The 54,796-nt window shown below is 71.1% G+C and carries 55 protein-coding genes and 3 pseudogenes (2 of these 58 cut by a window edge); 9 read left to right on the top strand and 49 right to left on the bottom strand.

The features are described from left to right. The 6 genes from ACGFRG_RS15275 to ACGFRG_RS15250 form a co-directional block, all read right to left on the bottom strand. Window positions 1-79: the 5' portion of a methylated-DNA--[protein]-cysteine S-methyltransferase gene (locus ACGFRG_RS15275; protein WP_361419633.1), read on the bottom strand. Its footprint begins 419 nt before the window's first position; the window shows 79 of its 498 coding nt (coding positions 1-79); it begins with the start codon at window positions 77-79; its stop codon lies beyond the left edge, outside the window. Window positions 80-93: 14 nt separating this feature from the next. Then, window positions 94-1,563 (bottom strand): AlkA N-terminal domain-containing protein, encoded by a 1,470-nt coding sequence (locus tag ACGFRG_RS15270; protein ID WP_361420083.1) that lies wholly within the window; start codon window positions 1,561-1,563, stop codon window positions 94-96. A gap of 143 nt (window positions 1,564-1,706) precedes the next feature. Then, window positions 1,707-2,234: an O-acetyl-ADP-ribose deacetylase gene (locus tag ACGFRG_RS15265; protein WP_393264094.1), complete on the bottom strand. Its 528-nt coding sequence runs from the start codon at window positions 2,232-2,234 to the stop codon at window positions 1,707-1,709. Then, window positions 2,231-3,655, bottom strand: coding sequence for a phytoene desaturase family protein (locus tag ACGFRG_RS15260; RefSeq protein WP_393264091.1), 1,425 nt, complete (start codon window positions 3,653-3,655; stop codon window positions 2,231-2,233). Before ACGFRG_RS15260 ends, ACGFRG_RS15265 begins: the two co-directional genes overlap by 4 nt. Before the next feature lie 129 nt (window positions 3,656-3,784). Next, window positions 3,785-4,621: an inositol monophosphatase family protein gene (locus ACGFRG_RS15255; protein WP_393264088.1), complete on the bottom strand. Its 837-nt coding sequence runs from the start codon at window positions 4,619-4,621 to the stop codon at window positions 3,785-3,787. 92 nt (window positions 4,622-4,713) lie between these two features. Beyond that, window positions 4,714-6,576, bottom strand: a complete 1,863-nt coding sequence (locus ACGFRG_RS15250; protein ID WP_393264086.1) for a gamma-glutamyltransferase family protein — start codon at window positions 6,574-6,576, stop codon at window positions 4,714-4,716. 84 nt (window positions 6,577-6,660) lie between these two features. On the opposite strand from ACGFRG_RS15250, the pseudogene ACGFRG_RS15245 reads away from it, so the two are divergent. Beyond that, window positions 6,661-7,212 (top strand): annotated as a pseudogene (locus tag ACGFRG_RS15245) (lipoate--protein ligase family protein); the annotation flags it as partial. Between the two features lie 116 nt (window positions 7,213-7,328). Here ACGFRG_RS15245 and ACGFRG_RS15240 read toward each other — a convergent pair. After that, window positions 7,329-7,529, bottom strand: coding sequence for a DUF397 domain-containing protein (locus ACGFRG_RS15240; RefSeq protein WP_393264083.1), 201 nt, complete (start codon window positions 7,527-7,529; stop codon window positions 7,329-7,331). Beyond that, window positions 7,516-8,403, bottom strand: coding sequence for a helix-turn-helix domain-containing protein (locus ACGFRG_RS15235; protein ID WP_393264080.1), 888 nt, complete (start codon window positions 8,401-8,403; stop codon window positions 7,516-7,518). The genes ACGFRG_RS15240 and ACGFRG_RS15235 overlap by 14 nt, the downstream gene beginning before the upstream one ends. 287 nt (window positions 8,404-8,690) lie before the next feature. On the opposite strand from ACGFRG_RS15235, the gene ACGFRG_RS15230 reads away from it, so the two are divergent. After that, a complete protein-coding gene (locus ACGFRG_RS15230) occupies window positions 8,691-9,005 on the top strand; it encodes a hypothetical protein (RefSeq protein WP_393264077.1) in 315 nt (104 codons plus the stop codon). A 602-nt stretch (window positions 9,006-9,607) separates the two neighbouring features. Here ACGFRG_RS15230 and ACGFRG_RS15225 read toward each other — a convergent pair. From ACGFRG_RS15225 to ACGFRG_RS15185, 9 genes are all read right to left on the bottom strand, one after another. Then, window positions 9,608-9,895 (bottom strand): hypothetical protein, encoded by a 288-nt coding sequence (locus tag ACGFRG_RS15225; protein ID WP_393264075.1) that lies wholly within the window; start codon window positions 9,893-9,895, stop codon window positions 9,608-9,610. Then, entirely contained in the window at window positions 9,892-10,269 is a 378-nt protein-coding gene (locus ACGFRG_RS15220) for a hypothetical protein (protein ID WP_393264072.1), read from the bottom strand. The genes ACGFRG_RS15225 and ACGFRG_RS15220 overlap by 4 nt, the downstream gene beginning before the upstream one ends. A gap of 571 nt (window positions 10,270-10,840) precedes the next feature. Continuing rightward, the gene (locus ACGFRG_RS15215) at window positions 10,841-12,253 is read right to left on the bottom strand and encodes a phage major capsid protein (RefSeq protein WP_393264070.1); all 1,413 of its coding nucleotides are present in this window, start codon (window positions 12,251-12,253) and stop codon (window positions 10,841-10,843) included. Further along, window positions 12,250-12,474, bottom strand: a complete 225-nt coding sequence (locus ACGFRG_RS15210) for a hypothetical protein (RefSeq protein WP_393264067.1) — start codon at window positions 12,472-12,474, stop codon at window positions 12,250-12,252. Before ACGFRG_RS15210 ends, ACGFRG_RS15215 begins: the two co-directional genes overlap by 4 nt. Before the next feature lie 188 nt (window positions 12,475-12,662). Continuing rightward, complete coding sequence (locus tag ACGFRG_RS15205; protein ID WP_393264065.1) at window positions 12,663-13,658, bottom strand: AAA family ATPase; 996 nt, start codon at window positions 13,656-13,658, stop codon at window positions 12,663-12,665. Beyond that, on the bottom strand, window positions 13,655-13,879 hold the full coding sequence (locus ACGFRG_RS15200; protein WP_393264062.1) for a hypothetical protein: 225 nt from the start codon (window positions 13,877-13,879) through the stop codon (window positions 13,655-13,657). The genes ACGFRG_RS15205 and ACGFRG_RS15200 overlap by 4 nt, the downstream gene beginning before the upstream one ends. Further along, window positions 13,876-14,094 (bottom strand): hypothetical protein, encoded by a 219-nt coding sequence (locus ACGFRG_RS15195; RefSeq protein WP_393264059.1) that lies wholly within the window; start codon window positions 14,092-14,094, stop codon window positions 13,876-13,878. Before ACGFRG_RS15195 ends, ACGFRG_RS15200 begins: the two co-directional genes overlap by 4 nt. Window positions 14,095-14,207: 113 nt before the next feature. Continuing rightward, window positions 14,208-15,695, bottom strand: coding sequence for a recombinase family protein (locus ACGFRG_RS15190; RefSeq protein ID WP_393264056.1), 1,488 nt, complete (start codon window positions 15,693-15,695; stop codon window positions 14,208-14,210). After that, a complete protein-coding gene (locus tag ACGFRG_RS15185) occupies window positions 15,692-15,943 on the bottom strand; it encodes a hypothetical protein (protein WP_393264054.1) in 252 nt (83 codons plus the stop codon). Before ACGFRG_RS15185 ends, ACGFRG_RS15190 begins: the two co-directional genes overlap by 4 nt. A gap of 101 nt (window positions 15,944-16,044) precedes the next feature. On the opposite strand from ACGFRG_RS15185, the pseudogene ACGFRG_RS15180 reads away from it, so the two are divergent. Continuing rightward, window positions 16,045-16,563: pseudogene (locus ACGFRG_RS15180) on the top strand (biotin/lipoate A/B protein ligase family protein); the annotation flags it as partial. Between the two features lie 18 nt (window positions 16,564-16,581). On the opposite strand, the gene ACGFRG_RS15175 reads toward ACGFRG_RS15180, so the two are convergent. The 10 genes from ACGFRG_RS15175 to ACGFRG_RS15130 all read right to left on the bottom strand — a co-directional run bounded on the left by ACGFRG_RS15175 (window position 16,582) and on the right by ACGFRG_RS15130 (window position 27,484). After that, on the bottom strand, window positions 16,582-18,102 hold the full coding sequence (locus tag ACGFRG_RS15175) for an NCS1 family nucleobase:cation symporter-1 (RefSeq protein WP_361419651.1): 1,521 nt from the start codon (window positions 18,100-18,102) through the stop codon (window positions 16,582-16,584). Window positions 18,103-18,274: 172 nt separating this feature from the next. Beyond that, window positions 18,275-19,273 carry a TIGR03842 family LLM class F420-dependent oxidoreductase gene (locus ACGFRG_RS15170; RefSeq protein WP_361419654.1) on the bottom strand — a complete coding sequence of 333 codons (999 nt, stop codon included), beginning with the start codon at window positions 19,271-19,273 and terminating at the stop codon, window positions 18,275-18,277. A 20-nt stretch (window positions 19,274-19,293) separates the two neighbouring features. Further along, a complete protein-coding gene (hydA, locus tag ACGFRG_RS15165) occupies window positions 19,294-20,697 on the bottom strand; it encodes a dihydropyrimidinase (RefSeq protein WP_393264051.1) in 1,404 nt (467 codons plus the stop codon). A gap of 96 nt (window positions 20,698-20,793) precedes the next feature. Next, window positions 20,794-22,077: an aspartate aminotransferase family protein gene (locus ACGFRG_RS15160; RefSeq protein WP_393264049.1), complete on the bottom strand. Its 1,284-nt coding sequence runs from the start codon at window positions 22,075-22,077 to the stop codon at window positions 20,794-20,796. Beyond that, complete coding sequence (locus ACGFRG_RS15155) at window positions 22,074-22,916, bottom strand: nitrilase-related carbon-nitrogen hydrolase (RefSeq protein WP_361419663.1); 843 nt, start codon at window positions 22,914-22,916, stop codon at window positions 22,074-22,076. The genes ACGFRG_RS15160 and ACGFRG_RS15155 overlap by 4 nt, the downstream gene beginning before the upstream one ends. A gap of 118 nt (window positions 22,917-23,034) precedes the next feature. Then, window positions 23,035-23,592, bottom strand: a complete 558-nt coding sequence (locus ACGFRG_RS15150; protein ID WP_393264047.1) for an HAD family hydrolase — start codon at window positions 23,590-23,592, stop codon at window positions 23,035-23,037. Between the two features lie 45 nt (window positions 23,593-23,637). Further along, window positions 23,638-24,957, bottom strand: coding sequence for a hypothetical protein (locus ACGFRG_RS15145; RefSeq protein ID WP_393264045.1), 1,320 nt, complete (start codon window positions 24,955-24,957; stop codon window positions 23,638-23,640). A gap of 187 nt (window positions 24,958-25,144) precedes the next feature. Then, complete coding sequence (locus tag ACGFRG_RS15140) at window positions 25,145-26,380, bottom strand: alginate lyase family protein (protein WP_361419672.1); 1,236 nt, start codon at window positions 26,378-26,380, stop codon at window positions 25,145-25,147. A 355-nt stretch (window positions 26,381-26,735) separates the two neighbouring features. Then, complete coding sequence (locus ACGFRG_RS15135) at window positions 26,736-26,987, bottom strand: helix-turn-helix transcriptional regulator (protein WP_361419675.1); 252 nt, start codon at window positions 26,985-26,987, stop codon at window positions 26,736-26,738. Between the two features lie 29 nt (window positions 26,988-27,016). Next, window positions 27,017-27,484, bottom strand: a complete 468-nt coding sequence (locus tag ACGFRG_RS15130) for a helix-turn-helix domain-containing protein (protein WP_361419678.1) — start codon at window positions 27,482-27,484, stop codon at window positions 27,017-27,019. A 108-nt stretch (window positions 27,485-27,592) separates the two neighbouring features. On the opposite strand from ACGFRG_RS15130, the gene ACGFRG_RS15125 reads away from it, so the two are divergent. The 3 genes from ACGFRG_RS15125 (at window position 27,593) to ACGFRG_RS15115 (ending at window position 30,586) form a co-directional block, all read left to right on the top strand. Beyond that, entirely contained in the window at window positions 27,593-28,762 is a 1,170-nt protein-coding gene (locus tag ACGFRG_RS15125) for a thiolase family protein (protein ID WP_361419681.1), read from the top strand. A 94-nt stretch (window positions 28,763-28,856) separates the two neighbouring features. Next, complete coding sequence (map, locus tag ACGFRG_RS15120; protein WP_393264042.1) at window positions 28,857-29,624, top strand: type I methionyl aminopeptidase; 768 nt, start codon at window positions 28,857-28,859, stop codon at window positions 29,622-29,624. A gap of 302 nt (window positions 29,625-29,926) precedes the next feature. Next, window positions 29,927-30,586 (top strand): DUF4360 domain-containing protein, encoded by a 660-nt coding sequence (locus ACGFRG_RS15115; RefSeq protein ID WP_361419687.1) that lies wholly within the window; start codon window positions 29,927-29,929, stop codon window positions 30,584-30,586. Between the two features lie 73 nt (window positions 30,587-30,659). Here the strand turns inward: ACGFRG_RS15115 and ACGFRG_RS15110 are convergent, their stop codons facing one another. Together ACGFRG_RS15110 and ggt are read right to left on the bottom strand one after the other, a co-directional pair. Further along, a complete protein-coding gene (locus tag ACGFRG_RS15110) occupies window positions 30,660-31,352 on the bottom strand; it encodes a glycoside hydrolase family 75 protein (protein ID WP_393264040.1) in 693 nt (230 codons plus the stop codon). 169 nt (window positions 31,353-31,521) lie between these two features. Further along, window positions 31,522-33,318, bottom strand: coding sequence for a gamma-glutamyltransferase (gene ggt / locus ACGFRG_RS15105; RefSeq protein ID WP_393264038.1), 1,797 nt, complete (start codon window positions 33,316-33,318; stop codon window positions 31,522-31,524). A 115-nt stretch (window positions 33,319-33,433) separates the two neighbouring features. On the opposite strand from ggt, the gene ACGFRG_RS15100 reads away from it, so the two are divergent. Next, window positions 33,434-34,177: a hypothetical protein gene (locus ACGFRG_RS15100; protein WP_393264036.1), complete on the top strand. Its 744-nt coding sequence runs from the start codon at window positions 33,434-33,436 to the stop codon at window positions 34,175-34,177. A 1-nt stretch (window position 34,178) separates the two neighbouring features. Here the strand turns inward: ACGFRG_RS15100 and ACGFRG_RS15095 are convergent, their stop codons facing one another. The 6 genes from ACGFRG_RS15095 to ACGFRG_RS15070 all read right to left on the bottom strand — a co-directional run bounded on the left by ACGFRG_RS15095 (window position 34,179) and on the right by ACGFRG_RS15070 (window position 41,000). Beyond that, window positions 34,179-35,438 (bottom strand): cytochrome P450, encoded by a 1,260-nt coding sequence (locus ACGFRG_RS15095; RefSeq protein ID WP_393264034.1) that lies wholly within the window; start codon window positions 35,436-35,438, stop codon window positions 34,179-34,181. Between the two features lie 65 nt (window positions 35,439-35,503). Continuing rightward, window positions 35,504-35,974 carry a GerMN domain-containing protein gene (locus ACGFRG_RS15090; RefSeq protein WP_393264032.1) on the bottom strand — a complete coding sequence of 157 codons (471 nt, stop codon included), beginning with the start codon at window positions 35,972-35,974 and terminating at the stop codon, window positions 35,504-35,506. Next, window positions 35,971-37,449 (bottom strand): ATP-binding protein, encoded by a 1,479-nt coding sequence (locus ACGFRG_RS15085; RefSeq protein WP_393264030.1) that lies wholly within the window; start codon window positions 37,447-37,449, stop codon window positions 35,971-35,973. The genes ACGFRG_RS15090 and ACGFRG_RS15085 overlap by 4 nt, the downstream gene beginning before the upstream one ends. Continuing rightward, entirely contained in the window at window positions 37,446-38,129 is a 684-nt protein-coding gene (locus ACGFRG_RS15080) for a response regulator transcription factor (protein WP_361419708.1), read from the bottom strand. The genes ACGFRG_RS15085 and ACGFRG_RS15080 overlap by 4 nt, the downstream gene beginning before the upstream one ends. A 76-nt stretch (window positions 38,130-38,205) precedes the next feature. After that, window positions 38,206-39,843, bottom strand: a complete 1,638-nt coding sequence (murJ, locus tag ACGFRG_RS15075; protein WP_361419711.1) for a murein biosynthesis integral membrane protein MurJ — start codon at window positions 39,841-39,843, stop codon at window positions 38,206-38,208. Continuing rightward, entirely contained in the window at window positions 39,840-41,000 is a 1,161-nt protein-coding gene (locus ACGFRG_RS15070) for a peptidoglycan bridge formation glycyltransferase FemA/FemB family protein (protein WP_361419714.1), read from the bottom strand. The genes murJ and ACGFRG_RS15070 overlap by 4 nt, the downstream gene beginning before the upstream one ends. A 224-nt stretch (window positions 41,001-41,224) precedes the next feature. Here ACGFRG_RS15070 and ACGFRG_RS15065 point away from each other — a divergent pair, with 224 nt between their 5' ends. Together ACGFRG_RS15065 and ACGFRG_RS15060 are read left to right on the top strand one after the other, a co-directional pair. Further along, on the top strand, window positions 41,225-42,457 hold the full coding sequence (locus ACGFRG_RS15065) for an Ig-like domain-containing protein (RefSeq protein WP_361419717.1): 1,233 nt from the start codon (window positions 41,225-41,227) through the stop codon (window positions 42,455-42,457). Between the two features lie 17 nt (window positions 42,458-42,474). Beyond that, window positions 42,475-42,712: pseudogene (locus tag ACGFRG_RS15060) on the top strand (acyl esterase); the annotation flags it as partial. A 57-nt stretch (window positions 42,713-42,769) separates the two neighbouring features. On the opposite strand, the gene ACGFRG_RS15055 reads toward ACGFRG_RS15060, so the two are convergent. The 14 genes from ACGFRG_RS15055 to ACGFRG_RS14990 form a co-directional block, all read right to left on the bottom strand. Then, entirely contained in the window at window positions 42,770-43,654 is an 885-nt protein-coding gene (locus ACGFRG_RS15055) for an amino acid ABC transporter permease (protein ID WP_361419720.1), read from the bottom strand. Beyond that, window positions 43,651-44,295 carry an amino acid ABC transporter permease gene (locus ACGFRG_RS15050; RefSeq protein ID WP_393264026.1) on the bottom strand — a complete coding sequence of 215 codons (645 nt, stop codon included), beginning with the start codon at window positions 44,293-44,295 and terminating at the stop codon, window positions 43,651-43,653. The genes ACGFRG_RS15055 and ACGFRG_RS15050 overlap by 4 nt, the downstream gene beginning before the upstream one ends. 8 nt (window positions 44,296-44,303) lie before the next feature. After that, window positions 44,304-45,209 (bottom strand): glutamate ABC transporter substrate-binding protein, encoded by a 906-nt coding sequence (locus ACGFRG_RS15045; protein WP_393264025.1) that lies wholly within the window; start codon window positions 45,207-45,209, stop codon window positions 44,304-44,306. Between the two features lie 19 nt (window positions 45,210-45,228). Next, window positions 45,229-45,972: an amino acid ABC transporter ATP-binding protein gene (locus tag ACGFRG_RS15040; protein WP_361419729.1), complete on the bottom strand. Its 744-nt coding sequence runs from the start codon at window positions 45,970-45,972 to the stop codon at window positions 45,229-45,231. 130 nt (window positions 45,973-46,102) lie between these two features. Continuing rightward, on the bottom strand, window positions 46,103-46,537 hold the full coding sequence (locus ACGFRG_RS15035) for a DUF6278 family protein (protein ID WP_361419732.1): 435 nt from the start codon (window positions 46,535-46,537) through the stop codon (window positions 46,103-46,105). An 89-nt stretch (window positions 46,538-46,626) separates the two neighbouring features. Further along, window positions 46,627-47,406 (bottom strand): exodeoxyribonuclease III, encoded by a 780-nt coding sequence (locus ACGFRG_RS15030; RefSeq protein ID WP_393264022.1) that lies wholly within the window; start codon window positions 47,404-47,406, stop codon window positions 46,627-46,629. 30 nt (window positions 47,407-47,436) lie between these two features. Continuing rightward, complete coding sequence (locus tag ACGFRG_RS15025; protein ID WP_361420086.1) at window positions 47,437-48,069, bottom strand: MBL fold metallo-hydrolase; 633 nt, start codon at window positions 48,067-48,069, stop codon at window positions 47,437-47,439. A gap of 18 nt (window positions 48,070-48,087) precedes the next feature. Continuing rightward, entirely contained in the window at window positions 48,088-49,458 is a 1,371-nt protein-coding gene (locus tag ACGFRG_RS15020; RefSeq protein WP_393264417.1) for an alpha/beta fold hydrolase, read from the bottom strand. Between the two features lie 66 nt (window positions 49,459-49,524). Beyond that, window positions 49,525-50,115, bottom strand: coding sequence for a hypothetical protein (locus tag ACGFRG_RS15015; RefSeq protein ID WP_361419741.1), 591 nt, complete (start codon window positions 50,113-50,115; stop codon window positions 49,525-49,527). Next, entirely contained in the window at window positions 50,115-51,269 is a 1,155-nt protein-coding gene (locus ACGFRG_RS15010) for an ROK family glucokinase (protein ID WP_393264020.1), read from the bottom strand. Before ACGFRG_RS15010 ends, ACGFRG_RS15015 begins: the two co-directional genes overlap by 1 nt. Before the next feature lie 172 nt (window positions 51,270-51,441). Continuing rightward, window positions 51,442-52,314 (bottom strand): ATP-binding cassette domain-containing protein, encoded by an 873-nt coding sequence (locus tag ACGFRG_RS15005; protein WP_393264018.1) that lies wholly within the window; start codon window positions 52,312-52,314, stop codon window positions 51,442-51,444. Beyond that, complete coding sequence (locus ACGFRG_RS15000; RefSeq protein WP_361419750.1) at window positions 52,281-53,330, bottom strand: ABC transporter permease; 1,050 nt, start codon at window positions 53,328-53,330, stop codon at window positions 52,281-52,283. Before ACGFRG_RS15000 ends, ACGFRG_RS15005 begins: the two co-directional genes overlap by 34 nt. After that, window positions 53,327-54,340, bottom strand: coding sequence for a sugar ABC transporter substrate-binding protein (locus ACGFRG_RS14995; protein WP_361419753.1), 1,014 nt, complete (start codon window positions 54,338-54,340; stop codon window positions 53,327-53,329). Before ACGFRG_RS14995 ends, ACGFRG_RS15000 begins: the two co-directional genes overlap by 4 nt. A gap of 98 nt (window positions 54,341-54,438) precedes the next feature. Next, window positions 54,439-54,796 carry the end of a sugar ABC transporter substrate-binding protein gene (locus ACGFRG_RS14990; protein ID WP_393264015.1) on the bottom strand. Its footprint extends 647 nt past the window's final position, so the window shows 358 of its 1,005 coding nt (coding positions 648-1,005); its start codon lies off the right edge, out of view; the stop codon is at window positions 54,439-54,441.

The raw sequence follows: 54,796 nt of genomic DNA, 5'->3' as shown, positions 1-54,796 counted from the left end.
GGCGGCTGAGCACGCAGTCCTCGGCGACGAGGGTGAGCGGGCCGTACGGGCTGTCCGTCACGGTGTGCGTGGTGGTCATGGCAAGGAACTCCCTTATGCCGGAAGGACGTTGATGGGGTGGTCGTCCGTCGCCCAGAGGTACTGGACGGCGTACGCCCGCCAGGGGCGCCAGGCGGCGGCGCGCGCGGTGAGGGCGGCGGGGGACGACGGCAGGCCAAGGCCCTCGGCCGCGCGGCGCACGCCCAGGTCGGAGGGGAGGAAGGCGTCCGGGTCGCCGAGCGCCCGCATCGCGATCACCTCCACCGTCCAGGGTCCGAAGCCGGGCAGCGCCAGCAGCTGCGCCCGGGCCCGGTCCCAGTCGGTGTCGAGGCCGAGCCGCAGCGTCCCGTCGGCCAGCGCGGCGACCAGTGTGGTGAGCGTGGTGCGGCGGCTGCGCGGCAGGGCCAGCTTCTCCGGGTCGAGGGCGGCCAGCGCCCGGGAGGTGGGGAAGAGGTGGGTGAGGCCGCCGCCCGGGTCCTCGACCGGCTCGCCGTGCGCGGTGACCAGGCGGGCCGCGTGGGTGCGCGCGGCGGCGGTGGAGACCTGCTGACCGAGCACCGCCCGCACCGCGAACTCCGCCGCGTCGACGGTACGCGGCACCCGGCGTCCCGGCGACTTGTCGACCAGCGGGGCGAGCAGCGGGTCGGCCCGCAGCCGGTCGTCGACGGCGACCGGGTCGGCGTCGAGGTCCAGCATCCAGCGGCAGCGGCTGATGGCGATGGTGAGGTCGCGCAGATCGGTCAGCGAGAGCAGCGCGCCGATGTGGTCGGGCCGCGGGGCGAGTTCGACGATGCCGTGTCCGTACGGGAGCGAGAGCGTGCGGCGGTACGCACCGCCGCGCCACTCCTCCACGCCCGGCACGGCAGTCGCGGCCAGATGCCCGAAGAGGTTGTCGGGAGTGAGCGGGGCGCGGTAGGGCAGGCGCAGCGCGATCGAGCCGGGGGCCTGGCGGGCGATTCCCCGGGCGGCGCGGGCGCGCAGCTCGGTCGGGGCGAGCGCGAAGACCTCGCGCACGGTGTCGTTGAAGGTGCGCACGGAGGCGAAGCCCGCCGCGAAGGCGACGTCGGCCATCGGGAGCGCCGTGGTCTCGATGAGGATGCGGGCGGTCTGGGCGCGCTGGGCGCGGGCCAGCGCGAGCGGCCCGGCGCCGAGCTCGGCGAGCAGCTGGCGCTCGATCTGGCGGGCGCTGTAGCCGAGCCGGGCGGCGAGCCCGGGCACGCCCTCGCGGTCGACGACGCCGTCCCGGATGAGGCGCATGGCACGGGCGACGGAGTCGGCCCGGGCGTTCCACTCGGGCGAGCCGGGCGTGGTGTCCGGGCGGCACCGCTTGCAGGCTCGGAATCCGGCCTGCTGACAGGCGGCGGCACTCGGGTAGAAGGTCATGTTCTCGACCTTCGGCGGCACCACCGGGCAACTGGGTCGGCAGTAGATGCGGGTGGTCAGAACGGCAGTGAAGAACCAGCCGTCGAAGCGGGCGTCCTTGGACTGGACGGCCCGTACGCAGCGCTCGGTGTCGGTGTGCATGGCCGCGGTCGCGGCCGGGGCGGCGGGGTTCATGGCTCAAGCATCGGGCAGGGCGAACGTCCGGTGCTGGCAGAAATACGACATCAACCTTGCGTGGCCAGCACGTCTGCACATGCCCACGTGTCCAGCGTCCCCCCGAGCGCCTACGTGGTGGCCAGCGCCTCTTCGAACGCCTTGTACGCCGTCTCGTCGAACAGGACGAACCGGACCTCTTCGACCGGAGCCGCGGCCGCCTGCCGTACGGTACGCACCGCGATCCGGGCGCCGTCGTCCAGCGGCCAGCCGTAGATCCCGGTGGAGATCGCCGGGAACGACACGGTCCGCGCGCCGAGCTCGCCCGCCACCCGCAGGGACTCCCGGTAGCAGGAGGCGAGCAGGGCGGAACGGTCCTCGTCGCGCCGCCAGACCGGGCCCACGGTGTGGATCACCCACTGGGCGTCGAGGCGGCCCGCCGTGGTGGCGACGGCCTCGCCGGTGGGCAGGCCCTTGCCGTAGTGGGAGGCGCGCAGTCTGCGGCAGTCGGCCAGGATCTCCGGGCCGCCCTTGCGGTGGATGGCGCCGTCCACCCCACCGCCGCCGAGCAGTGAGGAGTTGGCCGCGTTCACGATCGCGTCGACGCTCTGCTCGGTGATGTCGCCCCGGACCAGGACGACCGGGGTGGGGCTCGTCACTTCTGGTCCGCCTTTCGCAGGGCGCGCCACACCGCTTTCGCCGCGTTGTGCCCGGACATGCCGTGGACACCGGGGCCGGGCGGGGTGGCGGAGGAGCAGAGGAACACCGAGGGGTGCCGGGTCGTGTACGGGAACAGGGACAGTGTGGGCCGCAGCAGCAGCTGAAGGCCGCTCGCCGCGCCGCACGCGATGTCGCCGCCCACATAGTTGGCGTTGTGCGCCGCGAGCTGGGGCGGGCCGGCGGTGGCGCGTGCCAGGATCCGGTCGCGGAAGCCCGGCGCGAAGCGCTCGATCTGCCGCTCCATGGCGTCGGTGAGGTCGCCGTCCCAGCCGTTCGGAACATGTCCGTACGCCCAGAAGACGTGCTTGCCCTCGGGCGCGCGGGACGGGTCGACGAGGCTCGGCTGGGCGGTGATCAGGAACGGCGTCCCGGGCGCGGTTCCGCCGGACGCCTGACCGAGCGCGGCGCCGATCTCACGGCTGGACGGGCCGATCTGCACGGTGCCGGCCCGTCGCGGCTCGGCCGCGGTCCACGGGACCGGGCCGTCAAGGGCGTAGTCGATCTTGAAGACGCTCGCCCCGTACCGGTACCCCGCGTACGCGCGGCCCAGGCCCGCGATCCGGGCGAGGGCGGTCGGGGAGGTGTCGAAGACGTACGCGCGCGCGGGCGGCAGGTCGTCCAGCCGCTTCACCTCGAAGCCGGTGTGGACGGACCCGCCCAGGTCGCGCAGGTACGCGGCGAGCGCGTCCGAGATCGACTGCGATCCGCCGCGCGGCAGCGGCCAGCCGTTCTCGTGCGCGGCGAGCGCGAAGACCAGGCCGACGGCGGAGGTCGCCACCCCGCTCAGCGGGGCGATGACATGGCCCACGAGCCCGGCCATCAGAGCCCGCGCCCGGTCGTCGCGGAAGCGGCGCATCAGCCAGGTGTACGGCGGGAGGCCGTCGACGCCGAAGCGGGCGAGGCCGACGGGGTCGCGGGGCAGCGCGGTGAGCGGCAGCGACATGAAGTCACGCACCAGCACATCCCACTTGCCCCGGTACGGCGCCATGAGTCTGCGATACGTACCCGCGTCGCGCGGGCCGAACGAGGCCGCGGTCTCGGCGACCGAGCGGGCGAGCACGGCGGCGGTGCCGTCGTCGAACGGGTGCGCCATGGGCAGCTCGGGGTGCAGCCACTCCAGGCCGTACCGGTCCAGCGGCATCCGGCGGAAAGCCGGGGAGCCGATGCCCAGCGGGTGCACGGCGGAGCAGGGGTCGTGGCGGAAGCCCGGGAGGGTCAGCTCCTCGGTCCTGGCGCCGCCGCCGATGGTGTCCTTGGCCTCGAAGACCTCAACGGACAGGCCCCGCCTGGCCAGTTCGACCGCGGCGGTCAGTCCGTTGGGCCCCGCCCCCACGACGACGGCATCCAGCATCGACGGCACCTTGGACTCCTCACACCCTTGTGGCCAAGACACCCAGCATATTCCGGGCCACGGACAATCCGGTCGGGGGTGGGGCGATGGTGCCGTGCCCGGCCGCAGGCGTGCGGGGCCGCCGGTCGGGCGGGTGGCTCACTCCCCCGCGAGCAGCCTCCGCACCCGCTCGGCGGTCGCCGCGTCCCGGGCGGCCGTGAACGGCAGCGCGTTGCCGCCGGTTATCCGGAACGGCTCGCCCGCGACGGTCACATCCGCCCCGCCGGCCTCGGCCACCAGGAGCAGTCCCGCCGCGTGGTCCCAGGCCAACTCCCAGGAGAACGCGACCGCGTCGAGCTCACCGCGCGCGACGGCCAGGTACTCAAGCCCGGCCGAGCCGCACGGGCGCGGGTCGACGCCCGCCGTGCGCAGCCCGAGCAGGGCCCGCTTCTGGTCGTCCGTCGTGTAGTCCGGGTGGGACGTGGCCACTTCGAGCACCTTGCCCGGCTCGGGCGCCCCGGACCGGATCGGCACACCGTCACACGTCGCGCCCCGGCCCCGTATCGCGACCGCCATCCGGTCCAGCGCCGCCGCGTACGTCCACGAGGCCAGCACCTCGCCGTGGTGCGCCAGCGCCACCAGGGTGCAGAACCCCTCCTCGCCGCGCACGAACTGCCGTGTCCCGTCGACCGGGTCGACGATCCACACCGGCGCGTCACCGCCGAGCGCGTCGTACGACGACGGGTCGGCCGCGACCGCCTCCTCGCCGACGACGACCGACCCGGGCAGCAGCGCGGGCAGCGCCTGCGTCAGAAACTCCTCGGCCCGGCGGTCGGCCACCGTCACCAGGTCGTGCGGGCCGCTCTTCTCCAGGACTTCATGCGCGGCGAGCTGGCGGAAGCGCGGCATGATCTCGACGGCCGCCGCCTTGCGGACCGCCTCTTCGACGTCGGACGACCGGTCTTCCAGAAACTCTGCGAGAAATCCTTCGATCATGCGTCCAGCAAAACATGCCCCACTGACAATCGGCGAACGTGATCTGAACCACGGCCGACATCGAGGTGACCTCGTGCGACCGGGGTGACGCGTCAGCGCCCCACCGCGTACCCCTGCATCCCGCGCGGGTTCGCGGCGGCGGACAGCACACCCGTGTCCGGGTCGCGGGCCACCGCGCAGAGCCGCCCCTGCGACCAGGCGTCGCCCACCGTGACGAGGTGTCCGCGCCGCCGCAGCCCGTCGATCACGGCCGCGCCGATCCGCGACTCCACGGTGACGCTGCCGGGCAGCGTGACCCTGGGGTGGAAGGAGCCCGGGAAGGAGTCGTTGTGCCAGTTCGGGGCGTCGATCGCGCCCTGGAGGTCGAGCCCGCCGCGTACGCGCGCGCCCAGCGCGACCGCGAGGAAGAAGTGCAGCTGCCACTGGTCCTGCTGGTCCCCGCCGGGCGTCCCGAACGCCAGCACCGGCACACCGTCGCGCAGCGCCAGCGAGGGCGACAGGGTCGTACGGGGCCGGCGGCCCGGTGTCAGCGAGTTCGGCAGGCCCTCCTCAAGCCAGGTCATCTGGAGCCGGGTGCCGAGCGGGAAGCCCAGCTCGGGCACGACCGGATTCGACTGGAGCCAGCCGCCGCTCGGGGTCGCGGCGACCATGTTGCCCCAGCGGTCGACGACGTCCAGATGACAGGTGTCGCCCCGGGTCGCCCCGTCCGGCGCCACGACGGGCTCCCCACCGGCCACGGTCGGCTCTCCCGCACCGGGCGCGTACGCCACATCGCCGCCACGCGCGCGTAGGGCGTGCGCGGGGATACGGGGTATGCGGCCACCAGGACTGCCGGGGCGCAGCTCGTACGAGGCCGCCGGGCCGACGAGCGCGCGCCGGGCCGCGTTGTAGCCGTCCGAGAGCAGATCGGCGAGCGGCACCTCGGCCGCGTCCCCGTACCAGGCCTCCCGGTCCGCCATGGCCAGCTTGCACCCCTCGACGAGGAGGTGGACGTACTCGGCGGAGCCGTAAGGCGGCAACTGCGCCGGAAGAAGCGCCAGTTGCTGAAGAAAGGCCGGTCCCTGACTCCAGCCGCCCGCCTTGCAGACGGTCCAGCCGTGCCAGTCGTACGTCAGCGGCGCCTCGTACGACGCGGACCAGCTCGCGAGATCGACGGCGGTCAGCGTGCCGGTGTGACGCTCGCCGCTGGTGTCCGTGGTGGGGCGGGCGGACTGGGCGAGCAGGGCCTCGGCGACGAACCCCTCGCGCCAGATCCGCCGGGCCGCCTCGATCTGGCGGACCCGGGCGTCGCCGGAGGCGGACGCGCGCGTGGCGGCCGACTCCGCGAGGAGCCTGCGCCAGGTGTTCGCCAAGGCGGGGTTGCGCAGCGGCTCGCCCGGCCGAGGGACCCGGCCGCCCGGCAGATACACCTCGGCGGACGAGGGCCACTCGGTCTCGAACAGCGCGCGCACGCTCTCCACCGTCTCGCCGACCCGCTCGACCGGCGGGTGACCGTCGGCCGCGTACCCGATCGCGTACTTCAGGACGTCGGCGAGCGGCTTGGTGCCATGGTCGCGCAGCAGCACCATCCAGGCGTCGAACGCGCCGGGCACGGCGGCGGCGAGCGGCCCGGTGCCGGGCACCAGGTCGAGGCCGAGCGCACGGTAGTGCGCGACGGTGGCCCCGGCGGGCGCGGGCCCCTGCCCGCACAGCACCTGCACCCCGCCGCCGGCCGGGGCGAGCAGGATCGGTACTTCTCCCGCGGGACCGTTCAGATGCGGCTCGACGACATGCAGCACGAAGCCTGCGGCGACCGCCGCGTCGAAGGCGTTCCCGCCGTCCTCCAGGACGGCCATCGCGCACTGCGAGGCGAGCCAGTGGGTGGAGGAGACCATCCCGAAGGTGCCCTGGAGGGTGGGCCGGGTGGTGAACGGAGTCTGTGGCACACGGAAGGCACGGGCTATGTGATCGGCCATCTGGGCAGGCTAACGACGCCCGCCCTGGAATGTCAGACCCCCCGTCTACGGTTGATTCTGCTCGGTACGGATGGAGGAGCAGCGGTGCACGGTGAGTACAAGGTCCCCGGCGGCAAGCTCGTGGTGGTGGATCTGGATGTCGAGGACGGGGTCCTGAGCGGCGTGCGGGTCGCGGGTGACTTCTTCCTGGAACCGGACGAGGCGATCCTGTCCATCAACAGCGCGCTGGAGGGCGCCCCGGCCGACACCGACGCCGCCGGGCTCGCGGCCCGTATCGAGGCGGCGCTGCCACCGGGCACGACCATGTACGGCCTGACGGCCGAAGGGGTCGGCGTCGCGGTGCGCCGGGCGCTGGCACACGCCACGGACTGGACCGACTACGACTGGCAGCTGATCCACGACGGCCCCCAGTCCCCCGCCCTGCACATGGCGCTCGACGAGGTCATCACCGCCGAGGTCGCGGCCGGCCGCCGCCCGCCGACGCTGCGCGTCTGGGAATGGGGCGCGCCCGCCGTCGTCATCGGCAGCTTCCAGTCCCTGCGCAACGAGGTCGACCCGGAGGGCGCCGAGCGCCATGGCATCACGGTGGTGCGCCGGGTGTCGGGCGGCGGCGCGATGTTCATCGAGCCTGTCAACCCTGCCTAGTGATGACCTAGTTCCCGCAGGTCAGAGCCTCGCGACTGTTCCAGGGTACGCGTCAGCCCCGGCCGGGTGTCCGTGCCGGGGCTGTCGTGGTGCTGCTGGGGTAGTGGCTAGCTCTCGGTGGCGCGCACGTCCGCAATGAACGCGGACCACGCGGCGGCCGGGAAGGTGAGCGCGGGACCGTGGGGGTTCTTCGAATCGCGGACGGGCACTATGCCGGGGCAGTCGTCGACGACTTCCACGCAGCTTTGGCTTCCGTTGCTGTAGCTGCTCTTACGCCACCTTGCGTGTCGTAGATCAACCTTGTGCATAACTTCCTGCCGTTTCGGAGATCAGTTCCTTCGATGCTTGTTCGTCAAGCGCCTTGTCCCAAATTTCTTGGAAGGCTGCGGTATAGCGTTCTGCCTCGTGTGGCTTGTCTAGGTATAGGGCTCCTGTGTAGCCATCCGCGTATACGGTGGGCGGCTCGGTTGGGTGTCCGTCCCCGTTGAGCGGAAACCTGAGAATGGTGAACTGACCGGTCATGACGCCCGGGTGTAGTCCAGCGCTGAACGGGATTACCTTGATCGTGACATTGGGCAGTTCGCTGACCTCGGCCAAGTGGTCGAGCTGCCCCGCCATCACGTTGTTTCCGCCGATCGGGCGTCGCAACACCGCTTCACCGAGTGCAACGTTCAGAGTCGGGGGTTCGGTCGCTCTGGTGATGAGCACTTGCCGGGCGATACGAAGGTTCACGCGACTGTCGATCTCGCCTGCCCCCTCGTCCGGGTGGTCGGCGCTGATGATGGTGCGGGCGTAATCCTCGGTCTGGAGTAGTCCCGGGATCAACTCACTTTCGTACCAGTCGAGTTGTGACGCCGCCTCTTCCAGCCCGATGTAGAGATCGAATCCCTCGGGGATGGCGTCGCCGTACGCATGCCACCAGCCACGCGCCTTGGTCTCCTTGGCCAGCCCCATGAGGGCCTCTGTCATGTCGGACCGTGCGCCATAGACCTTGCACATGGCCTCAACGTCCAGGCTGCGCAGGGATGTTTGCCCAGTCTCGATGCGCCACAGCTTGGCCTCTGACCACTCCAGCTTGCGCGCTGCGGCCCGTACGGTGAGCCGTGCCTGGTTGCGTAGTTCGCGCAGGTATCGCCCGAGTTGCCTACGAGGCACGGTAGATCCCGTTGGTCCTTCTGCCATGCGCCGCCCCCTTTCCTTGCACCTCAATGTGAAGGACTTCAGACACTCAAAATGAAAGCACTGGAGGGCCCGTTTCACAATGGGGGTCAACTTTGTGGGGCATTCGCTATGAAGTCTTGCAGAGTGCAGGTCCCGGGCCCATTCTGAAGCCTCGCCACTCCCTCTCAACTGCCGGATGTAACAGGGGAGATGAGGGTGGTGAACCTCTGTGCGATCTGCGGACGCAGTGGACCCCGGCGACCGTGTCAGCGGCCCCGGGGCGTGGCCCACCAGCTACTGAGGAGCTGATGAACGTGAACCACCCTATCGTTCGGATCTTCGAGCCGCTGTTGCGGTTCTTCCGGCCCGAACGGGGCGGCCGTCCCCGAGTGGTGGCCGTCCGGCCGCCGGTGGCTGAGCGCCCGGACGCGCCGACGCTGCCCCTGCCGCGTGTGCCGGTGCTGCGGGGCGAGGACAGCGCGCTTGTGCGTCCGTACCTGGTGGCGTACGAGCGACGCGAGAAGGAACTCGAACAGCGGGCTCGGCGGCGGGCGTTGTTCCTGGCGGTGCACGGGATCGACGTGGGGCCGCTGGTCATCCACGGGGTGGTGGTGGCCCGGTGAACGTCCCTGAGCGGATCGCGTGGGAGAGGCGTGTGTGGGAGGAGACGCCGCCGGTGGGGCTGGGGTTGTGCTGGGAGCCGACGCCCGGGAGTGCGGTCCGGAACTGCACGCTGGGCAACGGTCACGATGGGCCGCACTGTCACGAGTACTCGGGGGTTCGCTGGGACCGGGCGGGCAGGGCGCTGTGAGCGAGGCCGTGGCGCCAGTGCCGCCGCAGACGCTGATGACGCTGCGGGTCTCGCGGGACGGTGGCCGGACGTGGGGTTGTCTGCGGGAGATCCGCAGCACCGAGCCCCTTTCACCGGAGCTGCCCACCGCGTGGCCGCCGTGCCGGTGCCCACTGTGCCCCCCGAGATAGGCGCCGAGACGACTTCCGCCCACGAGGGCGGAGCCTGACCCCCGCGCCATGCCCTTCCAGGCGGCGGGCGCGGTATGGCCCGACCCTGTGGCGCCCCCCATTCCGGCGCTGTCGGGCCAGCAACGGGCCCCGGGTGACTGCCGATCGGTCACCTGAGGGCCCGTTGTCAACGAGGGTCTAGTCTGGAGTCCGCTTCACAGCAGCCCCGTTCGCCTGTCTCTTGTGGCAGGCGGGCGGGGCCTTGTCATGCCGCCGGGTCGGGGGCGTCGTCCTCGGTGGCGTGGTCGTGGTCGTCGAGCAGCTGCTGTGCCCGGTCGATGGTGATGCGCGGATGGGATTCGGTGCCCGAGGCGATCCGGCGCAGCCGGGCCACCTCGTCCGGGCGCAGCGCGCCCAGCATGGCGAGCTTGTGCCAGCCCAGGGCCGGAAGCACGGTGTAGCGCGACAGGTAGCGTTCCGGCACCCCGAGCGCGCGCCACTGTTCCTCGGTGCGTTCCAGGAACGCCCCTTGCGGGTCTTTGCGGGGCCTCACGAGACCCTGCCCAGGGTGTACGTCCCGCGCACCCCGCTACGGCGCTGTGGGCGGCCGTCCGTCTCGTCCCCGGTGGGCAGGCGCAGTGCGGCGGCCAGCCGGGCAAAGGCGATCCGCAGTTGCCGGGACTCGACCAATGCGGGGTTCACGCGTCCGCCGACGGTGTGGCCCTGGGCGCGCACCCGCTCGGCGAGCGCGTCCAGGTCGTCGGCGGTGCGTGCCATCTCCTCCAGCAACGCCAGTTCATGCGCGTCGAGTTCGTACCGTTCGGTGACCTCGTGCCACAGGCGTGCGCCCCGGGGGCCGAGTGCGTCGGGCGCGGGGTTGGGGCCGCTGTCGGTGACGTGGTCGTGTTCGGTGTCCGTTTTGATCACTTCCTCGTTTGTTTCAGGTCTCGCGCGTGTCTGGGGGATGGGGGGCAGGGTCCCGGGATGATCTTCGTGTGGACTTTCACCCACCCCCCGGGGTGTGCGCGGCGAACATGAAGGGTGATGGGCCTGAACCGCTGTGACCTGCGCGGTCCTTGATCATCATCCGGGCCGGCGGGGCCATGATCGTTACGCTCTGTGGTGGTGTGCGGGTGGTCGGCTCGGGGTGGGGTACTGCTCCGCCCGGGGCCTGTGTCGGCTGGGTGGGCGGAGCAGCGGGCGGCGCAGGCAGGGTCACGGGACCGCAAGGACGGCGGTCCTCGTCTGCCTTGGCTCCGGCGGGCGCGTCCCAGGGCGGGGCGCGGGCCGGTGGCGTTGACGCCGTGTCGTGGGGGCCTGTGGTGCTGCGGGCGCGGTCCGGTGCGGTCGGCCGTGTCCGGCGGACGGCCGGGCCGCTCGCCGTGCGGCAGCGCAGCGACAGGGGACGGGATGCCTGGCCCCGGTGAAGGGGTGCCGGAAAACTGACCCCCCTCGAAACTTGGACGGGGGGTCGGAACTTGGACCCGGGGGTCAGAAGTCAGAAGGTGGGGGTGACGAGGCCGGTGCCGGAGATGATCCCGGTTGCCTGCGGGTAGCGGTGGGGGATGAACGCGGCGTAGTTGTACAGGCGCACGAACATGGACAGGTTCTGTGCGTAGGTCTGCGGGAGCGCTTCGGCGCGCAGGTGGGATTCCCACAGGTACAGGTCGCTGCGGCGGGTGAGGATGATGCGGTCCTCGTTGGTGCCCGCGCCCAGGTTGGTGGGGATGTTGGGGTCGGTGAACACGGGCAGTCCGAGCAGGGTGCCGACCGGGCCTTGTGCTGCGGGCAGGTCGGCGTTGACGCCCATGGCGTTGATGGGTCCGGCGGGTCCGGGGACGATCATGGGCCGGTTCTGGGTGTCGGACTGGGCGGAGCACCAGGCCCAGCGGCGGGGGTGCATGACGATGGCGTCCGGCGGGGCGTAGCGGGCGGTGTGGATGGCTTGCAGCGTCGAGGCGAGCTTGCCGTAGAGTCCGCCGCTCCCGGCCAGCGCGGGGGTGGCCTGGGTCCAGGTGACCGCTTGGGCGCCGGACATGACCAGCAGCCCCGTCACGTGCCCGGCCGCGCCGGTGCCGGACAGGACCTCTTGGTCGAGTTTCGCGGCGTAGTCGGCGGCGAGGTCGGCCAGGATCACCCCGTCCACGTTGATCGGGGACTGTTCGATCAGCTGGAGGGAGACCGTCTGCCCACCGGCGATGGTGATCACCGGGGAGGAGACGGACGTGGTCGTCATGTCGGTCTGCTGGATCGCCGTGTTCTGCGTGGCCTGCTGGGCGGTCGCGGTACCCCCGGACACCTTCGGCAGGTTGATCACATCCGTCCCGGGCGGGAGCACGTCCGACGCGCACAGGTCGGCTGTCACCCTCCCGGGCCGGGCGAGCGCGACCCATTCCTCTTCCAGCCACAGGGGCGGGACGAACTCCCCGCCCGCGCTGTTGACCGTGCTCAGAGCCCGGGACTCCCCGGACGCTGTGCGGCGCCGGTCAAGGCTGAGCTTGTTGTTGTGGTCGAGGCGGTCGAGCGCGTCACGGTCCTGGTGCTGGCGTGCCTGCCACAGGTCGCGGAAGAACGAGGCTCCCGCGCGGGTGTAGACCTCCGGCTCCCCAGTCACCGACCAGCCTGACGCCGCCCGGGGCGTGCCGGGCATGCCGCTGGAGCGCGTCAGCGGCGCGGACAGGTACTTGCGGGCGGTCTGGCCTGCTTCCGCGTCCCTCAACGCCTGCTCGGTCAACTCGTCGATCCTCTCGGTGTAGTCCTTGAGCCGTGCCTCGCTGCGGTCGAACGCGGCGTGTTCGGCGGGTGTCAGGCCGCGCTTTGCACGCTGCGCCGTGTTGAGGATGCGGTCGAGTTCGGCTTTCTCGTCGGCGCGGCGCTCCTTGAGCTGGGTGATCATCTGCTGTCGGTTCATGCGGGCCGTCCTGGGTCGGGGGTGGTGTCGGTGGTGAAGTCGGCTTCCAGGGCGGCGCGTTCGCGCTCGGCCCGGGTGTTGGCGGCGTGGAGGTCGGCGGCAAGTGCCCTCAGGAGCGGCGTGACGGACGTTTCGAGGGCCAGGGCGACGATGTACCGGTCCCTGCCGGTCATGTCCGCCAAGACGCTTTCCAGGGCAGGGAATCGGGTGGTGGTGGGCATGGGTGGTGTCTTCCTCTGCGGGTTGGGGGTGGTGCTTCGGCCGCTGCGCGGCCGAAAGGGCAGATTTCGAAAACCGCTGGTCACGGGGTTTCTGTCTCACGTCTCACCCACCCCTAAAGGGGGTGAGACGTGAGACAGACCAGTGAGACAGGCGTGAGACACGGTGAGACGGTGAGACAGACGGGTGTTCAGACGCCATCGGCAGGGAGGTAGCGGGGTGCCCGCTCGCTGCCGATGTTGCGGATCGCACCGCGTTTGAGCAGGGCGTTTACGGCCCGGTAGAGGGTGGCGCGGGACAGGTCGCAGGATTCCTTGAGCTGCGTCACGCTCGCCCCGGTTGCCTCAAAGGCGTCTCGCAGCAGGGCGAGGATTTCGGCCTCGGAACCGGTGCTTGTCTCACAAGATCGTGAGACACGGATCACCGCCGACTCGGCCACCGGATCGAGCCTCAGCAACAAGGCTGGGAAGTCCTCGGCGTCCTTCTGCTTGCGGCAGTCCAGCCGGATGTGCGGGCCGTCCTTCGTGGCCCGGATCACCGTGGTCGCTGCCCCGTCGAGGGCGGATGCGCCACGCAGGTCGTTTCCGGCTTTGTCCCCGTGGTGGACCATGAGCACGCACGCGCCGGACGCCTGCCGCAACTGGTCGGCTGCGGCGACGAGCCGTCCCATCTCCCCGTTGCTGTTCTCCTCCGCGCCGACCGTGACCCTGGCTTGGGTGTCGATGACGATCAGGAGCGGCCGCAACTCGGCTACCAGGGCGACGAGTTCGAGGCGTGGCCCGGTGTTCAGGAGCTGCACCGCCTCGGGCAGGAACCACACCCCGGTCATGGGCTGCCGGGTGTTCGTCTCCCACGCGCGCACCCGGCGGCGCAGACCACCCCCGCCTTCCGCGACGAGGTACAGCACGGGGCCCCGGGTGGTTTCGTGGCCCTGCCACGGGAGCCCGGATGCGACGCTTCCCGCCCAGTCGAGGGCGACGAAGCTCTTGCCCGAGCCCGGGCGCCCCCACAGCCACGCGAGGGAATCCGCGTACAGCACCCCGTCGATCAGCGGCAGCGGGTCGGGTACGGAGTCGAGGGCGGGACTGTCGAGGAGTAGGGAGCGTAGCCGTCCGGCTGGATCGCTCGGGGGCGCGTCCTCGTTGGTGCGGTCGTGGTCGTCGTCGGGGTGCTCGTGGCGGCTCACGCGGGCCGCACCCGCGTGTCGAGGGTGCGCGGATGGAAGCGGCAGCGCAGCTCCCACGCACGCCGCCCGGCCGCCCGGCAACGGCGGATCTCCGCCCCGAGCTCACCCGGCGACAACCCGAACGCGGCGGGTCCCGGCGGCCGGGCGGCGCAGTGCAGCGGGTCACGATGCCCACATGCCAGGGGTGGCAGCCGCTCGGCGGCCGAGCGTCGCAGCTTCACGGCGGTACCTCCCCTGTCGGCGGCTCGTCGTCGTCCGTCGTTGGCGTGGCAGCGTCCGGCGGGGTGTCGGCGGCCGGTCGGCGTGCTGCGGCGAGGATGAGCCGCAGTCGGGCCCGCTGCCGCTCCGACAGCGGTGGCGCGGCAGCCACCACCCGTGCCACGGCGGCCAGGACACGGGCCCGCTCCGCCTCGTCCCGCTCCTTGCGTGTCGGCATGGTGTGCGCTCCGTTCCCCTGGCCGCCCGGGGCCGGGCATGCCAACGGCCGGGGCGGTCGCTCCCTGGGGAGGTCCCGCGCCCGGCCGTCGTGGTCGGTGTTTGGTTATGCCGCTACGCAGCGGCGGTCTGCTCGTGCTTCCAGGTGATCTCAAACCGGTTCGGGTCGAAGGTCCGGCTCCCCTTGCCCTTACGCGCGGGGTGGAGCTTGATGGTCATCAGTGCGTCGATCACCGCACGCTGATGTTCGAGTTCGAGAGTCGGCCAGACTTCGGCGATGTCCGGGCGGATCACCTCCCGCAGGACCGGGGAGACCCGCAGCGCGGCGGCCCGATTCTCGGCGGTGCGGATCTCGGGCAGCAGCCGGGCCTCGATCCGGGACAACGCGGCGGGCGACAGCCCCCCGCTGGCGGCCTGGTCGTAGAAGCCATCGAGACGCGCGCGCTTCTCTGCCGCTTCCGCCAACGCGGCCGTGAGTTCGTCGGTGCGGTCCTCGCACAGCAAGTCAGCCGCGTCCGGCCGGGCAAGCCGTGCGGTGACGAGCCCGACGATGTAGGTGTCCATACGCCCCATCCGGATACCCACGCACCCCCGCTTCGCGCTGATGTCGTTCCCGTAGCAGGTGTAATTCCGCTGCCCGCTGCTCTTCATGGTCCGGATACGGCCGCCGCATGAACCACACCGGGCCATCCCCGACAAGAGGTGCACATATCTGCCTTCGCGCTTCTGCTTGCGCTCGGGCTGGGCGAAGCGCGCCACGACCGCGTAGAAGGTTTCCTGATCCAGCAGCGGCGGCCAGTCCGCGTCTCCGATGACCTTGCCCTGATAGATCCGCTTCCCGATGTAGCCCGGATTGGTGATCATGCTTTTGACGGCGGTCCAGTCCCACCGGTTCCCCGCGCGGGTGGGGATACCGCGCTGATTCAGGGACAACATCACCGAATGGACCGACTCGCCTGCCGCGAGCCGTCGGGCGACCTCACGCACCACGGGAGCCTGCTCCTCGTGGGGCACCTGCCGCAGGTACTCACTCGTGTTCGGGTCGTACTCACGCCGGTACCCGAACAGGGTCCGTCCGTTGGGACGGCCCTTCATCGCGCACGAACGCTTCGCCCGCAGAACCCGGTCCCTGGTCTCAGCAGAGGCACGCTCGTCCACGAGCGCATCGATCCCCGTGGTGAACTGATCATCGGTGCGGGACAGGTCGTGAGTGCGGCCCTTGTAGTTCCACAGCACCCCGAACTCCCGGCACAGCTCCCGCAGCTCGACATACGCCCCGAGATCCCGCTGGGCACGGGACGACTCCCACGTCACCAGCACATCGGCGTTACCGTCCCGGATGAACTCCTTCAACTCCGGGTAGTCCTTGCGTTCCTTGACGGCGTAACGGGACGCGCTGCGGTCGTTGTCCTTGAACACCCGAGGAAGGACCGTCCAGCCCTCCCGCTCGCACACGGCGCGGCACTCCGCCTCCTGCTCACTGACGGAGCGTTGCCGGTTGAGCCGGTCCTGAGACACCCGGACGTAGATCACCGCGCGCAGTGGCCGGGCATTCCGGCGGGTGGTGTCGGTAGCGCTTTCGAGTACGGCGGCGCGGGTCATGACGCACCCCCCGCCTTGCGCGCCCGGAGAACCAAGGACGCGATGGTTGCCACGGTCGGAGAGTCCCACCCGGCAAGCCACTCGATGATCCGCCGGTCGTATGCGCCGAGCTCTACACCCGCGAACGCTTCCGCCAGTACGGCCGGGAAATCCCCGATCGGCAGATTCCACGGGGCGGACTCAATCGGGCCCACGGGAATGGGAATGTTGCTTTCGCCGTCGCTCGGACGGCCGATACCGTATGACACGGTCCTCGCTCCCTCTCGTACAGGGTTCGGGATCAAGGCCCCGTTCGGTGTTCCAGCACCGTGCGGGGCCGCTCACTTACGGAAGTAGTGTCCAAGCGGGATTAGAGCCGGGCAACACCATCACGTACTCGCTGTCGGTCCCCGACGCCCTGGTCTCCGGCCTCTCCTTCGCCGACTCGTACGCCTACCTCGACGACTGGGTCCTGGGCGCGCTCGGCGACATGGGCGTCAAGGCGTGGTACCAGCCGCTCAACGACATAGCGACCGACGCCGGAAAGATCGCGGGCGCCGCCCAGAAGCGCGTGGTGGCGGACGACGGCGCGGTGCTGCACCACGTGACGATGGCGTACGACATCGACGCCGACAAGATGCTGGAAGTGCTGCGCATCGGCCGCGAGAAGCTCTCGGACAAGGGCACCAAGAGCGCCAAGAAGCGCGTCGACCCGCTGCGCCGCCAGACGGGCCTGCCGCGCGAGGCGGTGATCGACCGCATGGTCGCCTCCTTCCGCGACCGCTACGGCCTGGCCGAGGGCAAGGTCACGGACGAGGAGATGGCCCGCGCCCGCGAGCTGGTGGAGACGAAGTTCTCCACGCAGGAGTGGACGGCACGGGTGCCGTAAGGGGCGGTGGCGCCGTACTCACCGGGGGTGGCGGTCACGCCCGTGCGTATAGCTGTCCACTGGTCCTGACGCGAGGACCAAGCCCACGTACACCACCAGCGCCGACCCGAGCCCGACCGCCCACCCGTAGTCCGCGAGCGGTTTCAGGGCCGGGATCAGGCCGTCGACCGGGAACGGGCCCAGTTTGGCGCCCTTCGGGTCGACCGTGGAGTACGAGCCGCCCACCGCAAGTACGCCGCCGACCGTGAACGCGGCCACCGCGCGCCAGTTCCAGCCCGCCGTGTACCAGTAGCGGCCGCCCGGACGGTAGAGGTCGGCGACGTCCAGGACCGTGCGGCGGATGATCCAGTAGTCGGCGATCAGGATGCCCGCGACCGTGCCGAGCAGGCCGCCGACCACCCCGAGCCAGGTGAAGATGTAGAGCTGGGGCGTGGACGTCAGCTTCCACGGGAAGATCAGGACGCCCACCACCCCGGTGATCAGCGCGCCCCTGCGGAAGGTGATGAAGCGGGGCGCCAGGTTGGCGAGGTCGTACGCCGGGGACACCACGTTCGCCGCGATGTTCACCGAGATCGTCGCGACCAGGACCGTGACCAGCGCGAACAGCAGGCCGAAGACGTTGTCGGTCTTGGCCACCAGGTCCACCGGGCTCCAGATCGGCACCCCGTACACCGCCTCGGAACCCGAGGTGACCAGGACCGACAGCAGGGCGAACGCCGTCATCGTGGTCGGCAGGCCCAGCGTCTGGCCCCAGACCTGGGCACGCTGGCCCTTGCCGAAGCGGGTGAAGTCCGGGATGTTCAGCGACAGCGTCGCCCAGAAACCGATCATGCCCATCAGCGACGGGAAGAAGACCGGCCAGAAGTCGCGGCCCCAGCCGTGCTTGGAGGGCTGGTCAAGGAGCGGGCCGAAGCCGCCCGCCTTGTGGGCGATCCAGATCAGCAGCACCAGCGCGCCGACCAGGACGAACGGCGCCGCCCAGTTCTCGAAGCGGCGCAGGGTCTCCATCCCCCGGTAGATGATGGCGAGTTCGAGCGCCCAGAAGAGGACGAAGCAGAGCCACAGCGTCCAGGGCTCGCCGCCCACCTCAAAGGCGTCCGCCCAGCCGCCGAAGATCTTGCCGAGCAGGACGAAGACGCCCTGGCCGCCGATCCAGGTCTGGATGCCGAACCAGCAGCAGGCCACCGCCGCGCGGATCAGCGCGGGCAGATTGGCGCCGCGCAGCCCGAACGAGGCGCGGGCCAGGACCGGGAAGGGGATGCCGTACTTCGGTCCGGCGTGCCCGGTGAGCAGCATCGGGACGAGCACGATCACATTGGCGACCGCGATGGTGAACACGGCCTGCTTCCAGTCCATCCCGAGGGCGACCAGGCCCGAGGCGAGTGTCCAGGAGGGGATGTTGTGGGCCATGCCGACCCACAGGGCGGCGAAGTTGTACGTCGTCCAGCGCCGTTCCTCCGGCGGCACCGGCCGCAGGTCCTCGTTGGCGAAGCGGCCGTCCGGCGCGGCGGCGTCCGTCGGTATGGCGGTGTCGGTCATGGGCGTGCCTTCGTTCGGGCGGGGGGCGAGGGGGGAGAAGAAGGCGAACGGGCCGTACGGGGAGGCGTGTTGAGCGGGCACGCGAGTGATCGGCAGGCTCCTGGCGGCGGGCTCCCGCCAGGGGCGCCGCGCCCCGTTCGGCTTCTCCCGGGGCGCGGCACAGCGGCGGACGTCAGGCCAGCGCCGGGATCACCCGCTCCCCGTACGCGTCGATGACCGCCTCCCGGGCGTCGTGCATCGCGTACACCGCGAACTGGTCGACGCCCAGGTCCCGCAGGGCCTTCAGCTTCTCGATGTGCGCCTCGACCGGGCCGAGCAGACAGAAGCGGTCGACGATCTCGTCGGGAACGAAGGCGGTGTCGGGGTTGTCGGCGCGGCCGTGATGGCTGTAGTCGTACCCCTGGCGCGCCTTGATGTACTCGGTGAGCGCCTCCGGAACCAGGCCCGAGTGCTCGCCGTAGCGGCTCACCAGGTCGGCGACGTGGTTGCCGACCATCCCGCCGAACCAGCGGCACTGCTGGCGGGCATGGTCGAGGTCGTCCCCCACGTACGCGGGGGCGGCCACGCAGATCGTCACCGACGCCGGGTCGCGTCCGGCGTCCGAGGCGGCCTTGCGCACCGCCTTGATCATCCATTCGGTCAGGAACGGATCGGCGAGCTGGAGGATGAAGCCGTCGGCCTTCTCCCCCGCCAGGGCCAGCGCCTTGGGCCCGTACGCCGCCATCCAGACGGGGAGTTTGCCGTTCCTGACCCACGGCAGCTTCAGCGCCTGGCCGTCGACCTCGGCCTCGCGGCCCTCCGCGAGGTCGCGGATGACGTCGATGGCCTCGCCGAGGCGCGCCAGGGTGTTGGGTTTGCGCCCGGCGACCCGCATCGCCGAGTCGCCGCGGCCGATGCCGCACACGGTCCGGTTGCCGTACATGTCGTTGAGGGTGGCGAACGTGGAGGCGGTGACCTCCCAGGTTCTGGTACCCGGGTTGGTGACCATCGGGCCGACGTGCAGCCGCTCGGTGTGCTCCAGGATGCGGCTGTAGATGACGAACGGCTCCTGCCACAGCACCGCCGAGTCGAAGGTCCAGCCGTAGTGGAAGCCGTTGCGTTCCGCGCGTCGCATCAGGCCGACGACCGTCGAGGCCGGCGGGTCGGTCTGCAGGACGAGTCCGAAATCCATGTGGTGCTGCTCCTGGTCGCTTAGCCGAGGTACTGGGTGGTCGCGCGCGGGGTGTAACTGCCGTGGCCGGAGCGGCCGGTGAACTCCCGCTCGGTGATGACGGGTTCGCCGCGCGAGAGGACCGTCTCGACACGACCGGTGATCCGCCTGCCCTCGTACGCCGAGTAGTCCACGTTCATGTGATGGGTCTCGGCGGAGAGGGTCTGCTCGGCGTGCGGGTCGTAGATGACGACGTCGGCGTCGGCGCCCGGCGCGATGGTGCCCTTCTTCGGGTAGAGCCCGAACATCCGCGCGGGGGCGGCGCAGGCGATCTCGATCCAGCGGCGCCGGGTGATGTGGCCGTCGAGCACGGCCTGATGGAGCAGGTCCATCCGGTTCTCCACGCCCGGCAGTCCGTTCGGGATCTTGGAGAAGTCGCCCCGGCCGAGCTCTTTCTGGCCGGTGAAGCAGAACGGGCAGTGGTCGGTGGAGACCACCTGGAGGTCGTTGCCGCGCAGCCCACGCCAGAGCGCGGCCTGGTGTTCCGCGGGCCGCAGCGGGGTCGAGCAGACGTACTTGGCGCCCTCGAAGCCGGGCTCCGCCAGGTTGTCGGTGGACAGGAACAGATACTGCGGACAGGTCTCGCCGAAGACCGGAAGTCCCTTGTCCCGGGCGGCGGTCAGCTCCTCGACCGCCTCCTGGGCCGAGACGTGCACGACGTAGAGCGGCGCTCCGGCGACCCGCGCCAGCTGGATCGCGCGATGGGTGGCCTCGGCTTCCAGCAGGGCCCGGCGGACCTCGCCGTGGTAGCGCGGATCGGTGTGCCCGGCCGCCAGCGCCTGCTCGACGAGCACGTCGATCGCGATGCCGTTCTCGGCGTGCATCATGATCAGCCCGCCGTTGGACGCCGAGCGCTGCATGGCCCGCAGGATCTGGCCGTCGTCGCTGTAGAAGACGCCGGGGTAGGCCATGAACAGCTTGAAGGAGGTGATGCCCTCCTCCACCAGCAGGTCCATCTCCTTGAGCGAGTGCTCGTTCACATCGGAGAGGATCATGTGGAACCCGTAGTCGATGGCGCACTGGCCGTCGGCCTTCGCGTACCAGGCGTCCAGGCCCTCGCGCAGCGCGTGGCCCGGCGACTGCACGGCGAAGTCCACGATCGTGGTGGTGCCGCCCCAGGCCGCGGCCCTGGTGCCGGTCTCGAAGGTGTCGGAGGCGAAGGTCCCGCCGAAGGGGAGCTCCATATGGGTGTGGGCGTCGACGCCGCCCGGGATGACGTACTTGCCGGTCGCGTCGATCGTACGGTCGGCGGTCCAGCTCTGCGCCGGGCCGGAGCCGTGCGCGGCGAGGGCGGCGATGCGGCCGTCCTCGATCAGTACGTCGGCGTGGGTCTCGTCGGCGGCGGTGATCACCAGGCCGCCGCGGATCAGTGTGCGGGTACTCATGGGTTGTCCCTTCGTACACGTACGTACGCGCTCCGCGGGGAGCGTTGTTTCTCGGCTGCGGGTCGGTGGGGGCTGGTCGCGCAGTTCCCCGCGCCCCTAACTGCTCGTCCGCAACGCTCGTTCCAAGATCGCCGCGCCCTCCTCCGCCTCCGCCACCGTCAGTGTCATCGGTGGGGCGATGCGCAGCACGCTGGTGTTGTGGCCGCCGCCCTTTCCGATGAGCAGGCCGCCCTCGCGGGCCGCCTCCAGTACGGCGGCCGCCGCCTCCGGGTGGGCGTCGTCCGTGCCGGGCTTGACCAGTTCGATGCCCGCCATCAGGCCCCGTCCGCGCACCTCGCGTACGAGCGGGAGCTGGGCGCCGACCGCCCGCAGGCGTTCGATGAGCAGCCCGCCGACCCGGCGCGCGTTGCCCTGGAGGTCGTGTTCGAGGAGGTAGGAGAGGTTGGCGAGACCGGCGGCCATGGTGACCGGGGAGCCGCCGAAGGTCGAAATGGAGTTGGAGTCGAGGCAGTTCATGATGCGGGCGCTCGCCACCACGCCGCCGATGGACATGCCGTTGCCGATGCCCTTGGCGAAGGTGAGGATGTCCGGAGAGCCGTTCTGCGCATGGGCCTGCCAGCCCCAGAAGTGGTCGCCGGTGCGGCCCCAGCCGGTCTGCACCTCGTCACTGATCCACAGGATGCCGTGCCGGTCGAGGACTTCACGGAAGGCGGCGTAGAGCCCGTCGGGCGGCGAGGTGAAGCCGCCGACGCCCTGGACGGGTTCGGCGATCAGGGCCGCGACGTCGCGGGTGTGGCCGAGCAGGTCCTCCAGATCGGCGACGCACGCGTTGATGAACTGACGGTCACTCAACTCCGCGTACGGGCCCCGCGATCGGACGCCCCCGTGCACGTACAGCGTCTGCAGCGGCGAGAGACTGGTGGGCGACCAGGAGTGGTTGCCGGTGATGCCGACCGCGCTGAACGAGCGGCCGTGGTAGCTGTTGCGCATCGCCAGGATCTGGTTGGAGCCGCGGTAGGCGGTGGCGAGCAGGAGTGCGGTGTCGTTGGCCTCGGTGCCGGACGTCGTGAAGAAGACGCGCGCGTCCGGGATGCCGGAGAGGTGGGCGATCCGCTCGGCGAGCTCCACCATCGGCCGGTTGAGGTAGAGCGTGGAGGAGTGGATGATCCGCCCCGCCTGTTCGGCGACCGCCTTGGTGACCTCGGGGAGCGCGTGGGCGGTCATCGTGGTGAGGATGCCGCCGAAGAAGTCCAGATAGCGGTTGCCCGCCGAGTCCCAGACGTGGCGGCCCTCGCCGTGGGTGATCTCGATGGGGTGGCGGTAGTAGAGCGCCAGCCACTCGGGCAGGACCGCGCGGTGGCGGTCGAAGAGCGCGGTCACGGCTTCACCAGCCCTTCGTACGCGTCGGGGCGGCGGTCGCGGTAGAACGCCCACTGCTGGCGGACCTCGTCGATCAGACCGAAGTCGAGGTCCCTGACCAGGAGTTCCTCCTCCTTGTCGCTGGCCGTCTCGCCGACGAACTGGCCGCGCGGGTCGACGAAGTAGCTGGTGCCGTAGAAGTCGTTGTCGCCGTACTCCTCGCGGCCGACCCGGTTGATGGCGGCGACGAAGTACTCGTTGGCGACCGCCGAGGCGGGCTGTTCCAGCTGCCAGAGGTAGGCCGAAAGTCCGCGCGAGGTCGCCGACGGGTTGTAGACCAGCTGGGCGCCGTTGAGCCCCAACTGCCGCCAGCCCTCCGGGAAGTGACGGTCGTAGCAGATGTAGACGCCGACGCGGCCGACGGCGGTGTCGAAGACCGGCCATCCGAGGTTGCCCGGTTTGAAGTAGTACTTCTCCCAGAACCCCTTCACCTGGGGGATGTGGTGCTTGCGGTACTTGCCGAGATAGCTGCCGTCCGCGTCGATCACGGCGGCGGTGTTGTAGTAGAAACCGGCGTCCTCGATCTCGAAGACGGGGACGACGATCACCATCCCGGTCTCGCGCGCCAGCTCCTGCATGCGCCGCACGGTCGGCCCGTCCGGCACGGCCTCCGCCCACCGGTAGTGCTCGGGCTCCTGCACCTGACAGAAGTACGGGGCGTTGAAGACCTCTTGGAAACCGATGATCTTCGCGCCCTGCCGGGCCGCCTCGCGGGCGTGCTCCTCATGTTTGGCGATCATGGATTCGGTATCGCCGGTCCAACTGGCCTGGACCAGTGCGGCGCGGACAACAGTGGCCATGAGCTGCTCCTTAGACGGGCCGTCAGCCAGGCATCGACACGCGTAGATTGCGTGTGGAGAGACGGTAAAGCCCGTCACGCACCGTGGCAAGACCATCGCCGTTACGCCACGAAGTCGATCACATTTCCCTCGGTACGGGGGCGGGCAGCCGGGCCCAGTTGCCGCGCCGGGCGTGCCTCAGCAGCACCGGGTCGTCGCCGACGACCACCGGATTGCCCACCTCGGCCAGGAGCGGGAGGTCGGCCGCCTCGTCGGCGTACGCGTAGCAGCGGGCGGCGAGGATGGCGCGCTCGCGCAGCAGGGCGCGGGCCGCGTACCCCTTGCCCTGTCCGCGCATCGGCGCTCCTGGCCGGGAACAGAGCACCGTGTCCACCCCTAGGTGACCGGCGAGCGGCGCCACGGCCCCGGCGGGCGACGGGGTCACCAGGACGAGCAGGTGCCCCCGGGCGGCGTGGTCGTGCAGGGCGGCCAGGACCGGCGCGTGCCAGAGCCGGCCCAGTGGCGGCCCCTTCCCGTCCGGGTCGAGCGTGGGCACGGCCAGGAGCGTGCCCTCGACGTCGAAGAACGCGGCGGCCTCGGGCGTACGCGACCGGAGCGCGGGCGAGCGGGGCGCGCCCGGCCGAAGCGCGGGCGACGCGGGCGTGCTCGGCTGAAGTGTGCGGGGCCTTATGTCCATTGCTACGGACCCTGCCCAGCCGCACGCCCGCCTCAACCCGGAATTTCAACGTTCTGTTGCAATTCTGGCCACCCGGAACGCATGGACCACGTCCCGTCGTCGCCCGTCCGAGACCTCCCCGGCGGCCGCGAGCAGCAGGGGCGCGAGCCGGTCGGGGGCGTGCGCCGCGAGGTGCGCCGCGTCCTCCGGCGTACGCACCCGGACGAAGACGCTCAGCAGCGTGTCCGCCTCCACGCCCCGCCCGGCGTCACGCAGGGCGAGCACCGCGTCCGCGATCTGCTCGGCGGGCCGGGCCACGCCCTGGCGCAGCAGCCGGTGGCAGTCGGCCGACTGCCCGGCCGCCGCCAGCACCCCGGCGGCCTCGGCCAGCCGGTCGGGCGGCAGCGAGGCGGCCTCCCACAGCAGGGTGGCCCAGTCGGCGGCGAGTCCGGCGCGGTGCAGTTCGGCGGCGAACACCGGCAGCAGCCGGGCGGGTCCGGTGGCGGCCTCGCACAGCACGGCGTGCGCCTCGCCGGTACGGCCCTGGCGTCGCAGCCGCACCAGCTGGGCGACGGCCGCGCCCACGGACCGGCGCGCGCCGTCGTCCGGCCGCGTCTCCTGCCGCTCCGGCTCGCCCTTTCGGCGCGCGTGGTCACGGCGGGTCTGCGGACCGCCGCCGAACCGGGCCCCGCTGGGCGCGGCGCCCGCGACGGGTAAGGGCCCCGAGTCGCCGGTGGCCGTGTCACTCGCGTCGAGCCCCGCGAACCGGGCACCGCGCCCGATGCGCCGCTTGGCGGGACGGGACACCGGCACCCGCGGTGACGGAACACGCGCGATGCCGGCGGCCGGTGCCTCGGGACCGGCGGCCGCCTCGCCGCCCCTGGGCCGCACCACCGCCCGTTCACTGAACCAGCCCTTGGGCACCTCGGGGCCCAACGCGGCGATACGGGACCGCAGTTCACCGCAGCGCGCGGTCGCCCGGGCGAGGTCGTCGTGGATCCAGGGCAGCTCGTCGGAGGCCGCGCCCGGGAGGCGGTCGGCCGCGTACGCCTGTTCGCGCAGCATCAGGGAGAGCCGGTCGCGCAGGGCCTCGCGGCCTCCGGGCCGACTGTCGAACGCGGCGGCGGCCGCGGCGTGCAGCGCCCGCGCCCGCACCTTCTCCTGCTCCACCGCCTGCGCCCCGTGCGCCGGCGCGAGATCCTGGAGCAGCGACTCGACCACGTCCCACGGCGGGATCTCACTGCCCGCGAGACAGGCCGCCAGGCCGTCGGGATCGCGCTGCCGAAAGACCCCGTACCAGCCGCCGGAGCGGTCGAGCAGACCCGTGAGTCTGCTCAGGTACCGCACGAACACCCCTATGTTCACAGGGAGTTGATTCACCGTCATAGCGCATTGCCCCCAACCGCCGACTGAACCCCCACGGTCCGTGAGCATTCGATACCCGCCGCATTGCGCACGTATTACACAGAGGTCTTCCCCGTGATACCGGTACATGGCCGTCCGCCGAACGGCGTGGTGAAGAAAGATGTCGCGCGCCCCCCGAAGAAGCACGTCGCGCGCCCCCAAGCGCCGGTCAGACCTTGGCGCCCGGGTTCTCCGCGTGCGTCAGCGTCTCCCAGGCCACGAACAGGTCGTCCGTGCCCGCCGGGCGCTGGCGCTCGGCCAGTTTCTCGGTCTCGGGCAGCTTCAGCCGCAGCCGGTTGCGCAGATGGTTGAGCGCGACCTCCACATCGGGCCCCATGGTGCGCTCGACCCTGCCGCCGCACAGCCAAGGCGGCGCGGCCTCGCCCAGCTGATAGCGGGCGTGGAACTCCAGGGCGGCCCGCAGCCGTTGAGCCATGGGACCGTAGAGATCCACGCCCTGCTGCCAGGCGGTCTCGGCGATGTGCGCGGAGGCGGCCAGCGAATAGCCGATGTGCATCAGGTTGCGGCAGGTCTCCTGGCCGAGCCCGTCGGCGTAGGTGCGCTGCCCGAACCAGTACGCGGCCAGCTTGTCCGGGGTGTTCATGGTGCCGCCCGGGGGCGCCTTCGGGAGCTTGCCGTCCGAGCTGAGGTAGAAGTACGCGGGGACCCGGGCCCGGTAGCGGGCCAGCGACTCGGCGAAGAGGTCGCGGTCCTCCAGGAAGACCGCGATCCCGATGGTCGCGTCGGTCATCGCCAGCTCCCAATTCCCGTTGTAGTCCGGGACTTCGGCGGTGACGGCGGGCAGATACGCCTTGCGCAGCATCCACTTGAACCGCTGCACGTCCGCGCCCGGCCACTTCGGATAGCCCGCGTGCACGATGTCGGCGGCCCGCGCCCAGGACGAGCCCGCCCAGGCGGTCTGCAGGCCCGCGTTGCCCTCGGTGTGCCCCTTCATCACCTTCGACCAGCCGTCCATGATCTCGACGGCCTTACGGACATGCGCCTCGTCGCCGTTGACGCTCCACAGCAGCGCCTGGGTGTACGCGGCGATGGCGTCCTCGCGCTCGGCGAGACAGGCCGGCGGCCCGGCGTTGGGCGGACACGGGACGACGTCGACGGGGTGGGCGGTGTAGTCGAGCGAGCCGTACTTGCTGGTCCGCATCTTCTCGTACGCAGACCGCCAGGGCTCCTGCCCGGCCCGCACCCTCGTACGCACGGTGTCGAGCTGACTCCGCCCGACGACGACTCCGGGATGGTGGAACGCGGTCACCGCGTCCTCGTCACCAGCGGCGGCGGAGAGCCGATTGGCGGGCGCACAGGCGGCGAGCGCGAGGGCGCCGGTGATGACGAGCGCGGCGAGGCGGCGGGGGCGCGGCGGCCTGGGGACCGCGGACGGCGTGAACACGCTTCCACGGTGGCGCCGACGGCCGATGCCCGCAGGATCTATTGGGCCGACCGGGCCTAGGGCCTGTCCGGTGGATCTGGCCGCCTTCGGTCCGGGCCGCCGTTTCGGTGCCGGTGAGTGGGGGTGTGGTGCGTCCAGCTGCAAGGCGGAGGAGGGCGGCGACGCGGAGCGTCGGCAACCGACGACAACGCGGCAGATGGGCGTGCCACACCCCCGCGTCCCAGGCAAGATCCACCGGACAGGCCCTAGCCCTGCGGGCAGGGGCTACGGACTTGTGGGGCGCCGTTCAGGGGCGCGGGGAACTGCGCGACCAGCCAAGCACGGTCCGCAGACAAACAACCGCACCCGGCGGAGCTCAGGCCGGGAGGAGCGTGCAGTGCCCGGCGACCTCGTCCAGCGAGAGGCCGAGCACACCCGCGAGCGCGGCCACGGTGAAGAACGCCGGGGTCGGGGCCCGGCCCGTCTCGATCTTGCGCAGGGTCTCGGCGGAGAGCCCGGCGGCCGCGGCGACCTCGGTCATGCTGCGCCCGCCCCGAGCGACCCGCAACAGTCGGCCGAGCCGCTCGCCACGTTCGCGCTCTTCGGGGGTGAGTGGGGTGCGGACCATGGGGCGAGTGTAGTCCCGGCTCCCGGGAATCACCCGGCCTCCGGTCCCCCCTCCGTCCACCCCGGCACCTGGAACCGCGAGGTGAGGTCACGGCGGTGGACCTCCTCGCCGCAGGAGCGGCACACGATCTCCGGGTCGAGGTCCGCGCCGCAGGAGTGCCGCCACACGAGCGGCGGCACATCCGCCAGATGCCGGTCACCCCACCGCATCAGCATCAGCAGCACCGGCCGCAGCTCCTGCCCCGCCTGGGTGGCGCGGTACTCGTACCGGGCCGGCCGGTCGTGGTACAGCACCTTCTCCAGGACGCCCGCGTCCACGAGCCGGCGCAGCCGGGCGGTGAGGATGTCGCGCGGGGCGCCCACGTTGCGGGCGATCGCGTCGAAGCGGTGGACGCCGAGGAAGACCTCGCGGAGCACGAGCAGCGCGTACTTCTCCCCCACCACGCCGAGCGCGTCGGCGATCGAGCAGGGCCGGGCGTTCTTCTGCGACGTCGTCATGCCTCCACCGTAAGCCAGAAACAGAAGTGCATTGGATTTTCCAACCCATAGGGTTACAGTGAATCCAGTTTTCCAACCTACTCGCGAGTAGAAGTCGAGGAGCACGCCATGCGTGACGCCGTGATCGTGGAAGCCGTCCGTACCCCGATAGGGAAGGGGAAGCCGAACGGGGCACTGGCCCAGACGCACCCCGTCGAACTGCTCGCCCACACCCTGCGCGCCCTCGTCGAGCGCAGCGGCGTCGACCCGGCGCTGGTCGACGACGTGATCGGCGGGACCGTCGACCAGGTCGGCGAGCAGGCGATGAACACCACCCGCTACGCCTGGCTCTCCGCCGGGTTCCCGGACAGCGTCCCCGCCACCACCGTGGACCGCCAGTGCGGCTCCTCGCAGCAGGCCGTGCACTTCGCCGCGCAGGGCGTCATGTCGGGCGCGTACGACCTGGTCGTGGCGTGCGGGGTGGAGTCGATGAGCCGGGTGCCGATGTGGTCGAACGTGCCGCCCGGCGCCGACCCGTTCGGGCCGGGCGTCGCCGCCCGCTTCCCCGAGGGGCTGGTCCCGCAGGGCATCAGCGCGGAGCTGATCGCCGCGAAGTGGTCGATCGGGCGCGAGCAGATGGACCGGTTCGCCACCGAGTCGCACCAGAAGGCCGCCCGGGCCTGGGACGCGGGGCTCTTCCACGCCGAGACCATGCCGATCGCCGGACTCACCCGCGACGAGTCGGTCCGCCCCGCGACGACCCCGGCGGTGCTCGCCGGACTGAAGCCGTCCTTCGTGGACCCGGCCTTCGCCGAGCGGTTTCCGCAGATCGACTGGTCGGTGACGGCCGGCAACAGCAGCCCCACCAACGACGGCGCCTCCGCCGTGCTCATCACCTCCAGCGAGACGGCCGCCCGGCTGGGGCTGCGGCCGCTCGCACGGCTGCACAGCTTCGCCGTCACCGGCTCCGATCCCATCCTGATGCTCACGGGTGTCATCCCGGCCACCGAGAAGGTGCTGCGCAAGGCGGGGCTGACGCTCGGGGACATCGACCTGTTCGAGGTCAACGAGGCGTTCGCCAGCGTGGTGCTCGCCTGGCAGCAGGAGACGGGCGCCGATCCCGCGCGGGTCAATGTGCACGGCGGCGCGATCTCGCTCGGCCACCCCCTCGGCGCCAGCGGCACCCGCCTGATGACGACACTGGTGCACGCGATGCGGCTGCGCGGTGCGCGGTACGCCCTCCAGACCATGTGCGAGGCCGGAGGACTCGCCAACGCCACGATCCTGGAAGCTCTCTGACGCTCCATCAATCGCCGCGACCATTCCGTACGAACCGGACGGCCACCCTCGTACGCGGCCGTGCGCACGCGATCAGACCGGTATAGTAATTGGAATGGTAGAGATCAAGACCGATATCCAGATGGACGCGATGCGCGAGGCCGGGCGCGTCGTCGCCCGGGCGCTCGCGGCAGCGCGGGACGCGGCCGGCGTCGGCGTCAGCCTGCTCGAACTCGACACGGCGGCGCATGAAGTGCTGCGCGCGGCGGGCGCGTCCTCGCCGTTCCTCGGCTATCACCCCGAGTTCGCGCCCACCCCCTTCCCGGCCGTCGCGTGCGTGTCCGTCAACGACGCGATCGTGCACGGCATCCCGAACTCCTACCGGCTGCGCGACGGCGACCTGGTCAGCGTCGACTTCGGCGCGATCCTGGACGGCTGGGTCGGCGACTCGGCGATCAGCTTCACGGTCGGCCGGGCGCGGCCCGAGGACGTACGGCTGATCTCCACGGCGTACGAGGCGCTGGAGGCGGGGATCGCGGCGGCGGTGGTGGGCAATCGCATCGGTGACATCGCGCATGCGATCGGCACGGTGTGCCGGGGTGCGGGATACGGCATTCCCGACGGGTTCGGCGGGCACGGTGTCGGGCGCCATATGCACGAGGATCCGGGGGTGCCCAACGAGGGGCGCCGGGGGCGGGGGATGGTGCTGCGGCACGGGATGGTGCTGGCGATCGAGCCGATGCTGATAGCCGACGGGACGGATGACTACTATCCGGCGGCGGACGGGTGGACGCTGCGCACCGTCACCGGTGTGCGGGCCGCGCATGCGGAGCACACTGTTGCCGTCACGGATGCCGGGCCGCGCATCCTTACGCGGGTGTAGCGGTTCGGGGTGCCTCCGGGCGCCTGTTCGGCCGCGGGCCCGTCTGTGGCTGGTCGCTCCCCCAAGTTCTCGACTCCGCTCGAACAGGGGGGACCCCCATCGCGGCGGAGCCGCACATGCCACAGCCCCGCGCCCCTTACGGGGCGCGTGTGAATGACAACTCGTTCGGGCCATCCACGCGACCCCTCAAAGCCCCCACCGTGGCTGGTCCGTACCTGTCGCGGAACGTGACCTTCTGCTGCCATGGACCTGCCAACCCCCCACAGGAGAACCGGGCTGGCGACATGACCGAAGGGAGCGTCATGTTCAACGCACTGGCCATCGGCGGCGCGGCCGCCGTCATGCTGGCCGCCCCGCTCAGCACAGCCCAGCACCCGTCCGGCTGGGGCACCCCGCCGCCCGACAAGATCGTGATCGACCTCGTGACCGTCAACGGCTCGGGGTGTCCGGCGGGCACCGCGGCCGTCGCGGTGTCGCCGGACAACACCGCGTTCACCGTCACCTACAGCAACTACCTCGCCCAGGTCGGCAAGGGCGCCCAGCCCACCGACCTGCGCAAGAACTGCCAGCTCGCGCTGAACGTCCACGTACCGCAGGGCTTCACCTACGCGATCGCGTCGGCCGACTACCGGGGCTTCGCCCACCTGGAGAACGGCGCGACCGCGCAGGAGAGAGCGAACTACTACTTCCAGGGCATGTCGCAGACGGCCTATATCGCGCACCCGTTCAAGGGTCCGCTCGATGACGACTGGCAGACCAACGACACCACGGACGTGGCGGCGCTGGTCTTCAAGCCCTGTGGCGAGGAGCGCTATCTGAACATCAACACCGAGCTGCGGGCCGGCGTCGGCACCTCCGACCCCGTCCACACCACCAGCTTCATCAGCATGGACTCCACAGACGCCAGCATCACCACCACGTACCACTTCTCGTGGAAGGAGTGCCCGCCGGCGGCCCGGTGAGCCGACCCCCGCACGCACGAGCGCGGACCGCCGGTCGCAACGGCGGCGGTCCGCGCACGCTCCCGCACCCGGCCTAGTTGTTCGCCAGGAACTCCTTCGCCAGCCGGTCCCCGAGCGCCACCGCCGCGCTGTGGCTCTCGATCGGCTTGACCCGGGAGTTCTTGAACAGGATGTACGTGACACCGGAGGAAGCGCCGCCGGTGGCCGGGTCGGGGTTTATCCCGAGCGCCTTGGCGGTGGCGTACGACGCCTCGCCGATGATCTTCGACGGACCGGTGTCCCCGACCACCGCGTACGTGACCCTGTCCCGGTAGATGACGGCGACCACACCACCGCCCTTGATGCCCGCCGCGCTGTAGTTCCAGATGGCACTGGCGCTGGGCACGACGACGTACGGCAGCTTCTCCGCGCTCAGCGCCCTGCCGTCGGACTGGTGGAACGCGGTGTCGCCCTGGAACCACGGGTCGGTGGAGTGGTTGCAGGCGGTGGTGGTCTGGCCGTCGCAGTCGACGTCGAGGTCGGCCTTCCAGAACACCGCGCCGTTCTTGCCGCACACCGGCACCGTCGCCGCGGTCTCGTTGTCGGTCTTGTACTTGCCGTTCGAGATCTGCGAACAGGTCGTCACCTTGGAGAGCAGCTCGGCGGCGCTGACCGAGCCCTCCTCGGTACGGGTGGGGGCGTCGGCGGCGCGCGCGGCCGGGAGGGCCGCGGTGGCGAGCAGGGCGGCGCCGGAGGCGGCGGCGAGGGCGAGCGTTCGAGTACGCACGTGGGGAGACCCTTCTGTTAGGAAAGTTTCCTTACCCGACGCGGACAATCTCACCCGTTTGCATGAGCGCGTCAACCCCGGCTGCACCAAATAGAACGCGGCCCCCGTCCGTCAAAGGACGAGGGCCGCGCCCGCTTCACCCGCCCGGCGGACGGATTCTGACGATTAATCACCCGGCTGGGCGCACCACCATCGCCGAACCGCCGCCGCGCCGGACCTTCTCGGCGGCGGCCACCCAGCGGCCGTCCGCCAGCCGTTCCACCCCGGTCGCCGCGCCGATCTCCGGGTTGAGCGTGAACGTGTGTCCCAGCGCCTGGAGTTGGGCCTTGAGCGGGCTGTCGAAGAGCGCGGGCTCCAGTTCGGTCTTCGCCGCGTTGCGCTGACTGGCGCGCGGGGCCGCGATCGCGTCCACCAGCGGCAGATGCCGGTCGAGCCGGTTGACCAGCGACTGGAGCACGGTGGTGATGATGGTCGCACCGCCCGGCGAGCCGAGCGCGAGCACCGGGCGGCCGTGCCCGTCGAGCACGATCGTCGGCGACATCGAGGAGCGCGGCCGCTTGCCGGGACCGGGCAGGTTGGGGTCGTGGACGGCCGGGTTGGCCGGGGCGAACGAGAAGTCGGTGAGCTCGTTGTTGAGCAGGAAGCCCCGGCCCGGGACCGTGATGCCGCTGCCACCGGTCTGCTCGATGGTGAGCGTGTACGAGACGATGTTGCCCCACTTGTCGGCCACCGTCAGATGCGTGGTGTTCTCGCCCTCGTACGTGGTGGGCGACGCCTGGCCCGAGGTGGCGCACGGCGCCGGGTGCCGGGGGTCGCCCGGTGCCAGCGGGCTGGTGAGCGCCTTGCTGTCGCTGATCAGACAGGCGCGCGAGTCCGCGAACTTCTGCGAGAGCAGCCCCTTGGTCGGGACGTCCTCGAAGGCCGGGTCGCCCACCCAGCGCCCCCGGTCCGCGAACGCGACCCGGCTCGCCTCGATGTAGTGGTGCAGATACTGGACCTCGGACGCCTTGGAGAGGTCGGTCCGCCCAAGGATGTTGAGCGCTTCGCCGACCGTGGTGCCGCCGGACGAGGAGGGCGCCATGCTGTACACCTTCAGCCCCCGGTAGTCCACCTTGGTCGGGGCCTGCCGCTTCACCTCGTACGACCGCAGGTCCTTGGCGGTGAGGTCGCCCGGGCGCGCCACCCGCGTGGAGCCGGGGGCGAGCGGGGGCTTGCGGACCGTTCGTACGATGTCCCGGCCGAGGTCGCCGTCGTACACCGCGTCGACGCCCTCGCGGCCCAACTCCTCGTAGGTGCGGGCGAGATCGGGGTTCTTCAGCTTCGAGCCGACCACCGGGAGCCTGCCGCCCGGCAGGAAGAGCTTGGCGGTGGCGGGGAAGTCGGCGAACCGCGCCTGGTTGTCGGCGGTCTGCTGACGGAAGGTGCTGTCGACGGTGAACCCGTCGCGCGCGATGCGCTCGGCGGGCTTGAGCAGCTGGCTCAGCGGCTTGGAGCCCCAGGCGTCGACGGCCGCGTCCCAGGTGGCCGCGGTGCCGGGGGTGCCGACGCTGAGCCCGCTGGTCACCGCGTCCGGGAACGCCAGCGGCTTGCCGTTCTCCAGGAACAGCGAGGAGGTCGCGGAGTGCGGGGCACTCTCGCGGCCGTCGATGGTGTGCACGGTGCGGGACTTGGCGTCGTAGTAGACGAAGTATCCGCCGCCGCCGATGCCCGACGAGTACGGCTCGGTGACGCCGAGGGCGGCGGCCGTGGCGACGGCGGCGTCCACCGCGTTGCCGCCGTGCTTGAGGACGTCGATCCCGGCGGCGGTGGCGTCCGCGTCGACGCTGGCGACCGCGCCCCCGTACCCCACCGCCTCCGGGCTCTTCACCGGCGGTGACGCGGCGGTCGGCGGCGCGGCCGCGACCGAGGCCGCCACGGCCGCGGCGACGGCCAGTATCGAGAGACTGCGGACGGCGGTGCGACGCATGCGTACCTCCTGGGTGCGAACGTCCGCGCAGCGTAACGCCGCCCCGGGCGTCGCGTCAGGACCGCCGCCAACGCGACACGAACATGACATCGAACGCCCGCTACCATGCCCGCTCATGAACGACGACGTGCGCAATATCGTGCTGGGTGTGGTCGCGGCGGGCGTCAGCGCCTCGCTGGGCTGGCTCACCCGTACCTATCTCTGGAAACGCCGACTCCGCCGCAAGCAGACCTTCTTCGGCCTGCCCGACCACTCCGAGTGCCTGCTGGTGGTCAACCGGGACGCGGGGGCCGAGGGCGCCGTGCACCGGTTCGACGTGTTCGCGCTGCTCGAACTCTCCTCGCTCATCAAGGACTGCGGCTCGCACGCCCAGATCGTCCAGCACGACATGACCCAGCAGGGCTTCGGCGAGCGCACCGAGTTCTGCCTGGGCGGGCCGTACTCGAACCGGCGGATGGCCGCGCATCTGGCCTCCCTGCTGCCCGGCGTCTCGATGAACGTGGACACCGAACCCGGCCCGGACCGGGGCTCGTTCACGATCGGCAGCGAGCGCTACCGGGTGGAGGGCGGGGTCGCCGAGTACGTCATCCTGGCCCGGGTCACCGCCGGGCAGGGCGGCCGGCCCGTCTTCCTCTTCTGCGGCCAGCGCGCCATCACCAACCAGGCCGCCACCCGCTATCTCGCCCGCAACCACGAGAAACTGGCCCGCAAGCACGGCAACGGCTCCTTCTGTCTGCTCCTGAAGGTCGTCAACTCGCTCGCGTACGGCCCGGACGTGGTGGAGGTCGTCGCGGACGTCACCCGCGCCGCCCTCGCCCCGGCCCCGTCGGCCCGCACCTCGCACCGCGCGGCCGGCTGAGTCAGCTCCCGTGCAGGGGAAGCGACTTCACCCCGTTGATGAAGTTGGAGACCAGCCTGCGCGGCGGTCCGGCCAGGGCGAGGGCGGGGAACACGCGCAGCGCCTCCTCGTGCAGGACGCGCAGTTGGAGCCGGGCGAAGTGGGCGCCCAGGCAGACGTGCGGGCCGTCGCCGAAGGAGACATGGGGGTTGGGGGTGCGGGCGAGGTCCAGGCGGTGGGGTGCGGTGAAGACCCGCTCGTCGTGGTTGGCGGAGGCGTGGAAGACCACGACCTTGTCCCCGGCCCTGATCCGCTGCCCGGCCAGGGCCGTGTCCACGGCGGCGGTGCGGCGGAAGGTGAGGACCGGCGGGTGCCACCGCAGGAGTTCGTCGACGGCGGTGTCGAGCGCCACCTCGCCCGCCCGCAGCGCGCGCCGCTGGTCCGGGTGCTCGGCGAGCGCCAGGAACCCGCCGGGCGCCGCGCCGCGTACCGTGTCGTTGCCCGCCACGGTCAGCAGGAAGAAGAACATCTCCAGCTCGGCGTCGGTGAGTTCGCCGTGCGCGAGCGCGGTCATGAGGTCGTCGCCCGGCTCGCGCCGCTTGTGCGCGGCGAGCTCCTGCGCGTACGCGAACATCTCGCGCAGCATCGCGGGCGAGCGCGGGTTCACCGGCCGCCCGTCGGGCCCGAGGACCGGCGGCTCGTCGGGGTCCTGGTAGCCGATGACCCGCTCGGTCCACTCCAGGAGCAGCCCCCGGTCGGCTCCCGGCACCCCGAGCAGATCGGCGAGGTTGAGCAGCGCGTAGTCGTCGGTGACCTCGCCGACCAGGTCGAACACCCCGTCCTCGGCGCCGTCCCGGGCGGCGGTGAGCAGGGTCCGCGCCCGAGCCCGTACCGCCGTCTCGAAGCGGTCGACGCGCCGGGGCGTGAAGGCGCGGCTGACCAGGCGCCGCAGCCTGCCGTGGTCATGGGTGCCCGCCCCGCCCGCGCCGGGCCGCGGGTCCTGGTTGAGCATCATGCGGCGGATGAACGGCAGGTCGTCGGGGGCAGGGTCGCGGATCTGGGTGGCGCCGAGCGCGGAGGAGTACGCGGTCGCGTCCTTCAGCACCCGTACGACGTCGGCGTGGCGGGTGACCGCCCAGAATCCGGGCCCGGCGGGCCAGCCGAGCACCTCGTACTCCTCCTGCCAGGCCACCGGACGCCGCTCGCGCAGGTCGCGGTAGTCGTCGTGCGGCGGTCCGGCCGCGTACCGGCGCGGGTCGAAGACATCCGGCAGATCACTCATCGCACCAAGGTGGCGCGGACGGGCGCCGCCGACAAGACCATCCGCCCACGGGCGCGGCCCCGGCGTCAGAAGGGGCAGGTCGCGGGGCCCAGCTGCCCGTCGCTGCCGTTCACGGTCACCGTGACGCGCCGGTCCCCCGGCATCGCGTGCGCCACCGTGCAGACCAGCTGCTGCCGGGCGATCTCCGGGAAGTCCAGCACGGCGCGCTCCAGCCGGATCCGCACGCTGTCGCCGTCCCTGCTGAGGGCCATCACGCCGTAGTAGTGGGGCAGTTCGGTGGTGAGCCCCGCGTCCGTCTCGGCCTCGGTGGGGCCGCTCAGGAGCAGCATGACGGCGTTGCCGGGCGCGGCCCCGGCGCGGACCACCGGCAGCAGTCCGTTCGGGCCCTTGAAGTACAAGGTGGTGCCGTCGGGGCCGCTCGGCACCACATGCGCGAAGGCCGGGTCGCCCACCTCGACGACTTCGGTGGAGCGGATGCCGCACCCGGCCAGCAGGAGCAGCGCGGGCAGCAGCAGCGCGGCACGTGCGCCTCTCATGGCAGCTCTCCCTCCCCCGGCGGCCGCGACGGCAGTGCGACGGTGAACACGGCGCCCCCGTCGGGCCCGTTCGCCGCCCGGACCGTACCACCGTGCAGCCGTACGTTCTCCAGGGTGATCGCGAGGCCGAGCCCGCTGCCCGCCGAGCGGGTACGGGCGGCGTCCGCCTTGTAGAACCGGTCGAAGATGTGCGGCAGCACGGCCGGGGCGATGCCGGGGCCGCCGTCCGTCACCTCGGTCACCAGCCGGTCGCCGTCGGCGCGCAGCGACACGCGGACCGGCGCGGCGCCGTGCCGCAGCGCGTTGCCGACCAGGTTGGCGATGACGACGTCGAAGCGCCTGGGGTCGAGCATCGCCCTGATCCCGGGCGGCAGTTCGGCGCCGACCAGGTCCTCCCAGCGCCTGTTCTGGAGGGTCTTGCGGATCGTCTCGGCGACGTCGACCTCGTCGAGGTTGAGCTCGGCGGCCTTGGCGTCGAAGCGGGAGATCTCCATCAGGTCCTCGACGAGGGTGGCGAGCTTGCCGGTCTCGGCGGAGACGAGCCGGACCGCGGCCGCGGTGTCGGGGTCGAGCCGGTCGGCGTCCTCGTCCAGGACCTCGGTGACGGCGAGCATCCCGGCGAGCGGGGTGCGCAGCTCGTGCGAGACGTCGGAGGCGAACCTGCGGGCTCTGGCCTCGGCCTTCTGGAGCTCCTCGACGGACCGTTCAAGGGCCTCGGCCGACTCGTTGAACGTCCAGGCCAGATCGGCCAGTTCGTCCGAGCCCTTCACCTCGATACGGGTGTCCAGCCGGCCCTTGCCCATGCTGCTGGCGGCCCGGCGCAGATCGCGGACCGGCCGCAGCACACTGCGGGCGGCGAGCAGCGCGGGCACCAACGCGACGGCGAGCGCGGGCAGCGCGCCGTCCCGCGCGGCGGTGACCATCGCGCGGACGTTCGCCTCCTCCGTGGTCAGCGGCATCACCGCGTACACGGTGATGCCGGTGGGCTGCGACGGCTCCTGCCCCGCGATGCCGAGCATCACCGGCATGCCGACGGTGAGCCAGGGCCGGCCGTCCTTCACCACCCGCTGGAAGGTGCCGTGCGGATTGGCGCGGGTGCGCCGGCGCAGGTCGTCGGTGATGACGCCGGACGTGGTCTGGCCGACGTTGGAGGCGCGCAGCGAGCCGTACTCGGCGAACACGTACCAGGGGTGCGGCTTGCCCTGGCGGCCCACGGCGAGGCTGAGTTCACGCAGCGACGTGCGGGTCATCGGCAGCTTGACCGTCTGGGCGCCGATCTGGTCGCGGAGCTGGGCGACCGCGGTGTCCTGGGACTGCTTGAGGACGGCCGAGCGCGCCTCCTGGTAGATCAGGGTCGCGGTGGTGGCCGCGGCGATCGCGGCGACCAGCAGGAACGCGGCGATCAGCCGGGCCCGCAGCCCCAGCCGCCCGGCCCGCCTGAGCCTGCGTATCCGTATCCGGAAGCGGCCGGTCACCGCAGGGGGCCGAAGCGGTAGCCGAAGCCGCGCACGGTCTGGATGTAGAGCGGGCTGCCGGGCACGTCCTCGATCTTGTGCCGCAGCCGCCGTACACAGGCGTCGACGAGCCGCGCGTCGCCGTGGTAGCTGTGCTCCCACACCGATTCGAGCAGCTGCTGGCGGCTGAAGACCTGCTCGGGCGAGGCGGCCAGATGCAGCAGCAGCTTCAGCTCGGAGGGCGCCAGCGGCACCCGCTCGCCCGACTTGGCGGCGGTCAGACCGGCCCGGTCCAGGGCGAGTTCGCCGTGGAACTCCAGGCCGGGGCGCGCGCCCGGGTCGGCGAGCCGGCGCAGTACGGCCCGGATGCGCGCCTCGATGACCTCGGTGCGGGCGGGCTTGACTATGTAGTCGTCGGCGCCCGCCTCCAGGCCGACCACCACGTCGAAGTCGTCGCCGCGCGCGGTGAGCATGATGATCGGCAGCTGGCTGGTCTCGCGTATCTGCCGACAGACCTGTACGCCGTTGATGCCGGGCAGCATCAGATCGAGCAGGACCAGTTCGGGCTGGAACGTCTTGAGCGCGGCCAGCCCGGCCTCGCCGCTTTCGGCGGCGCTCACCTCGTGGCCGCGCCTGCGCAGCCCCAGCTCGACCCCTTCCCGTACGGAGGGGTCGTCCTCGATGAGCAGCACGCGTGGCATGAAGATCAGTATCCCAGCAGTCGCAGATGTCTCAGTTGACACACATAACGCAGTGAACTCGGCACTACCGGGCGCCTCAACGGCCCCGGCCGCCCCGCAGCTTGCCGACCATGTCGTTGATCGCGTCCAGCCGCAGCGGGCGGGCCAGCACCGCCACCGTCACCAGGAGCACCGCGGCCCCGGCCCCGGCCGCCGCGAAGTCACCGAGCGGAGCGCTCGCGCGGGCGGCGCCGTAACCGAGCAGGGCGGCGGGCGCGCAGCCGAGCAGCAGCCGGCCGTGCGCGCCCAGGGCGGGCGAGCGCAGCAGAGCGCCGCCGCCCAGCCTGCGGTCGAGGGTGTACGCGGTGACCGCGAGCCCGATGAACAGGGCCAGCGAGTACGCCCCGGCCATCCCCGTCACCGCCCAGCGCGCGGGCAGCACCACATAGGCGAGCGCCGAGAACCCGGCGTTGCACCCGGCGATGACCAGGTTCAGCAGGAACGGGGTGCGGGTGTCGCCGAGCGCGTAGAACCCGCGCGAGAGCACGTACTGCCCGGAGAAGGCGATCAGCCCCGGCGCGAACGCCCGCAGCATCCCCGCCATCACCGCCACGTCGTCGGGGCCGGTGCGCGCGTACCCGAAGACGGCGCCCATCACCCAGGGCGCTAGCGCGAGCAGCGCGCACGCCGCCGGGACGATCATCGCGGCGCTGGTGCGCAGCCCGTAGGAGAGATCGCGCCGCACCGCCGCCGGGTCGTCGTCGGCGGCCGCCCGGCTCATCCTCGGCATCAGGGCGGTGAGCAGCGAGACGGTGACGATGCCGTGCGGCACCACCCACAGCTGATACGCGTTGGTGTACGCGGCATAGCCCGCGCCGCCCGCCACGCCCTCGGTGTGCGCGTGCTGCCCGGCCAGCGTGGACAGGCGGGTCACCACCCAGTACGCGATCTGGTTGGTGAGCACGAGCAGCACCAGCCAGCCCGCCGAGCGCAGCGGGCGGGTGATGCCGCTGCCGCGCCAGTCGAAGCGGGGCCGCCAGCGGAACCGGGCCGCGCGCAGCGCCGGGACCAGGGCGAGCGCCTGGACGGCGATCCCGGCGGTGGTGCCCCAGCCCAGCAGCCGGGTGTCCGCGGCGCTGAGGGTGTTGCCCGCGGTGCCGGCGGTGGCGAGGTACAGCCCGAACACCGCTATGACGACGACGTTGTTGAGGACCGGCGTCCACATCATGGCGCCGAACCGGCCGCGCGCGTTGAGGACCTGGCCGAGCAGCGTGAACAGGCCGTAGAAGAGGATCTGCGGCAGGCAGTAGCGGGCGAAGGCGAGGGTGAGGTCGGCCTGGGCGCCGGTGTAGTCGGTGTAGAGGCCGACGATGGCGGGCGCGGCCAGCACCGCCGCCGCCGTGATGACGACCAGCGCGGCGGTGCAGGCGGTGAGCAGCCGGTCGGTGTAGGCGGCGCCGCCGTCGCGGTGCTCCTTGGCGGCGCGGACCAGCTCGGGCACGAAGACCGCGTTGAGCGTGCCGCCGATGAGCAGGGTGTAGAGGATGTTGGGGACGTTGTTGGCGACCGCGAAACCGTCGCCGACGAGCCCGACGCCGAGGGCCGCCGCGACCACCGCCGACCGCACGAACCCGGTGGCCCGCGAGACGATCGATCCGGCGGCCATCACCGCCCCGCTGCGCCCGACCGACGCCTTCGCCGCGTGCCGGGGGCCGGTCCTGGTCTGGGCCGTCACCGGCGGGCCAGATAGGCCTGGAACGCGCGGTACAGCGCGTGGTTGGCGGTGCCGTTCATCGGTGTCTCCCACTCCCCCAGCGTCTCGACGACCTGTCCGCCGGTGCCCAGTTTCCACCGCAGCAGACCGAAGGGACGGTCGCCCGGATCAAGGGTCGAGGGTATCCCGCGCATGTCGTAGACCTCGGCGCCGAGCGCGTGGGCGTCGAGCAGCATCTGCCACTGGAGCGCGTTGCTGGGGCGCACCTCTCGGCGGTGGTCCGCGGAGGCACCGGTCTGGTACCAGACCCGCCGCCCGGTGCTGATCATGGTGTGGGCGGCCAGGATCTCGCCCTGGTGGACGGCGAGATACAGCCGCATACGGCCCGGCTGCTCGTTGTTGAGCACGGCGTACTGGCGCTGGTAGTACGCGAGGTCGCGGCCGAGCCGGAAGCCGTCGCGCTCCTCGGTGATCCGCAGCAGCCGGTAGAACTCGGGCAGCTCGGCGGCGCCGCCCACCAGGACCTGGACGCCCGCCTTCTTGGCGGTGCGCACATTGCGCCGCCACTCCTGGTTGAGGCCGCTCCACAGCTGGTCGGGCCGGCGGCCGGCCAGCGGCACCTGGAAGACGAAACGGGGCTGGGCGTCGGCGTCCCCGTCGTCGTCCCCGCCGCACCGCTTCCAGCCGCGCGCCCGCAGCCGCTCGGCGACCGCGGTGCCGAGCGGGTCGACCTCGGTGGCGAGCACATCACCGATCCTGCGGCCGGGCCCGGTCGACGACTTCAGCAGCGCCGCGTTCCAGCGCCGGTAGGCGGGCGAGGGCCCGATCCGTACGGCGAAGGCGCCCGCCCGGCGCAGATGGCGCAGCAACGGTCCCAGCCAGCGGTCGATTTCGGGGTCGGCCCAGTCGGCGACCGGCCCTTCCGGCAGATAGGCGAAGTATTTCCGGGTGCCCGGGAATTGCCGGTAGAGAACGAGCGCCGCTCCCTTCAATTCGCCGTTGTCAAGGTGCCAACCGACCCTTTCCGAGGACCATTGGTCCTTCACCTCGGCCCACGAGGGATGCTGCAGGAAACTCACGCCGCCACGCATCGCCAGAAAGGACCGGTACTCGGCGACGCTGAGGCCGCGCACCTGCAGGTCCTGGTCACGGTCACCGGTCACAAGCAGTGCGGACACGCGTGTGGCCTCCCAAGTGCGCCCCGTCGTCGGTCCTGCGGGGATGCACAGGATGCTCACAGCGGTCCATGACCGGCCCGCGCGGCGAATGTGACCGGACGATGACCGTTCCTCTGCGGTCCTCGTCACATACGAAATCCCGAGATTTCCGGCGTTCTTCGCAACCTAGAGTCGAGCTGTCGACTCTCTCCTACGGAGAAGCATTGCTACGGGAGGTTTTCCAGTTGAGCCGCATACGCCGTCACACCCCGCTCGGCCGCTCGGTCCGTCTCGCCGCGATCGCCGGCACCGCGGTGCTGGCCGCCGCCCTGACCGCCTGCTCGGGCGGCTCGGGCGGCTCCGGCGACGGCAAGGGGGGCGCCGACATGGCCGGTGCCAAGAAGGCCGAGATCTCGGTGAATCTGACGGGGCAGCAGGCGAAGGCGGGGCAGCCGGTGACGGTGACCCTGGCCGCCGGGAAGCTCCAGCAGGTCACGGTCACCGACGCCAAGGGCGGCAAGCTGACCGGGAAGGTGTCCGCCGACGCGAAGACGTGGACGTCGGACCGCAAGGCCGCGCCCGGCACCTCGTACACGGTCGAGGCGAAGGACGACAAGGGCTCCACCGCCAAGGCCGCCTTCGCGACCGCCGCGCCCGACAAGGTCAACAAGCTGACCCTGGTGCCCGGCAAGGACTCGACGGTGGGCGTCGGCCAGCCGCTGTCGATCGTCTTCGACCACCCGGTGAAGAACAAGGCCGAGGTGGAGAAGCAGCTCAAGGTGACCACCTCGAACAACACCGAGGGCTCCTGGGGCTGGATGGAGGACTACTCGGGCAAGACGCGGGTCGACTGGCGGCCCAAGGAGTACTGGAAGAGCGGTACGAAGGTCACGCTCAACGCCGACCTCAACGGCATCGACTCCGGCGGCGGCTGGTTCGTCCGCGACTACGCGACCACCATGACCATCGGCCGGAACCAGGTCGTCAAGGTCGACATAGACAACCACCGCCTCAAGCTCTACCGCGACGACAAGCTGGTGAAGGACACCCCGGTGTCCGCCGGCACGCCCGGCGGCGAGAAGGGCTCCTGGCGCGGCAAGGCCGTCCTGATGGCGAAGGAGGGCACGATCAACATGAACTCCGAGACGGTCGGGCTCGGCAAGGCGTACGACAAGATGGTCGACTACTCGATGCGGCTCACCTGGTCCGGGATGTACGCGCACGCCGCGCCCTGGAACGCCGCCTACTTCGGCAACACCAACCACAGCTCGGGCTGCATCGGCATGAGCGACGCCAACGCCAAGGAGCTGTACGGCACGGTGCAGATCGGCGACCCGTTCGAGATCACCGGCGACGAGGCCAAGGGCACCCAGGCGCTCAACAACGGCTACGGCGAGTGGAATCTGAGCTGGGCGGACTGGCAGAAGAAGAGCGCCCTGACCGGCACCGCGGGCACCTCCGACACCACCAGCGGCTGACAGCACGTCGAATAGGCACCACCACCAAGGAGAGCGGCACCCTCGTCGCGTCTCGCTGCGACGTGGGCCCGCTCGGCCTCGGCAAGCCGGTCGGCAACGCCCCTTGCGCCACCACGGCCGGACGTCCGTCCGGCCGTGGTGGCGGACACCGTCGACCCGCTGTACATCGAGCACAACCCGACCGGCGCGCAGCTGACCTTCTCCTCGCCCGCGTCAGACCCGTCGTATCTGACGGTCCCTCTCCGCGAGGAGTGATCACCGGCTGCTGCCGGGTGGGCCTTGCCCCCTTGCCACTGCTCCCCCAGGGCCTTGTCAAGGCCCTGGGCGGGGTCCCCCCGGCAGTAGCGTTCCTGGTTCGGCCGGGGCGACTTCCACGGCCTCCGTCTTGGGATTGCGCTTCTGTCTCCTGGCCATCCAGGTGGCGAACCAGGAGAGCAGCATGCACATCCCGATGTAGATCGGCGAGATCACCATCACCACGGGGATGAACGGCAAATCGTAGTCGAGATTCGATGCGATGAGCTTCCCGGCGTGCAGGAACTCCTCATAGGTGATCAGATAGCCCAGCGAGGTGTCCTTCAGCGCGACCACCAGCTGGCTGATGATCGTCGGCAGCATCGCCCGGATCCCCTGGGGGACCAGCACGTACGTCATGACCTGCGTCTTGCGCATCCCGAGTGAGAATGCCGCCTCCTTCTGGCCGCGTTCCACGGAGTTGACGCCTGAGCGGAACACCTCGGCGAGCACCGAGCCGTTGTAGAGGGTCAGTCCGGCGACCAGCGCCGGCAACGGCTGCACCTTCAGCGCCACGAAGATGAAGAAGATCATGACCAGTACGGGCATGGCGCGGAAGAACTCCACCAGCAGCGTGGCGAGCCAGCGCACCGGCCGGTGGTCGGAGAGCCGCCCGGTCGCGAGCACCGCGCCCAGCGCCAGCGAGAGCACCGCCGCGACGGCGAAGGCCCGCAGCGTGTTGCCGAGCCCGCGCAGCAGCAGCCGCTGGATGCCCTTGTACTCGAACGGGGCCCACTTGCCGGCGGTGAACTGGTTGGTGTCGAACAGGAGATAGACGATCCAGCCGACCAGGGCGAGGATCAGGACCGTCGAGGCGAGCCCGTAGAGCAGGTGCCGCTGACGGGTCCTGGGGCCCGGGATGTCGTAGAGGGCGGTGGCCTGCGTGGACAGCTGTGCGGTCATCGGGCGACTCCCCAGTACTTCTCCATGAGGTTGAAGATCGCGCTGATGGTGAGGGTGATGATCAGGTATCCGACGGCGATCCAGAGGAACGTCCAGATGATGTTGTAGCCGAGCTCGCTGAGCGTCTTGTAGGTGCCGAGCAGCTCGGTGACGCTGAACGCGCCCGCGATCGCCGAGTTCTTGGCGAGCGCGATGAGCGTGGAGCCGATCGGCGGGATCACCGACCGGAACGCCTGCGGCAGCACCACCGTCTGGAGCGTCTGGCCGAACGTCATCCCGAGGCTCCGGGCCGCCTCGCCCTGCCCGGTGGGCACGGTGTTGATGCCGGAGCGCAGCGCCTCGCAGATGAACGCCGAGGTGTAGCAGCCGAGCGCGATCACCGCGAACACCTTGAAGGGCAGCACGAGTCCGAAGCGCGGCAGCCCGAGCAGCACCGCGAAGAACAGCAGCGTCAGCGGGGTGTTGCGCAGCACGTTCACCCAGACCGTGCCGAGCGCCCGGAACGAGCCGACCGGCGAGACCCGGAAGGAGGCCATCAGAAAGCCGAGCACCAGCGCGACGGCCGAGGCGTAGACCGTCAGTTCGACGGTGCCGAGGAAGCCCTTGCCGTACAGCGAGAAGTTCTTGGTCAGTACGTCCATGCGGGGCCTCAGCTCGCCGGGTAGCGGTCGATGGGCGGGGCGGGCGCGGCCTTGCGCCCCGACAGGCCGAGGGTCGCGTCGTACGCCTTCTGCCAGTCGCCGTTCTTCTCGTGGGTCGCGATGGCGTCGTCGAGCGCGAACCGCAACGCGTTGTCGCCGCGCGGCACACCGACGCCGTACGGCTCCTTGGAGAAGGGCTTGCCGACCACCTTCAGCTCGTCGGGCACCTTGGCGGCATAGCCGCTGAGGATGGTGTCGTCGGTGGTGACGGCGGCGACCTGGAAGGTGAGCAGGTTGTCCACACAGACGGAGTACGTGTCGTACGCGACGAGTTCGGCCTTCGGGTAGTCCTTCTGGATGCGCTGGTACGGGGTGGAGCCCGCGGCCGAGCAGACGCGCTTGCCGTTCAGGTCCTGCGGCCCGTTGATGTTCTTCTCGTCGGCGCGCACGAGGAGACCCTGTCCGGCCAGGTAGTACGGCCCGGCGAAGCCCACCAGCTTCTTGCGCTTGTCGTTGATGGTGTAGGTGCCGACGTAGTAGTCGACCTGGCCGTTCTGCAGGGCGGTCTCACGGTTGGCCGAGGCGATGGTCTTGAAGTCGATGGTCTTCGGGTCGAAGCCGAGCGAGGCGGACATCGTCTTGGCGATCTCGATGTCGAAGCCCGAATAGACCCCGGTGGCCGGGTCCTTCTCGCCCATGTACGGCTGGTCCTCCTTGGCCCCGACGACCAGATGGCCACGGCTCTTCGCCCGCCGCCAGACCTGGGAGTCCGGCAGTGTGAACCCCGTCATGACCTGGTAGTGGGGCAGTTGCCCGGCTTTTGGGCCCTTCACCGGCGGGCTGCCCGACTTGCCGCACCCGGCGGCGGCCAGGACCAGCGCCAGCGCGGCGAGCGCGCGTCGCGTACGCGTCATCGTTGCGTCCACTCCCCGTTCAGTGCTTGAGGATCTTGGAGAGGAAGTCCTTGGCCCGTTCGCTGTGCGGGTTGGTGAAGAAGTCGTCGGGGGTGCGGTCCTCGATGATCCGGCCGTCGGCCATGAACACGACGCGGTTGGCGGCGGAGCGGGCGAAGCCCATCTCATGGGTGACGACGACCATGGTCATGCCGTCCCGGGCGAGCTGCTGCATGACTTCGAGGACTTCGTTGATCATCTCGGGGTCGAGCGCCGAGGTGGGCTCGTCGAAGAGCATGACCTTGGGGCTCATGGCGAGCGCGCGGGCGATGGCGACGCGCTGCTGCTGGCCGCCGGAGAGCTGGGCGGGGAGCTTGTCGGCCTGGGAGGCGAGCCCCACCCGCTCCAGGAGTTCGCGCGAGCGTGCGTCGGCGTCCTCCTTCTTGCGGCCGCGGACCTTGATCTGGGCGAGCGAGACGTTGGCGAGGACGGTCCGGTGGGCGAAGAGGTTGAAGGACTGGAAGACCATGCCGACCTCGGCGCGCAGCCCCGCGAGCCCCTTGCCCTCCTCCGGCAGCGGCTGCCCGTCGATGGAGATCGAGCCCGACTCGATCGTCTCCAGTCGGTTCATCGTCCGGCAGAGCGTGGATTTGCCCGAGCCGGACGGGCCGATGACCACCACCACCTCCCCGCGTCCGACGGTGAGGTTGATGTCCTGGAGGACGTGCAACTTCCCGTAGTACTTGTTGACGTCACGCAGCTCGATCAACGGATCGACGGCCATACGCTGTCCTGCCCACTCATCGCTGTGTCGAGGTCAGCGCAAACTATCCAGCCTGGAAAGGGACTTCACCTCGACACGCACGAACAGGACATAAACCGTATTTTGGGTTACGCGTTCGTGGGGTTATGGGTCAGGCCTCGGCCGCCTCCGCGTACACCTGGGAGAGCTCGGGCGTGCCGCCCGCCGCCCACTCGACCCCGGCGCCGACCACGTCGACCTCGCGCCCCGAGGCGAGCCGCACCACCGGCTGCCCGCCGGGCCACACCTGCCAGGAGGCGCCCTCGACGGTGCGCACCAGCACGGTGCCGAGATAGAGCCCCGCGTCGTTGCCCAGCCAGGGCAGCTCCTCGGGGTCGTCGCGCCAGCGCGGCGGCAGCTGGTCGAGCGCCGCCAACGAGGCCGGGCTGTCGTCGAGTTCCAGGCCGGCCTGCTGCGCCCTGACCCGCAGCAGCTCGCACTCCGCGAGCAGCTCGCCCACGCCCTCCGGATCGGTCTGCACCGCCTCGGCGAGCGCCGCCGTCCGCTGCGAGCCGTGCCGCTTGCGCCAGTTGTCCAGGATGTTCATGGCGCCAGCGTCCCACCGGCACACCGGCGCGCACCACTGGGCACGCGGAGTTGACGCCGGGTGCGCTTGTCCGATCCGCGGACCGGCTCTCAGAGCTCCAGGTCGACGACCACCGGGGCGTGGTCCGATGCGCCCTTGCCCTTGCGCTCCTCGCGGTCCACATAGCTGTCCTTGACCGCCCCGGCGAACGGCGCGTTGCCGTACACCAGGTCGATGCGCATGCCCTTGTTCTTCGGGAACGACAGCTGGCGGTAGTCCCAGTACGTGTACGGCCGGTCGTACTTGAGCGGGCGCGGCACCACGTCGGACAGGCCCGCCTCGCGCAGCGCCGCCAGCGCCGCCCGCTCGGCCGGGGTGACATGGGTCTGGCCCTCGAAGAACGCCACGTCGAAGACGTCCTCGTCGGTCGGGGCCACGTTGAAGTCACCGAGCACCGCGAACGGCCGCTCCCCCGCCGCGTCCTGGGCGACGGCCGCCTTCAGTGCCTCGAACCAGGCCAGCTTGTACGCGTAGTGGCCGTGGCCGACCTCCCGGCCGTTCGGCACGTACACCGACCACAGGCGCACCCCGCCGCAGGTCGCCGAGATGGCGCGGGGCTCCAGGGTGTCCTCGAAGCCGGGGTCGCCGGGCAGGCCGGTGACGACGTCGTCGAGGCCGACGCGGGAGACCAGGGCCACCCCGTTCCACCGCCCCGTCGCGCTGACCGCCGACTCGTAGCCCAGCTCGCGGAGCTCGGCGGCGGGGAAGCCCTCGGCGGTCGTCTTGGTCTCCTGGATGCACAGCACATCCGTGCCGGTGTTCTCCAGCCAGGCCAGGAGACGGGGCAGCCGGGCGGTGATCGAGTTGACGTTCCAGGTCGCGATGCGCATGTCCGACAGCCTAACGGCGGGGTGTGACACTCACAGATCCGTCGAGTCCCCCGAGGTCAGCCGCTCGTGCCGGGCGCCGCCGAGCTGACCGATCTGGCGGTCGTAGACGGGGCGGGCGAGGTCGGTCAGGAGCGCGTCGTGGATGTCGATGGCGCGGCGCGGCTTGACCTCCCGTACGTAGTCGATGACCTCGGAGATCTTGTTCCAGGGCGCCTGTACGGGCAGCATCAGCGTGTCCACCGGGTGGTCCGGGACCGTGAGCGCGTCGCCGGGGTGGAAGAGCGAACCGTCCACCAGATAACCGACGTTGGTGACCCGGGGGATGTCCGGGTGGATCACCGCGTGCAGCTCCCCGTGGACCTGGACGTCGAACCCGGCCGCGGTGAACGTGTCGCCGTGGCCGACGGTGTGGACACGGCCGGGGAAGGCCGCCGAGATCTTCTCCGCGACACTGCGCAGGGTCCAGATCTCGGCGCCCGGGTTGCTCTCCAGGCCCGCCCGCAGCCGCTCCTCGTCGAAGTGGTCCGGGTGCTCATGGGTGACCAGCAGGACGTCGGCGCCGAGCGCGGCGTCCGCCTCGGTGAAGTTGCCGGGATCGATGACCAGCGTCCTGCCGTCCTTCTCCAGGCGCACGCACGAGTGGCTCTTCTTCGTCAGCTTCAGGCTCATGACCCCATCCTGCTACGCCTGCGGGGTGGTCTCCTCGCGAATCACGGCGGCGGCCACCTTGAAGGCCGCGCCGGCGGCCGGGAAACCGCAGTACACAGCCGTCTGGAGCAGGACCTCGCGGATCTCGTCGGGGGTGAGCCCGGCCCGCAGGGCGGCGCGGGTGTGCCCGGCGAGCTCGTCCAGGTGCCCGCCACTGACCAGGGCGGCGAGCGCGACGACGGCCCGGGTGCGCCGGTCGAGGCCGTCGCGGGCCCACACCTCGCCCCAGGCGTACCGGGTGGCGAGCTCCTGGAAGTCGCCGGTGAAGCCGTCCGCGTCCGCCGTCTCCTCGTCCACGCGCGCGTCGCCGAGGACTTCACGCCGCAGCTTCATGCCCGCGTCGTACGGGTCGGGCCGCCCGGCCGCCACGGGCACGGGCGCCTCGGCGGGAGCGGGCGCCACGGGCGGTACGGGGATGTGCAGGGTCCCGGGCGACTGCGCGAGCCGGGGCGCGGCGGGGACGGAGGGCACGGCGGACACGACGGGCACGGCGGGCACGGCAGCGGTGGCGACGGGCGGCGCGGGCGGCATCGCGACGGCCGCGGGCGCCTCCTGCCAGGCGGTCTGGAAGTGGTGCACGAGCAGGTCCGTGACGGCGGCGGGCTGCTCGACCGGCGCCAGATGGGCCGCGCCCGGCACCACCGCGAGCCGGGCGTCCGGCACCCCGGCGACCAGCGTGCGGGCGTCGCCCGGACCGGTCACCCGGTCCTCGGCGCCGACGAGCACCAGCGTGGGCACCCCGATCCGGCCGAGGTCGGCGCGGATGTCGAAGGCGGCCAGCGCCTCGCAGGCGGCGATGTAGCAGCCGGCGTCGGTGGTGCGGACCATCTGGACGGCCCAGTCCACGATCGCGGGCTGCGCCGCCGCGTACACCGGGGTGAACCAGCGCTCGGGCGCGCTGCGGGCCATGGGGTCCATACCGTTGCTGCGCACGACCACCCCGCGCTGGCGGAACTCGTCGGCGGTGCCGAACCGGGGCGAGGCGGCGATCAGGGCGAGCGAGGCGAGGCGCTGCGGGTGGCGCAGGGCCAGCTCGGCGCCGACGGCCGCGCCGATCGCACTGCCCGCGTAGCCGAACCGCCCCACGCCCAGCTCGTCCAGGGTGGCGATCAGCCGCTCACCGAGCTCGGCGACCGTGGCCGCCGGGTGCGCGGGGGCGCCGCCGTGGCCGGGCAGATCGAAACGGACGATCCGCCAGTGCGCGGCGAGCTCGGGTATCTGGCGGTCCCACATGTGCCAGGTGGTGCCGAGCGAGGGGCCGAGCACCAGCACGGGGGCGTCGTCGGGGCCGTCGATCCGGTACTGCAGGGTCGGGCGCTTCGTCGTCTCGGGCGTCTCAGTCACTTCGCTCACTCGCTCCAGGGTAGTGAGCGAAGTGCCGCGCTCCGGGCAGGGGGTGCCCCTGCCCGGCTACGGCGTCGCCGTGGAGACGACGAAGACGACCGGGTTGTCCGGGTCGCTCTCGTTCACCGTGATGTCCTGGGTGGGCAGCGGGTCCTTCTGGGTGTGCGTGGTGCCCGCCCAGTCGTGGCCCGGCGCGAACGTCCAGCCGACCGCCTTGGCGTCGGCGGCGCTGATCGCCACCGAGCCGGGCCGCAGCGCCGCCGTACTGGTGCCGGAGTCCTTCAGGAACTCGGCCAGACCCGCGGCCGTGGTCTTGAACTGCACGTACAGCTTGCTGACCGCCCAGCTGTTGGTCTCGTAGTACTTGACGGCGGTGGCGGCCGACGGGACCGGTACGTCGTAGATGCGGCGCTGGGTCTTGGACGGCCAGTCGTTCTGCAGGCCGCTCGCCGACACCTCGGCCTCCTTGTCGCGGCCGCTGTCGCGGCTCTGACCGGCCGAGATCGCCAGGTATCCGGCCGGGACGCCGATGAGCAGCACGATGATGACCGCGGTGAGCCAGCGGCGGCGGATCATATGGCGGCGGTCCTCCGCCGGGCCGCTCTCGTCCGGGGACGGCGACTGGCGCGGCACGGCGGGCCGCTCCGCCGGGGCCATCACGCGGACCTCTGGGTGTTGTTGCGCGTCGGGCCCGACTTGCGTACGGCCTCGGCGACCTGGGCGTACCGCTCGTAGCGCTCCACCCGGCGGCGGTTGGCGCGGCGGAAGCGGCGGGCGACCAGGCGGGCCAGGTCGGCGGCGCCGACCATACCCGCCTCGGGGCCCAGCTGCGCCTTGGCGATGCGGGCCTCGGGCCGGTAGCCGCGGCCGGTGAGCTGGCGCTTGAAGGCGTCCCGGGCGGGGCCGATGAGCAGGTCGTCGGCCGCGCTGACGCCGCCGCCGACGACGAAGCAGGACGGGTCGAGGGCGGCCGCGAGGTTGGCGATGCCGACGCCGAGCCACTGGCCGATGTCCTGGAGCAGCTCGACGCACATGGCGTCGCCCTCCCGGGCGAGCTCGGTGATCAGCGGCCCGGTGATGTCGGGGATGTTGCCCTTGACCCGCTCCAGGATGTTGTACGCGACCGGGGAGTCGGCCACGGCGAGCTCGCGGGCCTCGCGGACCAGCGCGTTGCCGGAGCTGTACTGCTCCCAGCAGCCGCGGTTGCCGCACGGGCAGCGGTGGCCGCCGGGCACGACCTGCATATGGCCGAACTCACCGGCCACGCCGTACTTGCCGCGCTTGACCCGGCCGTCCTCCAGGATCGCGCCGCCGATGCCGGTGCCGAGCGTGATCATGACGAGGTGGTCCTCGCCCCGGCCCGCGCCGAACCGCCACTCGGCCCAGGCGGCCGTGTTGGCGTCGTTGTCGACCATGACGGGGACGGCGAGCCGGGCCTGGAGGGCGTCGCGCAGCGGCTCGTTGCGCCAGGCGAGGTGCGGGGCGAACAGGATGGTGGAGCGGTCCGCGTCGACCCAGCCCGCCGCGCCGATGCCCACGGCGTGCACGTCGTGGCGGTCGGAGAGGTCCAGGACCAGCTCGGTGATGGTGTCCTCGACGACCTTGGGGCTCTTGGACTTGTCCGGCGTCTCGGTGCGGATCTTCTCCAGGATGGTGCCGTCGGCGTCGACGACGCCCGCCATCACCTTCGTACCGCCGATGTCGATGCCCACGGTGGGCACGCGCGGGGCGGTCAGGTGCGAGCGGCGCTCGCGGGTGCCGACGGTGCGCAGGACGGTGGCCCGGGCGGAGCCCCGGTAGGAGGTGTTCATCGGGCCGCACCCCTTCGCGTCGGGAGAGGGGTGTCCTGGAGTGCTCGCACGACTGGTGTCGTCCCTGGAGGTCTCGGGGGGCCGGGGTGACCGGCGGCGGACGGCGCCCGCCGTGCCCGATTCTGCCACCCCGGCCGGGACCCGACCTCGTGTGCCTCCGTGGCCCCCGCCGTCACTCCGACGCGTCGGTGGGGTGCCCGCCCAGGTGGGTGGGCTCGGGGGCGCGCTGGAGCTCGTGGCTGAGCTCCTCCAGTTCGCTGCCGCCCGCCATCTGGCGGGTGAGCTCGTCCAGGGTGATCTGCGAGCGCAGATGGCTGCCGGTCATGGCGCCCCGCTTGAGCAGGACGAAGCGGTCGCCGACGAGGTAGGCGTGGTGCGGGTTGTGGGTGATGAGGACCACGCCGAGGCCCGCGTCGCGGGCGGCCGCCACGTACTTGAGCACCACGCCGGACTGCTTGACGCCGAGCGCGGCCGTCGGCTCGTCGAGCACCAGGACCTTGGCGCCGAAGTAGACCGCGCGGGCGATCGCCACGCACTGGCGCTCGCCGCCGGACAGCGTGCCGATGGGCTGGTCCACGTCGCGCAGGTCGATGCCCATGCGCAGCAGCTCCGAGCGGGTGGTCGCGCGCATCAGCTCGACGTCGAGGCGCTTGAAGGGCCCGGCGCCCTTGGTCGGCTCGGAGCCGAGGAAGAAGTTGCGCCACACCGGCATCAGCGGGACGACCGCGAGGTCCTGGTAGACGGTGGCGATGCCCCGGTCGAGCGCGTCGCGCGGGTTGCTGAGCGAGACGTCCTTGCCCTCGATGCGGAAGGCGCCGGCGTCGTGCCGGTGCAGCCCCGCGATGATCTTGATGAGGGTGGACTTGCCGGCGCCGTTGTCGCCGAGCACGCAGCTGATCTCGCCCGCGTGGACTTCCAGGGAGACCCCTTCGAGGGCCCGGATGTTGCCGTAGTACTTGCTGACGTCGTCCAGCTCGACCAGAGCCGTCCGCTCCTTAGCCGCCTGTGCGGTCATGCCGTCGCCTCCGCCCGCTTGCGTACCCATGCGTTGAGCAGGGTGGCCAGCAGGAGCATCGCTCCCAGGAAGAACTTGAACCAGTCCGGGTTCCACTCCGCGTACACGATCCCCTTGCTCGTCATGCCGAAGATGAAGGCACCGACCGCCGAGCCGATCGCGGAGCCGTAGCCGCCGGTGATCAGACAGCCGCCGATGACGGCCGCGATGATGTAGATCAGCTCGTTGCCGACGCCCTCGCCGGACTGGACCACGTCGAACGAGAACAGCAGGTGCTGACCGGAGACCCAGGCGGCGAAGGCGACGCCCATGTACAGGCCGATCTTGGTCTTGTAGACCGGGACGCCGACCGCGCGGGCCGCGTCCGCCTCGCCGCCGACCGCGAAGATCCAGTTGCCGAAGCGGGTCCGGAGCAGGATCCAGGTGGCGACCGCGACCAGGCCGAACCACCACAGGATGGTGACCTTGAGGTTGACCGATCCGACGGTCAGCTGGGAGGCGAACACCTTCTTCGCCGAGGAGAAGCCCTCCATGTCGGCGATGGACTTGGTGGAGACCGTGCCGCTGATCAGCTTGGTGAAGCCGAGGTTGAGGCCGGTCAGCATCAGGAAGGTGCCGAGCGTGATGATGAAGCTGGGCAGTTTCGTCCGGGTGAGCATGAAGCCGTTGAAGGCGCCCATGGCCAGCGTCGCCAGCAGCGAGACCCCGACGCCCACCCAGACGTTCGCCGTCATCTGGTAGCTGAACATCGACGAGACCAGCGCGGACGTCGTCACCAGGACACCGGCCGACAGGTCGAACTCGCCGCCGATCATCAGCAGCGCCACCGGCACCGCCATGATGCCGATGGTCGACGCCGCGTACAGGACGGTCGAGAGGCTGGAGGCCCGCAGGAAGCTGTCGGCGACGATCGAGAAGAAGACGAAGACGGCGATCGCGCCGACGACCGAGCCGAGCTCCGGGCGGCCCATGACCTTGCGCAGGACGGACCGGTGGATCAGACGCTCGTCGCCCGCCGGCGCGGGCGCGGGTGCAGTGGCGGTCATCGGGTCCCCCGCTTCGTGTATTCCTCCAGCTGGGCGGCCGCGTCCTTGGTGATGATCTGAGGTCCGGTCAGCACCGGCAGTCCGCCGCCGAGCATGTCGGCGTTGTACTTGTAGAGCCAGAGCAGGTCCACGGCCTCGTACCCCTGGAGGTAGGGCTGCTGGTCGACCGCGAAGCCGAGGGTGCCGTCCTTGAGCTCGGCTGCGACCTTGGCGTTCAGGTCGAAGGTGTCGACCTCGGCGGAGCTGCCCGCGGAGTTCTTCGCCTTGACGGCGGTGTCCGCGAAGGGCGCGCCGAGGGTGACGACGGCGTCGATGGACTTGTCGGCCTGGAGCTTGGCCTCGATGGACGACTGGACGTCGGGCATGTTGGTGCCGGTGACGTAGAGGTTCTGCAGCTCGCCCTGGAAGCTCTTCTTGGTGCCCGCGCAGCGCTGCTCATGGCCGACGTTGCCCTGCTCGTGCAGGACGCACAGCGCCTTCTTCCGGCCGCGCTTGTTGAGCTCCTCGCCGACGGCCTCGCCCGCGACGGTCTCGTCCTGCCCGATGTGGGTGAGGGCGCCGAACTCCTTGGACTTCTCGGAGCCGGAGTTCACCGTGATCACCGGGATGCCGGCCTTCTCGGCCTTGGCGACGACGTCCTTCATCGCGTCCGGCTTGGCGAGCGTGACGATGATCCCGTCGACCTTCTGGTCGATGGCCGTCTGCACGAACTGCGCCTGCTGCTGGCCCTGGTCGCTGTGCGAGTACAGGAAGTCGATGTTGTCCTTGACGGCGGCCTGCTTGGCGCCGTTCTGGACGATGTCCCAGAAGGTGTCGCCGTCGCCCGAGTGGGTGATCATCGCGATCTTCCAGCGCGGGGTGTTCACCGCCGCCTTGCCCTGGGCGGAGGCGGCCTTGCGCGCGTCCTCGGCGCGCTTGCCCCCGGTGCTGCTGCATCCCACCAGGGAAACTCCGAGCACCGCCGCCAGCACCGCGCCCACCGCGCGTACCCCTGTCCGAACCCTTGCCACGACGCCGTGCTCCTCTTGCTGTACTGCCAGGTGCCGCCGGGGCTGACACAGACCTGCCCCGGCCGCCCAAGTATGGGTCACGTGAGGTCGGCGGGCGATCATCGGGTACCGCGTGCGGTGTACTTCTCCAGCGTCGGCACGTCCTTCTCGGTGATGATCGCGGGCCCGGTGAGGACCGGCCTGCCACCGCCGACGACATTGCCGTTGGTCTTGTCCAGCCATAGTTCGTCCACCGCCAGATACCCCTGGAGATACGGCTGCTGGTCGACCGCGAAGCCGATCTCCTTGGCCTTGAACTGCTTGATCACGGCGGCGTTGAGGTCGAAGGTGTCGACCTCCGCGGCGCTGCCCGCGTCGCCCTTCGCCTTGACGGCGGCGGCCGCCATCGGCGCGCCGAGGGTGACCACCGAGTCGGTGTCCTTGGCCGCCTGGAGTTTCGCCTCGATGGAGGACGTG

The sequence above is a fragment of the Streptomyces sp. NPDC048696 genome (assembly GCF_043198895.1).
Lineage (GTDB): Bacteria > Actinomycetota > Actinomycetes > Streptomycetales > Streptomycetaceae > Streptomyces.
The sequence above is the reverse complement of the archived record's forward strand: the minus strand, read 5'-3'. Positions and strand labels throughout refer to the sequence as shown.

Bases quoted from the DNA above. Each gene is read 5' to 3' on its own strand.
- ACGFRG_RS15270 (WP_361420083.1), bottom strand. From the start codon at position 1,563: ATGCACACCGACACCGAGCGCTGCGTACGGGCCGTCCAGTCCAAGGAC.
- ACGFRG_RS15255 (WP_393264088.1), bottom strand. From the start codon at position 4,621: ATGATCGAAGGATTTCTCGCAGAGTTTCTGGAAGACCGGTCGTCCGAC.
- ACGFRG_RS15250 (WP_393264086.1), bottom strand. From the start codon at position 6,576: ATGGCCGATCACATAGCCCGTGCCTTCCGTGTGCCACAGACTCCGTTC.
- ACGFRG_RS15240 (WP_393264083.1), bottom strand. From the start codon at position 7,529: ATGCACAAGGTTGATCTACGACACGCAAGGTGGCGTAAGAGCAGCTAC.
- ACGFRG_RS15235 (WP_393264080.1), bottom strand. From the start codon at position 8,403: ATGGCAGAAGGACCAACGGGATCTACCGTGCCTCGTAGGCAACTCGGG.
- ACGFRG_RS15230 (WP_393264077.1), top strand. From the start codon at position 8,691: ATGAACGTGAACCACCCTATCGTTCGGATCTTCGAGCCGCTGTTGCGG.
- ACGFRG_RS15215 (WP_393264070.1), bottom strand. From the start codon at position 12,253: ATGAACCGACAGCAGATGATCACCCAGCTCAAGGAGCGCCGCGCCGAC.
- ACGFRG_RS15210 (WP_393264067.1), bottom strand. From the start codon at position 12,474: ATGCCCACCACCACCCGATTCCCTGCCCTGGAAAGCGTCTTGGCGGAC.
- ACGFRG_RS15195 (WP_393264059.1), bottom strand. From the start codon at position 14,094: ATGCCGACACGCAAGGAGCGGGACGAGGCGGAGCGGGCCCGTGTCCTG.
- ACGFRG_RS15190 (WP_393264056.1), bottom strand. From the start codon at position 15,695: ATGACCCGCGCCGCCGTACTCGAAAGCGCTACCGACACCACCCGCCGG.
- ACGFRG_RS15175 (WP_361419651.1), bottom strand. From the start codon at position 18,102: ATGACCGACACCGCCATACCGACGGACGCCGCCGCGCCGGACGGCCGC.
- ACGFRG_RS15170 (WP_361419654.1), bottom strand. From the start codon at position 19,273: ATGGATTTCGGACTCGTCCTGCAGACCGACCCGCCGGCCTCGACGGTC.
- hydA (WP_393264051.1), bottom strand. From the start codon at position 20,697: ATGAGTACCCGCACACTGATCCGCGGCGGCCTGGTGATCACCGCCGCC.
- ACGFRG_RS15155 (WP_361419663.1), bottom strand. From the start codon at position 22,916: ATGGCCACTGTTGTCCGCGCCGCACTGGTCCAGGCCAGTTGGACCGGC.
- ACGFRG_RS15150 (WP_393264047.1), bottom strand. From the start codon at position 23,592: ATGGACATAAGGCCCCGCACACTTCAGCCGAGCACGCCCGCGTCGCCC.
- ACGFRG_RS15145 (WP_393264045.1), bottom strand. From the start codon at position 24,957: ATGACGGTGAATCAACTCCCTGTGAACATAGGGGTGTTCGTGCGGTAC.
- ACGFRG_RS15135 (WP_361419675.1), bottom strand. From the start codon at position 26,987: ATGGTCCGCACCCCACTCACCCCCGAAGAGCGCGAACGTGGCGAGCGG.
- ACGFRG_RS15130 (WP_361419678.1), bottom strand. From the start codon at position 27,484: ATGACGACGTCGCAGAAGAACGCCCGGCCCTGCTCGATCGCCGACGCG.
- ACGFRG_RS15125 (WP_361419681.1), top strand. From the start codon at position 27,593: ATGCGTGACGCCGTGATCGTGGAAGCCGTCCGTACCCCGATAGGGAAG.
- map (WP_393264042.1), top strand. From the start codon at position 28,857: ATGGTAGAGATCAAGACCGATATCCAGATGGACGCGATGCGCGAGGCC.
- ACGFRG_RS15115 (WP_361419687.1), top strand. From the start codon at position 29,927: ATGTTCAACGCACTGGCCATCGGCGGCGCGGCCGCCGTCATGCTGGCC.
- ggt (WP_393264038.1), bottom strand. From the start codon at position 33,318: ATGCGTCGCACCGCCGTCCGCAGTCTCTCGATACTGGCCGTCGCCGCG.
- ACGFRG_RS15100 (WP_393264036.1), top strand. From the start codon at position 33,434: ATGAACGACGACGTGCGCAATATCGTGCTGGGTGTGGTCGCGGCGGGC.
- ACGFRG_RS15095 (WP_393264034.1), bottom strand. From the start codon at position 35,438: ATGAGTGATCTGCCGGATGTCTTCGACCCGCGCCGGTACGCGGCCGGA.
- ACGFRG_RS15090 (WP_393264032.1), bottom strand. From the start codon at position 35,974: ATGAGAGGCGCACGTGCCGCGCTGCTGCTGCCCGCGCTGCTCCTGCTG.
- ACGFRG_RS15080 (WP_361419708.1), bottom strand. From the start codon at position 38,129: ATGCCACGCGTGCTGCTCATCGAGGACGACCCCTCCGTACGGGAAGGG.
- ACGFRG_RS15055 (WP_361419720.1), bottom strand. From the start codon at position 43,654: ATGACCGCACAGCTGTCCACGCAGGCCACCGCCCTCTACGACATCCCG.
- ACGFRG_RS15050 (WP_393264026.1), bottom strand. From the start codon at position 44,295: ATGGACGTACTGACCAAGAACTTCTCGCTGTACGGCAAGGGCTTCCTC.
- ACGFRG_RS15045 (WP_393264025.1), bottom strand. From the start codon at position 45,209: ATGACGCGTACGCGACGCGCGCTCGCCGCGCTGGCGCTGGTCCTGGCC.
- ACGFRG_RS15040 (WP_361419729.1), bottom strand. From the start codon at position 45,972: ATGGCCGTCGATCCGTTGATCGAGCTGCGTGACGTCAACAAGTACTAC.
- ACGFRG_RS15035 (WP_361419732.1), bottom strand. From the start codon at position 46,537: ATGAACATCCTGGACAACTGGCGCAAGCGGCACGGCTCGCAGCGGACG.
- ACGFRG_RS15030 (WP_393264022.1), bottom strand. From the start codon at position 47,406: ATGCGCATCGCGACCTGGAACGTCAACTCGATCACCGCCCGGCTGCCC.
- ACGFRG_RS15015 (WP_361419741.1), bottom strand. From the start codon at position 50,115: ATGGCCCCGGCGGAGCGGCCCGCCGTGCCGCGCCAGTCGCCGTCCCCG.
- ACGFRG_RS15010 (WP_393264020.1), bottom strand. From the start codon at position 51,269: ATGAACACCTCCTACCGGGGCTCCGCCCGGGCCACCGTCCTGCGCACC.
- ACGFRG_RS15005 (WP_393264018.1), bottom strand. From the start codon at position 52,314: ATGGGTACGCAAGCGGGCGGAGGCGACGGCATGACCGCACAGGCGGCT.
- ACGFRG_RS15000 (WP_361419750.1), bottom strand. From the start codon at position 53,330: ATGACCGCCACTGCACCCGCGCCCGCGCCGGCGGGCGACGAGCGTCTG.